This window comes from Elusimicrobiaceae bacterium, assembly GCA_017520185.1.
Taxonomy (GTDB): Bacteria; Elusimicrobiota; Elusimicrobia; order Elusimicrobiales; family Elusimicrobiaceae; genus Avelusimicrobium.
In genome coordinates, this window is record JAFXGO010000029.1 from 115,165 (window position 1) to 164,615 (window position 49,451).

The window sequence follows — 49,451 nt, forward strand, 5'->3', positions numbered from 1 at the left end:
AAAAATAAATCAAAATCCCCCTTTAAACGAGAAAAAAGAATGCTAAAGCTGGTAAGCGGAATATGGCTGGGGACCAAAGGATTGACCTGTGCAAATACTTGCGAGTCTGTCACCACCAACTTAGGACTATGCTTTTTCAGCCATCCTTGTAATTGATTCGGCTGCAAACAAATTCCGACGGCATGATTATCTAGCAAACCACGCAAACTTTGTACCTGTGGCAAAATAAGACGGCCTTCCGGAGCGGAGGAATCTATCGGCATAACAAAAACCACCTCATCTCCCTCTTTTACAAATCCGTCAAAGATATCATCGTGATTATAGGCATTTGGCGGCATATGGCGGATAATGGCCCCTACTAAACTGCCTGTATCTGCCCATTTATCTGAAAACTCCACTACTTCCGCTCCCTCTATCTCAGATGCAACAGACGGCAACAAATCTGCCTTATTGTGCACTAAAAAGTAGGGAATGTTTTTTGCTCGAAAAAGAGAAGTCCATTGATATTCGTAATCGGCAAATTCTTCGGTAAAAACCAAAATAGCCAAATTTACCTGCTCCAAAACTTCTTGAGTCTTGGCCACACGTTGAGCCCCTAATTCGGAGGCATCGTCTACTCCTGCTGTATCTATCAAGGTGACCGGCCCTATTCCCAAAATTTCCATATTTTTTTTAACGGGGTCGGTAGTAGTGCCGGCCACATCGGCTACGACGGCCGTTTTTTGACGGGTCAGCGCATTAATCAGTGAACTCTTGCCCACGTTCATTCTGCCAAAAATACCGATATGAGGTCTATTTAGTTTTACCATACTTTTATTATATATTTTAAAAAGCAAGAAAATACGTTCGTTTCGTTCCTGACACCCCTGCTTTAATGTATAATAAAGGATATACCCTTTTAGAGGTGGTTATGACAAAAAATTGCAGCTCAACGTTTACCGATAACACAAAACAAATGAAAGCCTTTGACGTGTATTTAAAAGAACGCGCCAAGTTGGTAGAAAAAAATCTTTCCAAATTTATTAACAAAATTCCCAATTCTCCCAAAATTTTAACAGACTCTATGGATTATTCCTTACAGGCTGGCGGCAAACGCGTTCGCCCCATTTTGGCAATGGCTACCGCAGAGGCTTTTGGCAAAAAGCCAGCCGATGTCATGCCGGCTGCCTGCGCGCTGGAAATGCTGCACACCTATTCTTTAATTCATGACGATTTACCTTGCATGGATAATGATGATTTAAGACGCGGAAAACCCACCAATCACAAAGTTTTTGGCGAAGACTTATCTTTGCTTGCCGGTGATGCTATGCTTACCTATGTGTTTGAGGTCTTTGCCCAAAACGGAAAAATAAAATCCATCGGGTATGAAAACACGTTGCTTGCTTTGCAAAATTTTGCCCACCGCGCCGGTGCTTCCGGTATGGTTGGCGGTCAAACGGCTGACGTATACGCTGAAGGTATGGGTACGCAAGAGGCCTCCAGCTTCCGCGCCGAAAAACTCAAGAAAACCTCTAAAAAGTTAGCCGACAAAAGTTTGCATTATTTCCTTTTACCTCAATCGGTCAAAGAAACCACCCCTGAAAATGTACTGCTTTACATTCACGCCAACAAAACCGGTGCTTTAATTCGCGCCAGTGTAGAAACGGGGGCCATTTTGGCCGGAGTCAAAGGAGCAGATTTGAAACATATCCAAAAATATGCAGATTGTATCGGTTTGGTGTTCCAAATTGTAGACGATATTTTAGATGTCACCGCTTCTGCCAAACAGTTGGGTAAATCCAACAGCGATGCCCAAAACGGCAAACTTACCTTTGTCAGCCTGTTTGGATTAGAAGGAAGCCGCAAACACGCCCAATTGCTGATTGCTAAAGCGCAAAAAGCCTTAGATAGTTTAAAAAACGTCAATCGCAAAAACTTGGCTCCGTTGTATTGCATGGCTGAATTTTTCAAAACCCGTACTTATTAAGGAGTGCTCATGAAAGTATTACCCACCGTCAAAACTCCCGCTGATTTGCGCAATATTAAGCGTGAACTTCTGCCCACGTTGTGTGAAGAAATTCGGCAGGAAATCATTCAAACCACCAGCAAAAACGGAGGACATTTAGGCTCTAGTTTAGGAGCGGTGGAAATTATTACGGCACTTCACTATGTGTTTAATACTCCCAAAGATAAACTGGTTTTTGATACCGGTCACCAGGCATACGCACATAAACTTTTAACAGACAGACAAAGCCAATTTCACTCTATCCGCACCAAAGGCGGCCTTAGCGGATTTCCTAAACGAAGCGAAAGCAAATATGATGATTTTGGCGTAGGTCATGCCAGCACGGCTTTATCGGCTGCATTGGGTATGGCCATTGCACGCGATCAAAAGAAATCTGATGCACGCATTGTAGCATTAGTGGCAGACGGAGCCTTAACCGGCGGTATGTCTTATGAAGCCATGCAAAATGCAGGGCTTTTAGGCTCTGACATGTTGGTGATTTTAAACGACAATCAAATGTTTATTTCCAAGCGTGTCGGAGCTTTGGGGCAACTGCTCACCAAACTGCTCACCAAAAAATATGTACAACTGGCTGAAGAAAAAGCCGCAAGTTTTCTAAAGCAGTTTGACGAATTAGGCAATAATGCCGCCAAACTGGCCAAAAGAGCGCGCTCTATTTTATTTCCGGGAACTATTTTTGAAGAAATGGGTTTCCGTTATTATGGCCCCGTCAACGGAAACGATATTGAGGCCATGATAGAAGTGTTGGAAAGTGTAAAAGAAATAAAAGGCCCCGTACTTTTGCACGTAGTCACCAAAAAAGGCAAAGGCTACACACCGGCCGAAGAAAAACCGACCAAATTTCATGGTATCGGTATCTTTGATGCCGACACAGGCGACACTATCGGTAAAGCTAGTTGTATTACCTTTACTAAAGCCTTTTCCGATACCATCGTAAAATTGGCCAAAGAAGATAAAACCATTAATGCCATCACCGCCGCTATGCCGGAAGGAACGGGTTTGGACGAATTTCGTCACACTTATCCGGAGCGATTTTTTGATGTCGGCATTGCCGAAGAACATGCCGCTACCTTTGCAGCAGGTTTAGCCGCTGAAGGCATGAAGCCGGTAGTAGCGGTTTATTCCTCTTTTGCCCAACGCTGTTATGACCAAATTGTGCATGACATTGCTTTGCAAAATTTGCCCGTCGTTTTTGCATTAGACCGCGCCGGACTGGTGGGTGAGGACGGCCCTACCCATCATGGGGCTTATGATTTGAGTTTCCTGCGCAGCACCCCTAACTTAATCATCGCCGCACCGGCTGATGAAAATGAATTGCAACATATGCTCAAAACGGGTGTAAATTGCGGCAAACCATATGTGTTGCGTTATCCGCGCGGATCGGGCTTTGGAGTAAAAATAGATGAAGAACTGCAAGACTTGCCCATCGGCAAAGGTGTTTGGCTTAAAAAAGGAAACGACCTTACTATTGTAGCGGTAGGCAACCGTGTACACCCTGCCTTAGAAACGGCCGAACTCTTACGAAAAAAAGGCATAGACGCAGGTGTAATTAATGCTCGTTTTGTTAAACCTTTGGATACAGATATATTGGATCAAGCCCTAAAAGGTTCCCCCCGTATTGTGACGGTGGAAGACAACAGCCTTTGCGGAGGATTTGGCTCTGCCGTAGCGGAATATTTAACCAGTCAAGAGAAACCCTTTAAACTCTTGCGTTTGGGCTTGCCGGACGAATTTGTAGAACATGGAAAAGTAAGCCAGTTGTTTGAACAATTAGGCCTTACTCCGCAAAAAATGACGGAACAAATACTCAAATGGGGTAAATAATTATGAAAAAAAACACCAAAGTGAGAAATGTAGCCGCAGCAGAACATGATTCTTCTTACATCCGCGCCTATGAGGATATTGATTTGTTAAACAAATCCACATTGCGCCCCGTACGCATTCAACTGGAAGTGTTAAAACCGGAACTTTACTTACAAGCACTTAATATTACACAAACCATCGTCTGTTTCGGAAGTGCGCGTGTACGTCCTGAAAAAGAAGCAAAAGCCATCGTCGCCGCCGCCAAAAAAGAATTGGCCAAAAAACCCAAAAGCAAAATATTACAAACAAAATTGGCTGAAGCGGAAGGCTTGCTCTCTTTGTCCAAATATTATGAAGTCGGCCGCGAATTTGCAAAATTGGTTGTGAAAAAAGGCAAAAAACGCTTTGCTGTAGTGACAGGTGGCGGACCGGGCCTGATGGAAGCGGCCAATCGCGGAGCTTTTGAAAACGGCGGCACCAGTATCGGTTTTAATATTACGTTGCCGCACGAGCAACGCCCCAACCCCTACATCACCAAGAATTTGGCTTTTTTATTTCATTATTTTGCCATTCGCAAACTCCACTTGGTCATGCGCTCTAAAGCCATTTTAGGGTTTCCGGGCGGATTTGGCACATTTGACGAACTGTTCGAAATTCTCACCCTAATCCAAACCTATAAAAAAGAAGAAATCCCCGTTATTTTAGTGGGTAAGGAATTCTGGAGCAAGGTGGTTAATTTTGATGCTTTAGCCTCTTACGGTGTGATTAATAAAGCCGATGCCAAAATGTGCCACATCGTAGACACCGCCGAAGAAGCATGGGCTGTTATTGCAGACTTCTACGGTATTAAATAGAAAATCTGAGTGTTCAAAACCCCGCCGAATCGGCGGGGTTTTTAGTGAAATATTTTCTAAAGAGTGTAATAACAAGAACCGGCACCACATAAACAACTGAAAATTGGCTTATTAAATCTTAACTTTGCACAGACCTCTCTTTCACAAGTCCGAAAACACCTCATTCAAAGGAAGAAATTTTTTATATCCAAGTATAGCAAGTTTAAAAAATATCCGTTATGTGAGGTATTTTTACTTTCTCTGTCGACTAAACTTCTTGCTTACTTTGGGGCAATGCCAAAAAGTAAGAATAAATTCTTTACCCGAAAAACAACGAAACCCGACACTTTGCGTATCGGGTTTCTGTACTTATCGTCTCAGATGAAAAACTTGAATATTATGCTTGCTTAATGGCATTTAGTAAATCATCGGTATCAAACGGCTTATACAACACACCGCTGGCACCTAATCTTTTGGCTTCGGTGGTAATCGTTTCTTGTTTAAGGCCGGTCACCATCAATACTTTGACAGGCGGATACTGTTTTTTTAAGCGAGCCAAAATATCCAACCCATTTTCCGTCGGGAAAAAGACATCCAATAAAATCAGCGAAGGAATTGTTTTTTCCATCTTTTCAAATAACTCTTGTGAACCACCCGCTTCCAACACCACTTCATAACCGGAAGATTCTAACACGTTCTTAATAGCAGAACGCAACATCACAGAATCATCCACTAAACCTATTTTTAACATACTCTCCCCTATTTAATATATTGCGCTACTAATTTTTCCCCAAAATCCAACAAAGCCTGTGTGTCTTTTTTGGTAGCGGTTTCGGCATATACGCGCACCAACGGCTCTGTGCCGGACGGACGCACTAATAACCATTCATCATTTTCAAAATAAATTTTCACACCGTCTAAAGTGGACACTTCGGCCACTTTAAAAGAAGCTATTTTTTTCGGTAATTTTTTACGCAATTTTTCTTCAAAAGCAGCCTTATCAATGGCTTTGGCGGCAGGCAAGTCTCTGCGCAAATAAACAGAGGCGCCATATTCTTTGGCCACTTCGTCACACAATTCAGATACTTTCTTTTTAGTGTTGGCCAAAATATCCAGCCAAGCCAATGCAACGGCCAAGCCATCTCTGTCAGAGGCTCCGCCTTTCCAAGCAAAACCACCGGCTTCTTCTACCCCAAAAGCCACATCTTCCAAGTTCATCACTTCGGCCACATATTTAAATCCTACCGGCACTTCCTCAAAGCCCAAGCCTTTGGCACGAGCAATACGTCTGGGCAAATATCCCATAGAAACCGTTTGCACTATTTTGCCTTTAAATTTTTTATCGTTAGTTAAGTGATGCAAAAGTACCGCAGCTACCAATCCGGGCGTCACATAATTGCCTTTTTCATCTAACAAACCAAATCTGTCCCCGTCTCCGTCAAAAGCAAAACCGGCAATAGCCTTTTTTTCCAAAACAGTCTTTTTCAACTCTGCCATATTTTTTAAAGAAGGATCCGGTTGTAAACCGTTAAACGTAGGGTCATGTTTATCATGTAAGGCCACAATTTTATTAGACGGTAATAATTTTTCTAACCAGCCGGCCGTTGTGCCATACATATAATCTACGGCGATGTTCCCTTTCAGCGTGGCAATTTTCTTTACGTTAGCGATAGAAGATAAATATTTTTGATAAAGATCATTTAAATTCTTCTGCTCGGCTTTTTGACCGTATAAGAAAAGGACAGGATTTTCATCTACATTTTCCTCTATCTCTTTGCTCTCGCGCACAGGTATGGAACAACCGGCCAATTTGACCTTGACTCCGTTATACTGGGCAGGATTATGGCTGGCCGTCACCATGATGCCCAACCAAAACTTTTTAAGTGTCAGCATGCTGACCATAGGAGTTGTCACCGGACATTCAGACAAAATAACATCTATTTTATTGGATCGCAAAATGCTGGCAATATCGGCTGCAAACAAATCCGACATAAAACGATGGTCAAAGCCTACAAATACTTTGGCACTTTTCCCCTCATCTTCAGAAGGGGCATTTTCATTAATATAATCTGCCAATGCCTGTGCCAAACGGCGCACATTTTCATACGTAAAATCCCAAGCGATTACTCCTCTCCAACCATCAGTACCGAATTTAATTTCAGCGGCCATAGCAGCCCTCCGTAAAAAATAAAATTTTCTATTTCCATATTTTTATGCTTTATAAATAAAAAGTGGAGGTGGGGGGATTCGCACCCCCGTCCGAACATCCTAACAACCCAGACCCTACAGGTTTAGCTGCACTTTATTAATCATGAAGTAAGCGTGCAGCAGCACCTTCATGATTTGTTTCGTAGGTCTTACATATATCAAGACGAAACGCGCCCGATATATGGCATTTCACATAATGACTGCTATTCCCAAGTGTGTGAAAAGCACTCAGGAAGCAGTGGACTAAGCGTTAGCCCAAGCGACTTGATTGTCGTTAGTTATTTTTGTAGCCCTATTTGAATTGGCCTGGCCAACCAATACCTGCTTCTAGGTCATAACAGATACCCGTCGAATCTATTACACCCCCGTAAATACGGAAATTTTCAAAGAACGCGGCTTTTGACTAGCCGCCCCTATAAACGGTATTATATTGTATCATTTTCTTATAGCAATTTTGGAACGTTGGCACAATACATTACTAAAAATTTATGTACACCACCACTAAACCTACCATTTATTTGATTGACGGACTCAACTTAGTACGCAGTTTTCTATGGCAATTTGCGCGTACGGAAGAAGAAGTGACGGCGGATTTTTTGGATTTTTTAGAAGAAGTTTCTAATGACGAAAAATATAATATGCATGAGTATTGCGTAGTATTTGACGGTGCTTACCGCTCTGTAGGGCCTTTATATCGTGGCGGAGTGCATATTATTTTTTCAGAACAAGATACCGCTGACGATTATATTTACCAGCAAGCCTATTTTCTTGCGCAACAAAATCGCCGCGTTATCGCGGTGACTTCAGATAGAGATTTGCAAAGCAGACTCAAAGACATCGGTGTAAAAACGCTATTTTGTCAGAAATTTTACAACAGTTTAAAGTTATCCTACCGTTAAAAGAATTGTAATCTTGCTTTTTTTTTGTTAAAATAATAACAGAAGGGCTGGTGGCGGAATTGGTAGACGCGACAGACTTAAAATCTGTTGGCCGCAAGGCCGTGGGGGTTCGAGTCCCCCCCTGCCCACTCTTTTTTTAAAGACCGGGCCGACCCGGCAGAGGGTGACATGTTAGAAGATTTGCAAAGAACATTGGGAAAGGCCTTTGGTTGGGTGTTTACGGTCCATTCTACCGGACTTCGTTTTTTTTCTATCGCGATGGTTGTTGCGGTAATTTTCTTGTTATTGGGCTTCCGGCTTATCGGTGGCCTGTTTTTATTGATAGCTTGTTTCTGCGCTTTCTTCTTCCGCATTCCCAAAGTCAATGCTGTTTTTGCTGATGATGAAATTGCCAGCCCGGCCAACGGTACTGTGATTAGTATCAAAACCGAAGATGACCCCAATTCCATCGTTATCCGCATTTTCTTATCCGTTTTTGATGTCCATGTACAACGCGCTACAGTAAGCGGGAAAATCGGTGAGATTTTCTATCATAAAGGCTTGTTCCTTTTTGCCAACAATCCTGATGCCGCTTCTAAAAATGAACGCAATTTGATTCAAATCTACCGCCCGAATAGCGACCGTTTTGCTCACGTAGAGCAATTAACCGGTGCTATTGCTCGCCGTATTGAATGCTGGGTAAAACCCGGTCAAGAAGTAAAAACCGGGGATTTAATCGGCTTGATTCGTTTCGGCAGTCAAGTAGCGGTATACCTGCCTAAAGATGCCGTACGCATCATCGTCAAAGAAGGTCAAAAAGTAGAAGGTGGCAACACCGTCTTGGCCTTGTGGAAATAATTATGTCCCAAGAAAAAAATACGCCAAAAGCCGTACAAAAAATCAAACAAACCGGAGCTGCGGCCGCGCCTTCTTTATTTACATTGGGCAACTTAGCCTGTGGTTTCTTTTCTATTTTATCTGCCGCTCAAGGCAACTTTGCAAAAGCCGGTTGGCTTATTTTGATTGCTGCCGTTTTTGATTTATTTGACGGTCGTGTGGCACGCATGTTAGGTACGGAAAGTGAATTTGGGGTAGAAATGGATTCTTTGGCAGATGCCGTTTCTTTCTGCACTGCTCCTGCTATTTTGATGTATTTTATGGTGTTGCACCAATACCCTTTATGGGGTGCTCCCATTGCTTGTGTATATGCCTGTTTTGGCGTTTTGCGTTTAGCCAAATTTAATACAATGGCCCATGCCGGCGAAGGGTCCAAGAAATATTTTTCCGGCCTTCCTGTTCCGGCTCCTGCCGCCATTTTAGCCTCTTTTGCTATTTCTTACAGCATCATGCAGTCCGGTGGGCACAACTTGCGTCTGATGCCCGTATTTTTACCGCATATTTACAATTTGGTTGCTTTTGCTATGTTGGTAATGGCGATTTTGATGGTTTCCACCGTTCCGTATGCTGCGTTTAAATCCAAACGGGAAAACAAAAAAATGAGTGTATGGACTATGCTTTTATTAGTGGTATTGGTGGTACTGCTTATTCGTTTTCCGCAAGACATTGTGTTTATTGTTATGACTTCCTATGTTTTGTTTGGAATATTGGCTCTTTTTTACAGAGCATTTAAGGGAATTAAAGTAGAAAAATAAATTTTCCTTTTTCTTAAAAGCCCGTGTTAAAAGCACGGGCTTTTCTTTGATTTATTTTGAGAAATTGCTACAATAAATCAAAAGGAGCTTTCTGTGAAAACATCTTTGCAAGAATTTGATAAAAAAATGGCCATCAAATTAGAAACGCTGACCCTTTTTGGCATTGATGAGGCAGGGCGTGGCCCTTTGGCCGGCCCGGTAGTAGCATGCGCCTGCTTTATTGCCCCCAACATGTACGGCGATTTTGAAGATGTAAACGACAGTAAAAAATTAACTGCTCAAAAAAGAGAAAAAATCTTTGACAGAATGAATCAACTTGGTATTTTGTATAGAGTAGGGTTTGCTTCTGCCGAAGAAATAGACCGTTATAATATTTTGCAGGCTACATTTTTGGCCATGCGCAGAGCCGCACAAAAATTTTATAAACTTCATAAGGCCGTTGCTTTGGTAGACGGAAATCATTTAATCAAAGATTTCCCCCTCTGCCAACAAGCCGTTGTAGACGGTGATGCCAAATCTCTAAATATTGCCGCAGCCAGCATTATTGCCAAAGTGACTCGAGACCGATACATGAACACCCTGGAAAAACTCTATCCCGGTTATGGTTTTTCCGCTCACAAAGGCTACGGTACGCCTAAACATATTGAGGCTGTACGAAAGTTAGGCCCTTGTAAGGAACATCGTAAAACTTTTGCCCCGATACGAGATTTTTTTCAACCCACTTTATTTCCATGAACACTACACAAGCAGGATTTTTGGCAGAAGATAAAGCCGTTGCCTTATTGCTAAGTAAAGGCCATCGAATTATTGCGCGCAATTATCGCCAACAATGCGGAGAAATAGATATTATTTCTTATGACGGAAAAACATTGGTTTTTTCTGAAGTGAAACAACGCAAAAGCGATGCCTTTGGCGGCCCCATAGCCGCTATTACCAAGAGCAAACAAAACAAAATCGTACAAACGGCAGTATTATATATTAAGGAAAATGCTCCCAAATTTGATAGTATAAGATTTGATGCTATATGTCTGCTGGGTGAGCAAGCAACTCATATACCCAATGCTTTTACACCTACGCGGAGCACTTTATAAACGGAGGCCGTATGACTCAACTTCAGCAAGTCAAAAAAGCTGTTGCCTATATCAACAAAAAAACCAAAAATTTTAAGCCGGAAATCGCCATCATTACAGGTTCCGGTTTAGCGGGATCTATTCCCCCTTTGGACAAGAAAATTACCATCTCTTATGCTGATATTCCCGGTTTTTTGCAAAGCACTGTACCGGGACATACGGGCAATTTGATTTTTGGTACTTACAAGGGCAAAAATATTATGGTCATGCAGGGCCGTTTTCACTATTACGAAGGACACCCGATGAAAGACTTGGCCATTTCTATCCGCACCATGTTTATGTTAGGCGTAGAAAAATTGGTGGTGTCTGCCGCTGTGGGCTCTTTGGATATGAAGTTACAGCCCGGCTCGGTATGTGTACTAAGTGATCATATTAACTTTATGGCAAACAATCCGCTCATCGGCAATCATGAAAAAGAATTTGGCCCCATGTTCTTTGATTTGTCTGAAGCATACGATAAAAAATTGCGCAAAGTGACCTTAGATGCCGCTAAAAAACTAAAAATCAGTGCCAAAGAAGGATGCTATTTTGCTGTGACAGGCCCGAACTTTGAAACCCCGTCTGAAATCAAAGCTTTCAAAAAACTAGGTGCCAGCGTAGTGGGCATGAGCGTAGTGCCGGAAGTGTTGGTGGCACGCCAATGCGGTATCCGCGTATTGGGGCTTGCGTGGGTCACAAATATGGGTTGTGGCATTTCCAAAACGCCGCTTTCTCATGAACAAACTATCAGCGAAAGCAAAAAAATCGAAGGAAAATTTAAAGACTTGTTGGAAAACGTACTTCCCAAAATCTAATTTACATACCCCCGCCGTATCTAGCGGCGGGGTATTTTGCGTATGTCAAAAGCCATTTTACGTTTAGGAAAAGAAACATTGGTTTACGGCACCTCCACTGTTATAGCGAGGTTGCTCAATTTCTGTTTGGTTCCTTTTTATACCTATTATTTGGCTACTGCCGAATATGGCGTAGCCGCTACGGTATTTGCCTTAATCGCTTTACTCAATGTAATCTTTCTGTTCGGCATGGACCAAAGTTATCTGCGTTTTGCCAGCGAAGCGGAAAACAAAAAAGAAGTTTTTCAACATTGTTTTTACGGATTGCTTTTGTATGGTATGGTGTTAGGCTCGGTAATGTTTTTACTGTCCAAACCTTTGGCTAGTGCAGTAGGCATCGGTGTCACCCATGTAAATTTGATTCATTTAGCCGTATTTATTTTGTTTTTAGACATGCTCAATATGATTGCTTTTACCAAGTTGCGCTTGCAACGGCGCGCATGGTATTTTGCAGGGGTAAGAACAGCCTCTATCATTGTCAATGTACTTTGTAATGTTTTGTTTATTGCCGTTTATAAAATGGGGGTTGAATCTATTTTTTGGGCCAATATCTTTGCCTCTTTGGCCTCTCTGTTGCTTTTATCTCCTGTCGTGTGGGAAGAATTAAAAACAGGTCCGGTTTCTTTTAACTTTTCTTTACAAAAACAAATGCTTTTCTTTGCATGGCCTTTTGTGCCGGCAGGTCTGGCAAGCCTTTTGGTCAGCGTCATTGATAAACCCATTTTGGTAAAATTGGTCGGCCTTTCTGAGGTGGGTATTTATCAGGCAAATTTTAAGATTGGCATATTTATGATGCTGATTGTTTCTATGTTTGACCAAGCATGGAGACCCTTTTTCTTATCACATGCCAAAGATAAAGATGCCAAAGAACTCTTTGCCAAAGTGCTTACCTTCTTTACGGCCTTTGCCTCATGGGTTTTGTTGGGCTTAGTGTTCTTGATGCCGACGATTATCCAAAGCCATATTTTTGGCAATTTCCATTTAATCGCACCGCAATATTGGCAAGGGCTCAATGTCATTGCTCCGGTGTTGTTGGGATATTTCTTCTATGGTTTGTATATCAATTTCATGGTAGGGCCCGTAATTACAAAGCGCACACGCGTATTGATATGGATTACACTTTTAGGAGCAGCCACCAGCATCACCACCAATTTACTTTTAGTACCGCACATGGGCATTGTAGGAGCAGGCTGGGCAGTGGCCTTAAGTTATATGGTCATGGCAGCCTCTCTGTTTACTTTTACGCAAAAAGTATATCCTTTGCCCTATCAATACGCCAAACTAGTGGGCATCGGTCTTTTAGCCATTGTTATCGCTTACAGTGTACATAAGGCTTCTACTGTTTTAAATACTTGTCATTTGATAGAGTTTAAAATAGGGTTGTTATGTGCCTATCCATTGCTAATGTGGCTCATTATTCGCGGTAAAAAAAATACTAAGGGGAACTAATATGAAAGTATGTATGATTGTGACAAACGGATTTGAAGAAATGGAAGCGGTAGGCACCTATGCCCTGCTGCGCAGAGGCGGGCTGGAAGTGGACGTATATAGCCTGCGCGGAGCAGAAGCCACAGGACGCTTTGGCCTGACGTGTACGGAGCTTAAACCATTTAGCGAGTTCAAAGATGATAATTATGCCGCCCTCATTTTGCCCGGCGGTCCCCAATGGCAAGAATTGGAAGCTAGTCAAGGGGTGCAAGATTTATTAAAAGAATTTGCTTCTTCCAACAGACTTATTGCCGCTATCTGCGCCAGCCCCACTATTTTAGGTAGAGCAGGCCTTTTGCAAGGGAAAAATTACACTTGCTATACGGCCATGAATGAAGATTTCGGCGGTACTTTCCATGAAGATTACGCCGTCACAGACGGAAAAATTATTACCGCCAAAAGTGCAGCCGCTACCTTTGATTTTGCTTTTTCTATTTTACGCGCTCTTTGCGGTGAAGAAACCGTCCAAGAAACCAAAAAAGATATTTATTATCAAGACTAAAATCAAAAGCCCCACCCGTTAAAGGTGGGGCTTTTTTCGTTTGCTTCTATTTCAAGAAACTTAAGGCTTGATCTCGGTTTGCGATGCGGCCGGCCCATTGCAATTTGCAAAAGCGTTCCATTGCAGACGAAATTTTCCGTCCGCTCAGGCCCATATCGCGTAGTTCACGCCCTTTTACAAAGCAAGGTTGTAAGGCCGTACGTTTCAAGCCGGGGCAAACAGCACGGATAATGCTTTCCTGTAAAGCAGACAGTGCCGCCATCGGAGACTTTTGGCTATCTACCACACTCCACGCACCGATTAGTTCATGCGTTAATTCTTTGGGTAAATGCAGGCTAATTAAAAATTCCGGCCCGCTAGCCTCCAACAAGCATGCACAAATGCCTAACTTGGCCTCTATGCTTTTGCCTTTTAAAATAGCATCGTTCCATTTCAGACCCGGATAAATAAAAGGCAACAGTTCATATTGCTCCAAGAAGGCAAACACTTCCGGCAGTTTCTTTTCTTCCAAAATTTTGACAAACTCTTGGCGTACACGCTCACGAGAAAGAATAAACGGATATTCCTCTCTGGAGGCATCACTCATTAATTGGGAGGTTTTCCGGTCAATCGTCCATCCAAAGCGGCCCGCAAAACGGGCGGCACGATACAAACGTGTCGGGTCATCGGAAAAGCTCTTGTCGTGCAAAATTTTCACGACACCGCTATCAATGGCCTTTTTCGCTCCAAACGGATCATAAGACGCGCCAAAATTTTTAGGCAAAATACTCAGCGCCCACGCATTGGCCGTAAAATCCCTCCTGAACAAGTCGTCCTTAATATTGGAAAACGTGACCTGTGGCAAAGCACCCGGGCGGGCGTAATGTTCTTTACGGGCTTGTACTAAATCCAACTTCAGCCCATTTGCCAATGTCACACGGTAGGTATTGAACTGGGAAAATTTATGTTTTTCCCCGCCCCACATTCTCACGCAAAATCCGGCAACGGATTCAGGTGAACCTTCAAATGTGAGATCAATGTCTTTAGTGTCCTTCTTTAAATAAAAGTCTCGGACAGCTCCCCCAACTACCCAAGCCTTCAGTCCTAATTTATCGGCATATTGGCCGATGGTTTGCAACAATTCCTTATGTTTTCTCGGTATCATAATACTTCGGGCGCATCTGCGCCGCCCCCTTCTTCCATTTTATCTGCAAAGTGTTTAAGCAACGGGCTCTTCAGTCCCGACTTAAGCACCTTGCGGGCAGAACCGGCATAACTAGCTGCCGTTTCATCTGTCCCAGCCGCCGTGTACAAAGGGAACCCCCGTTCCCGCGCCCATTCGGGCTTAAGCCGCGCGACTTTTAGTCCCAACGCGGCAGCGGCAGCTGCAATGGCTTCTGACTCATCGGTACGTTGTTGTTCTTTCTCTACCACCTCCTTTAGCTCCTCCAAGCCAAACACGCACATTGGCCCGAAGTCCAGATTTAACTGCTTAAAAACGGTGTCACGCAGCTGCTCATAGTCATGCTGCATTTTGGCAAGCAGTTCCTTTTTATCTTGCTGATTTTTGTCCGAGAAAACAAAAATCAACAAGCTTGCCTGTTCGTCTAAGTACACAAAATCATTTTCGCCATGGAAGAAGCTGCTGCAATGGGGGCAGCAAAACAAATTCAACTCCCCTCCCAAAGCGGCATCTTTCAATTCGGGGTTTGGGGTGACATTCACGAACGTCCACTGCTCTGCGTCAAAAGACTCAGCGCAGTTGGGGCAAGTCAAGGTTTGGTTTAACTTAATCGACCTCATATCTAATTTATACAAAAAATGGAAAAACATGAAAATATTTTTTTTTAAAAAAAAGACCTATTTTTTTCTAGGTCCTTTACTAATTAAAAATGACACAGTGTCTTGCGTATAAAAAATGCTAAAATAAGTACGGTTGTTTGTGTTCTTTTGTGTTTTTTTGATTTTTACGCCCCGTTAGCTCAACTGGATAGAGTACCGGTCTTCGGAACCGGTGGTTCGGGTTCGAATCCCGCACGGGGCAAATTTTTCTTCGATATTTGCTTTGATGCTTTGTTGCTCAAATGCTCGGATACCTCGGGCTCCGCCCCTTTTACAGTATACACTCGCATTTTTGCGCCGCGCCTGAAAGCAAATCCCTTTGAAAAACCTTTTTCCCACTAAAACCGCGAGGTCCGGCCCGAAGGCATTTTGAGTCAACAAAATGACTGCAGGGGAATCGAACGGGGCAATTTTTTTGGCTAGTTTTTATTTCCCCATATACATCTTCTTCTGCGCGGGACTTAATTTTTCTATGCTATACCTTAGCATCGTGCGCGGCATACGCGCGGCGTGCTTGTTTAAAAATTTGCATAAAACACATTCGTTTTTTTTGCCCACTTCGCGCAAGAGCCACCCTGTGGACTTATGCATCAAGTCATGCTCATGCGTAAAAAACTGCTCTGCCAACGTGAGCGTCGGCCCGAATTCCCCTCGCTTAACCAAAAACATCGTACTGACGATAGCAGCTCGTTGTTCCCACAAGTTTTCACTTTGTGCCAATTTAAACAAAATGCTTTTATCTTCTTTATCTGCCAAATACGCTCCTATTATTTTATAGGCGGAAATATCTATCAAATCCCAATTATTCACCCGCGTCAAATGTGCAATATAAAAATCAAAAATCTCTTTTCGTTCTTGATCCGTTTGCGCTTTTTCAAATTTTGCCACCAATATCAGCACCGCACACGCACGCGCCTCATGCCATTTAGAAGCAAATAATTTTTCCAAATCTTTCCAATTCGCGTGCGTAAAAAACTGTTTGACCACGCGTCTTGTTTGCGGTAAGCTGACACCTAAAAATTGGTCCCCCTCACCGTATTGGCCTTTACCCGTTTTGAAAAATCGCAACTGAATGGCGGCCGTTTTTGGGTCGGCTAAAGATTGTAATTTTTGCAAAATAACGTCGGCTATATTCATAAAACTATTTTAACATTTTCCCCTCCCCTATTCTGAATGCGGAAAATTTGCTAGAATAAAGTATCTAATCTTGCAGTAAGGAGCGTACCCATGGGTGGACATTCGCACTGGGCCGGTATTAAACACAAAAAGGCCCTCGTTGATGCTAAAAAAGGCAAAGTATTTACCAAAATTTTAAGAGAAATCACCATCGCCGCCAAAATGAGCGGCGGCAACCCTGACCAAAACCCCCGCTTGAGAAAAGCGATGGACGATGCTCGCGCGGCCAACATGCCGTCTGACAACGTCAAACGCGCTATCATGAAAGGTACCGGTCAATTGCCGGGTGTATCTTACGAAGAAATTACCTACGAAGGGTATGGTCCGGGTTCTACGGCTGTTATTGTGGAATGCACCACCGATAACAAAAACCGCACCTTCGCTGAAATCCGCAAAATTTTCACCAGCCGCGGCGGTTCTATCGGAACGTCCGGTTGTGTGTCTTATATGTTTAAAAGCAAAGGCGTAATCGTCATTAACAAAGATGCCATCGGTGAAGAAGAACTGATGGACTTGGCCTTAGAAGCCGGTGCCGAAGATGTGCGCACCGAAGGTGATGTGTATGAAGTCTTGACCGCACCCGATGCTTCCTTTGACGAAGTGAAAAAAGCCATTGAAGCCAAAGGCATTACTCCGGAATCTGCCGAGCTGACCAAACTGCCCGATACCGAAGTGAACATCAATGACGAACATACCGCTGAATCTTTGATGAAAATGATGGACGAACTTGACGATCACGACGATACCAAAAACGTCTACTCCAACTATAATATCCCCGATGATATTATGGCTAAATTAGACAAATAAGTTTTTGCAAGAAACCTAATACCGCCCGCGACCGCAAGGAAACGGGCGGTTTGTTTAAGAGTGTAATTTGTATATGAATCAGAAATCTTCCATTGTTTTAGGCATAGATCCCGGTTTAGACCGCACCGGCTGGGCAGTACTCAGCCGTGATGAAAGAGCCAAACTGGGGCTCATTGCGTGCGGATTGATTCATACACAGGCAGGGCAAGATTTGCCCGTTCGCTTAAATTATATTTATAGCGAATTTCAAAAAATCTTGGCTCAATACAAGCCCGACCAAGTGGCTATGGAGCAAAACTTTTTCTTGAAACGCGCAATTACAATGGCCAATACCATCATGACACGCGGAGTGATTATTTTGGCTTGTGAACAAGCCGGCAAAACCATTTCCTTTTATCCACCCAAACGGGTAAAAATGCAATTATGCGGCTGCGGATCGGCTGACAAAAAACAAGTACAACGCATGGTACAACTAACCTTAAATTTAGATAAAGCTCCCTCTCCCGATGACGTGGCAGATGCCGTCGCTATCGGTATTTGTCACCAAAAAACCGCACCGTTAAACAACATGATAAATGTCAAAGCGGCCTTTTTGGCTAAGTTAAAAGCCGCCAAAGAAGCTCAAATCAAAAAGAAATAATATCTGCAAAAAAGAGCATCTTTTCGCATTCTCTACAACCTAGCCGTCTGCTCCCTTAAATATGCTAAAATAACCCTATGATTGCATACCTCAAAGGACAAATTTTGGAAGTCAACGAAGAAAGTGCCATTATCGTCTGTGGCGGAGTAGGGTATGAAGTAAACCTCGCCAAAGGCTCTGCTCAAATGTTGGAAAGCGGACGAGAAGCCACCCTTTACATAGCGGAATCTATCTCTCCGTACGATGGAACGGTTTTGTACGGATTTTTGTCTAAAGAAGATAAAGAACTTTGGGCTTTATTTAAAAGTTCCATTCCCAATACGGGTGCAAAAAAGGCATTAGAATATTTAAACAAGGCACTGCGTTCCGTAGCCGATTTTCATAATGCAATCATTAAGCGCGACCCTAAAATTTTAACGGGAATTTTTGGATTTACCTCCAAAACGGCAGAAAAACTGATTAACTCTTTGAAGGATAAAATAGACGCTATCACTGTGCAGGGCTCTAGTAAAATTAAAGTGCTTGATGAGGTCCCTTATATGAGTGATGTTTTAGAAGCCTTAACGGCTTTAGGTTATTCCGCCGCCGAAAGTCGCCGCGCTATTGAGCAGTTGTATCAAGAGGGTATCAGCCCCAACGATAAAATTGAGCATATCATTAAAGAAGCTTTACGGGTATTGAAAAAATGAACCAAAACGAAGTGTTAAACGTCAATCAATTAGCTGATGAATCCAACGGCTTGGAAGCAGCCTTGCGGCCCGGAAGTTTAGATGAGTTTGTCGGACAAGATAAACTTAAAGACAACTTACGCATTTTTATTGAAGCGGCTAAATCTCGCGGGGAATCTTTGGACCATTGTTTATTTTATTCTCCTCCCGGTCTGGGTAAAACCACGCTGGCTAATATTTTATCTCGTGAAATGGGTGTGAATATTAAGGTCACTTCCGGCCCCGTACTGGCTAGACCCGGCGATTTGGCTGCTATGCTGACTACAGAACTTTCTGATGGGGATATTTTGTTTGTAGATGAAATTCATCGCCTAAACCCTGCCGTAGAAGAAGCCTTATACCCCGCAATGGAAGATTTTACCTTCTTTATCAATACAGGCAAAGGGGCAGGCTCTACCACGTTAAAATTGGCCGTACCCAAATTTACCTTAGTCGGGGCCACCACACGCTCAGGCCTTTTGACAGGTCCTTTGCGTGACCGTTTTGGCATTGTGTTTAACTTAGGATTTTATGAAGTCAAAGAAATCACCGATATTTTGGCTCGTTCTGCGCGCCTGTTAAACATTGCTGCAGACAGAGAAGGCCTGAGAGAATTAGCCAAACGCTCACGCGGTACACCGCGTATTGCCAACCGCCTTTTGCGCCGCGCCAGAGATTTTGCCCAAGTCAAAGGACAAGGCATTATTACCAAAGAAATCGCTATCACCGCCATGACCGCTCTGGACATTGACAGTGAAGGCTTGGATAGTGTGGACAAACGCATTTTAGAGGCTTTGATTGACCGGTTTGGCGGCGGCCCCGTGGGGGTAGAGAATTTGGCTATTGCCGTTTCTGAAGCAGTGGACACATTAACCGATGCCATAGAGCCTTTCCTTATTAAAGCCGGCTTTATTGCACGCACCCCACGCGGACGTGTAGCCACCAAAAAAGCCTATGACCATTTAGGCAAAACACAACATGAAGGACTTTTGTTTTAATGAAAAAAATCTTGTTTATTTTTCTTGTTTTTTTCTGCACCTGTTCCCTTACTGCCAAAGAACTGCGCGTTTTGTTGGCCGACGATCTGAAAAAGGCCCAAGTGCAAAGTTCGGGGCTTGTCTATGTCTATGAGCAAGACGGAAAAAAATACAAAGTAAGCAAACCGGAAACATTACAGATATCCTTCTCTAACGGAAAACTCTCTTTGGGCACCTTGAAAACCGATAAAACGCTGATTATTGAGCCGGCAAAAAGCACAAAACTCACCTTTCAAAAAAATACTTATACGGGCAAATTTTATGCCATACCCAAAGGCAACACTTTTATCATTGTGGAACATACTGATATAGAGGATTACCTTTTAGGAGTGCTTCCTTATGAAATGAGCTACTCTTGGCCTTTAGAAGCCTTAAAGGCGCAAGCCGTATCCGCCCGCACCTATACCCTGATGCAACTTAAAACCAAAAAACGTGCCGATTTTGATCTGTATAATGATACTCGTGACCAAATGTACAAAGGTTCAGGCAAGGTGTATGACAGCGTAAAACAAGCCGTTGAGGCAACCAAAGGCCTCGTGCTGACCTACAAAGACGAACCCTTTCACACTTATTATCATGCTAATTGCGGCGGAGGTACCGATGATGCCAAAATTTGGACAGGCGCTAAAGGCCCCACTGTTAAACCTTTACAAGGAGCTTCTTGCTATTTTGACAAACATAGCAAAAGTTATACTTGGGCCAACACCGTACCGCAAAAGTCTATTAATACCTTTGTCAACAAAAACGGTCTTCAAGGCAGTGTGCGCAAAATCAAAGTAGCCAGCCGCACCTCCAGCAAGCGCGCCGTCAATTTGGAATTTACTACCAATAAAGGCAAAAAAGAACTTTCCTGCGCCAAATTCCGTTTGGCGGTAGGAGCATCTTTGCTTAAGAGTTGCAAATTGACCGATATTAAGAAAAACAATCGTGGTTTTGCTTTTAACGGACATGGCTACGGGCATGGCATTGGCATGTGTCAAGACGGGGCAAAAGGCATGGCATTAGAAGGAAAAACCTATCAACAAATTTTATCTAATTATTTCCCGTCGGCAAAACTAACGGAACTGTGAGGACTTTATGGCTTTTGAACGCTTTAAAAAATTTAATATAGACCCCTTGATTGCCAAACAACCGGCCACCCCGAGAGACAGCTCTCGCTTGATGGTACTTAACCGCAAGGAACAAACTCTCACGCATCGTGTATTTCGCGATATCAGCGAATATTTTAATGAAGGGGACGTATTGGTGCTCAACAACACCAAAGTTTTCCCCGCCAAATTATTTGCTCATAAATCCACCGGCGGAAAGGTGGAGGTATTGCTGGTTCGTCCGCAGGAAAATCCGCGCGTATGGACGGTGCTCACCCGCGATTACAAAGAAAATGCCGAATTGGATTTTGCAGACGGCTTAACCGGAAAAATGCTGGGCAAAACCCCCAACAATGAAGTATTAATTGAATTTAATCAAGATGACATTTTACCCTTTTGTCATGCTCATGGGCTCATGCCGTTGCCGGTATATATTGAAAAAGCACGCAAACACGAGGGTCTCACCCCCAGTTTATCTACCGATAAAGAAAGATATCAAACCGTCTATGCCAAGCATGAAGGATCCATCGCCGCTCCAACGGCAGGATTTCATTTTACAGATGAACTGTTGCAAAAGTTAAAAGATAAAGGTGTGCATATTACTTATATTACCCTGCATGTAGGTTGGGGTACGTTTAAACCTTTACGCGGAGAACCGCAAGAGCATACCATGTTGGCCGAATTGGGAGAAGTCTCCCCTGAAACGGCCGCCACCGTTAATGCCGCCCGTCAAAATGGAAAACGCATTTTTTCCGTTGGTACCACCAGCACGCGCACTTTAGAAAGTTTTACTGAAAACGGCATTACCTCCGCAGGGAAAAAATGGACGGATTTGTTTATTTATCCCGGTTATCAGTTTAAAGCTATTGACTGTCTGATTACCAACTTTCACTTTCCGGATTCTACCCCTCTATGCATGGTGACGGCCTTTGCTACGGAGGACTTTATTTATCAAGCCTATAGCCAAGCGGTGGAAAACAAATATCGTTTTTACTCCTTTGGTGACAGCATGATGATTTTATAAATCAAAACCCCGCTTTTAGCGGGGTTTTTTACTGAAACAAAGGATCTATCTCTTTTTTCATAAAACGCGGCCATTTACGAGCGATTTTCCTTCTCCCCCACCATTTCCAATACTGGCCCAAAGGGATAAAATCCGTATTTCCGATACCGTCCACCAGCACCAGTTTGGGCCCGTTTTTTTCAAATTGAATTAAAATATTGTTCTTGTTCAAATCACAAGGCAATATGTTGTATTTATACATATAGGCATATAAATCTTCCAACAAGGCTTTCAAAGGCACACTCTCTACCGAATGAGTCTGAAAATATTCCGCCAATGTTTGTGATAAACTACCATCGAGATTAACCACCGCTTGTTGTTCAAAACCAATATATCCTTTCACACTCACTACCCCTCCAAACTCGGGTAAATGCGTAAAAGGGACTTTGTGGTTTTTTAAAAACTCAAAATAAGCCAACTCCCGCTTAGTCTGTTTAACGCGGTTTTTGGGACTTAATTTAATAACGTAAGAAGGATTTTGGGGCGAATGATAACAAACTCTTTCAGAGCCCTGTCCGATAAAAAAAGGTTTTAGTTGTTCCAACGTATATGTTTTCATAGTGAGAAGTGTTATTTCATTGTACCAAATTCTTTACGGCAGAGCCATTTTCCCGCTGCCTCTCAATTTGATAAAATATGAATATGAATTCCCCTTTTAAAATATTAACCAAAGACCCGCAAAGTAAAGCACGTACGGGTATTTTATACACTAAGCACGGTCCGGTCAAAACCCCCGTGTTTATGCCGGTGGCTACCCAAGCCAGCGTCAAAGCCTTGACCTCTGCCGATTTAAGAGACATTCATGCCGAGTGTTTGCTTTCAAACACTTATCACTTATATTTACGTCCCGGCACCAAGACATTAAAACAATTAGGCGGTTTGCACAAATTCATGAAGTGGGACGGCAGTATTTTAACCGATTCCGGCGGATTTCAGGTATACAGTTTATCTCAATTTCGAAAAATTAGCGAAGAAGGCGTCTTATTTCGCTCTCATCATGACGGTACAAAACATCTGTTTACACCGGAAAATGTGATTGAATTTGAAAATGAAATAGGCTCCGATATTTGGACCATGTTAGACGTTTGTATCCACGCAAAAGACCCCTCTAAACATGATGCACGCCAAGCCCTAGAACAAACCAAACGTTGGGCAGTGCGAGCAGCAGCTCATTATCAAAAAGTGGTCCCCCAACAAGACATCGTTCAAAATACAGACGGTTCTTTTACCGTTAATAACTCTCTCTTGTTTGGCATTATTCAAGGGTCTATTTTCCCCGATTTGCGCAAAGAAGCAGCCCTGCATATGGCAGAACTGCCGACGCATGGGTATTGCTTAGGTGGTTTATCTTTAGGTGAAACATCAGAACAAATGAACGAGGCTGTATTGGCTGTGACCGAAAACCTGCCGGAAAATAAACCCCGCTATTTTATGGGGTTAGGTACTCCGGTGGAAATTTTGAACTCTGTAGAACGCGGTGTGGATATGTTTGATTGCGTGTGGCCTACGCGTGTGGCACGCAATGGTATGGTCATGACTGATGAAGGCCGTATGAATATCAAAAATGCCTGCTACCGCTTAGATGAACGCCCCTTAGATGAAAACTGTGACTGTTTTGCCTGTCGCAATTATTCTCGCGCCTATCTAAGCCATTTATTCAGAAGCGGAGAACTGACCAGCCATCGCCTTTTATCTATGCATAATATCCGCTTCTTGACACGCACAATGGAGCGGGTCAGAGAAGCCATAGAAAACGGCACTTTCTTGCAGTTTAAAGAAGAGTTTATCAAGAAGTACCAATAATAAAAAACCCGCTCCTTAGAGCGGGTTTTTTTATTAAACTTGCGTTTGTTCAAGATTTTCTTTTTTCTTCGGGGCCGGCAATAAGGCAAACAAAAACCATGTTTTTAACATCTCTAGTGTAAAGCAAAAAGAAACAAAAACATATTTATATACTTCCATCGCTTCAAGGCTTAGCCCATCATAGTAAGTATATACGCTATATCCCACAATACGCCCCAACGGAACAAAAGTAAAATCTAAATTGGTTAAAAAAGCCAATAAGGCCTGCAATAAAGACAACACACACACCATGCGCTCTTTTAACAATATAAAAATTACTTGACCAACATACAAGATAAAAAACCCTATATGCAAACGAAGAAGGATACCGTTTCCTTGCAAATCACGAAAAATAAAAATGGCATTCAGGATAGTGCCCAACAAGCAGAAAATCCAAATAATTTTCAACAAAAAAGGCAACTGAAGAAAACGGTGTCCTAAGGATTTCATGGCATTCTCTCCACAGTTAAACCTTGCTTGCGTTGATATAGATTAAGGGCAATAGAAATCAGTTCTTCCAGCAGATCTTTATAAGCAATCCCCACCGCCTCAAAAAGCTGCGGATACAAGCTAGTTTCAGACATACCGGGCAAAGTATTAATTTCCGAAAACCAGGCCTTTCCTTCTTGGTCTATCAAAAAATCTACCCGCGCTAAACCACTACCGCGCATAGCACGGAAAACCTGCTCACTTCCTTGACGAATAGCCGCGCGCGTTTGGGCAGGAATTTCTGCCGGCACACGCGTTTCACAACCGCCCACTGTAATATATTTGGCTTGATAATCAAAAAATTCGGCATCAAGGGTTTTCAACTCTCCACATTCGGAACTGCGAATGCTTTCCCCCTCTCCCAACAAGGCACAAAATACCTCTCGCGGTTTTTCTAATCCTTTTTCTACCAAAACGTCACTGTCAAAACGGAAGGCAAAATCTATTGCTTGATGTAAGTCCTCCTCTTTTTTAACTTTGGTGACCCCGATAGAAGAACCTAGACGAATCGGTTTGACAAATACAGGGTATCCGATTTGCGCCACCCATTTCTCCAACTCTTTTTTATTATAGGATGTGTCGCGGGAAATCTTTTGGTAAGGTAATGTAGCAACCCCCTGTTGCAAAGAAACCCATTTAGAGGTTTCCTTATCCATGCCCATAGCAGAGGCCAGCACTCCACACCCCACATAAGCAATATCTAAACACTCTAAAAGCCCCTGTAAAGTGCCGTCCTCTCCGTTGCTTCCATGTAATACCGGGAAAAAAACTTTCGGCGAAAGATAGGTTTGCGTGGAAGGAATAAAAATCTTTCCTTGTGAGGAAATTACCGGTGTCACCGCAATATCATTTTGCGTTTTCTCTCCACACTGCTTTTGTAAAAACCAATATCCTTCTTTATCAATAAAAATGGGTAGCACTTCGTATTTTTCGCTGGAGGCCAAAACGGAACAAACGGTTTGGGCACTATGAACAGAAACTTCATGTTCGGTTGATTTTCCGCCGTATAAAACGGCCACTTGCATTTTTTTAATCATATATTTATACTTATAAAAAGCCTGATTTGACTCAGGCTTTTTTAGAATCAAATTTATTTATCTTCCCTAAAGATGGACCATTTCATCCGTCCAATAAAACTGTCCGTTTTTTCCAAGAAATCCTCTCCGTTGTAGAGTTGCTCTTGAGCAATAGGTTCTGCTACGCGAATTTCCGGCAGGTCTGCCTCTGTCTGTACTTTAGGACGCATAGTATTTTGCATACCTACAGGGGCAGCTTCCGGCTCAGGCAAAGCATCCTGCATGGTTTTGGCGGCATGCAATGTATTGGCAGCCTTTTTGCTCTGCGCAGGTTGGCGCACCGTCACCGGCTCTTTTACCGGTTTAGGATTCGGTTCACGTACATTTTTAACAGAAGAACGGGTTCTTAATTCTTTGTTTTCTTCCGTTAAAACCTCAATTTTTTGCTTTAAGGTTTCAATCACTTCATCATTTTTCTCGATTTTACCGAGCAATATTTTGAAATTTTCTTCTAACGTTTTCTTTTCTGCGCTGACCATTTTTAAGGCTTCCTGCGCTTGCGTTAAGCGCACGGACAAGGATTCATGTTCTTCTTGCAATCTCTGCATACGGCGCGTAAAAGCAGCCAAACGAGCCTGATTGGTTTTTCCTTCTTCAGAGCGAAGTTGCGCCACAGATAAACGCAAAGCCTCTAATTCGCGTGTTTTGGCCTCATACAACGCAGCCAACTGCTCTCTTTCTTCAGCAATTTTGTGTAATTTTAAGTTTTCTTCTTTTAAAGATTCTATTTCCTCTACTTGCTTCATACAGGTATTGGAAATTTCGTGCAGTTGTGTTTCTAAAGTACTTACTTTATGTTCGTATTGGCGTTTAATGGAAATAATACGACCTTCAAAGTCAAAGGATTTAAAGCGCTCTTCTGCAGCGGTCAAAGCATCGCGCAGAGAAAGGATTTCTTTTGCTTGCTCGGCAGATTTACGAAGAGCCTCTATTTTTTCTTGTTGTACCTTTTTAATTTCTCTGTCTAAAGCAACATTTACGGCTTTGAGTTGTGAAGTTTTTTGACGCAAACTGCTAATAAAACGTTCTTTTTCTTCTTTTCCGCTTTGAATTTGAGTTTCCACCATCTCCGTACGGGCTTTTAGTCCACTCAACTCAGATAAAGCCTGTTCTTTAGCCGTTTTTTCTGTTTCCAAACTTGCCAATGCTTCTGCTTTGGCCATTTTTTCCGTTTCTAGGCTTGCCAATGCACCAAGTTTTGCCTCTTTCTCCGCTTGCAAGTCCGCTTGCAAAGAAGACAAGGCTTCATTTTTAGCCAAACGCTCGGCCGTCAAATCAGAAAGTGCTTTTTCTTTGGCTGTTTTTTCCGTTTCCAGGCTTGCCAACGCTTCTGTTTTGGCTGCTTTTTCTACTTGCAAAGAAGACAAGGCTTCATTTTTAGCCAAACGCTCCAACGTTAAATTGGACAGCGCCTTCTCTTTTTCGGCACGTTCCGCATGCAATTTAGCCTGCTGAGCAGAACGATAACTCTCCGGAAAATAAGAAGACATAGCCACATACTCACCGGCAGAAATTTGGGTCGGCGCATCAAAAACACGGTTGGGCGCAGTGGTTGGATCATAGATGCGAGCTGTTTGCTGCGCGCGGGAAAGATTTTCTACACTTTCTTTTAAATTAGCAATAGTAGTGCTAATATTGGCAAAGAAGGCTTCTTTGTTATTTTGCTTTTCCACCGCTTTACGCGTAAGGGAAAGCTCTTGCATGATCTGCTGATTTTGAATAGCAGAAGACTGAAACTTTTCTTCCAATTCGCGGATTTTTTCTTCTAGTTTTTCAAAGGATTGCTCGTATTGTTCTTGCTTCTGGATGGTAGAGTAATACTCCCTCACAAAGGGGATAGAAAAAGAGTTTTCGTTTAACGGAGCATTTTGATTAAATTTTTCCAAAAAACGTGTAATTTCCGCTTGTCCGTCTAGTTGTAAGTTTTCGTTTTCCATATTTCCCCGCTACAATAAAACAATATACTATAAATTTAACCACAATCGAAGATTAATGTCAATCCTTACGCGCCTACACGCGTTCGGAGCAGAGCCGCCAAATAAAAGGACCCGCTTACAACAATCACTTCGTGTTTTTTAAGGGCTTCTTGAAGGGCTTTTTGGGGTGAAGAAAAATAAACCGGATTTCCTTTTAAAACTACCTTTTTTTTCATTTCTTGCAACGAAGCAGCTCTTCGGTGTGGTAAACGTGTAATATACAAATCGTTAAAATAAGTCGAGAAGATAGACAACATTTCTCCATAATCTTTATCTTTCATAAAAGCGCAAATTAAAGCGGCATTTGCACAATAAGGACTTTTTTGAAAAAAATGGACTAAATTTTCCGCTGCTTGCAGATTATGCGCCCCATCAAAAATAATGGTCTTTTTCCCTTTTTTTACCACTTCAAATCTACAGGGAATATTCACCTTGTCAAAGCCTGAGCGGATAGTTTCTGCAGGTATCTTCAAATAACGACAGAGCCTATAAACCAAACCTGCATTTTCTACTTGCTTTTCCCCTAAGGTAGATAGACTCCACACCTCTTTTGCTTTGCGCAAAAAAAACCGTCCGTTTTCCCAATCTATTTTTTGAATTTTAAAAAGATTTTCGGGAGATGGCATCACAGGAGCCTTTAGTTTTTGTGCTATTTTATCTATTTTTTGATGAACTTTTGGAGGCAAGTGCCCCAGAAATATCGGGGTGGAGGGCTTGATAATTCCCGCCTTTTGCTGCGTAATTTTCAAAAGAGTATCTCCCAACAAGGCACAATGATCCAACCCGATAGATGTGATCATGCCGGCTATGGGTTTGCAAACATTGGTGGGGTCTTTTTTCCCGCCAAGTCCCGTTTCCAACACTACATAATTTACTTTTTGATGGGAAAAATATAAAAAAGCCACCGCCGTCAACACTTCAAAAAAATTCAATTTTTCTTCCGCTTGCAAAACTTTCAGGCAAAGAGTCACAAAAGTTTTTTGAGAAATACATTTTTGGTTGATAGAAATTCGCTCACAAGGCGAAAACAAATGCGGAGAAATAAACAAACCCGTTTTATATCCGGCCTCCTTCAATACAGATGCTGTCAAATAACAGACACTCCCCTTCCCATTTGTTCCGGCTACATGAATGATTGGGTAATCCAAATGAGGATTACCCAAACGAGAAAGCAATGCTTTGAATTTCTTTTGCCCTACCCCGAAATCCGCTCCGTTGCGTTGCAAAAGATGTTGGTAAAGTTGATTAAAAGTCATCTTTATCTGGGTTATAGCGGCTCACTTTAGCCCCTAAGGCATTGAGTTTTCCTTCCGGATTTTCATAACCGCGATCAATGTGGTACACACGTTCAATCTCGGTAATGCCTTTGGCACATAAACCTGCCATTAAAAGGGCAAATCCGCCACGCAAATCCGAAGCCATCACATGCGCACCCGAAAGATCTTTTACTCCCGTTATACGCGCTACGCTCTTTTCCGTGACAATATTTGCTCCCATACGCACCAGTTCCGGTGCGTGCATAAAACGGTTCTCAAAAATAACCTCATCTACTTCAGTGGCCCCTTCTGCCAAAATCATCAAGGCCATCCATGGTGCTTGCAAATCCGTAGCAAAACCCGGATAAGGAGCCGTTTGAATACGCACGGGTTTGAGCAAGTTTTGATAGGGTTTTACATGCACATAATCTGCCCCTATCTCCATAGGGACCCCCGCTTCCTGCATGTACTCAAGCAAAATAGAATTATGCTCCGGCACACAATCCTCCACCCGCACATCTCCGCGCGTGGCTGCGGCGGCTAAAATATAGCTGCCGGTTTCTATTCTATCTGCCACAACTGCATGTTCTACACCATGTAATCGTTTTTTACCACGAATTACCAAACGTCCTTTATCATCTGTAAAAAGTTCTGCTCCCATCTTGCGCAATACTTCTGCAACATCCTCTATTTCAGGCTCTTTGGCAATATTTTCAAGAACCGTTTCCCCTTCAATCAAAGCCGCACACATCATTAAATTTTGCGTGGCTCCCACACTGGGAAAACGCAATGTAATTTTGGCAGGTTTTAATTGCTCTGCAGACAGAATAACATTTCCGCGTTCGGTAGAACTTTTGGCTCCTAATTTTTCAAATCCTTTTAAGTGAATATCCACAGGTCTAGCACCTAAAGCACAGCCGCCAGGCAAAGGTATTTCAGCCGCTTTAAAACGCGCCAACAAAGGCCCCGCTACCCAAAAACTGGCTCTCATTTGTTTTACCAACTCATAAGGTAAACTGTTTTTTAATACACCGTCTGCGGTAATGACGACCGTACCGTTTTCATATTGGGTTTTTTTGCCCAAAGCCGTCAAAATTTTTAATGTGGTGCGAACATCGCGCAAATTAGGCACTCGATGCAAAACCACCGGTTCATCCGTCAAAAGAGATGCCACCAATATAGGCAAGCAGGCATTTTTTGAACCGCTAATCTTAACGGTCCCTTTTAGTTGCTTTCCACCTTCTACCAAAAATCTATCCATATCTTTCTCCTTTAAAATTTACGACGGGCAAAAACAAAACGATCTATTCCTGCGAAATCTTTTTTAATACCGCCTTCCCATTTAGATGAATCAAATAAGGAGCACACTGCATCTACTTCCCCTTGACCAATTTCTAAAGCCAACACCCCGTGCGGATTTAAATAATCAGCAGCCAGCCGGGCAATTTGACCAATCACCGCCAGTCCGTCTTCCCCTCCGTCTAGGGCTAAGCGTGGTTCTTGCTGAACCTCTATCGAAAGTTCCTCCAATTGAGAGGTAGGAATATACGGTGGATTAGAAACGATTAAATCAAAAGAACCATTTACCTCTGCAAACAAATCGCTTTGGAGGAAACAGACTTTATCCTGTAGTTTGCACAAACGGGCATTTTCTGCCGCTAAAGATAAAGCCTCCGCCGAAATATCCACTGCCGTCACGTGCGCACGCGGAAATTTGGCTGCTAAAGCAAGCGCGATACAACCACTTCCTGTACATAAATCCAAAATCCTTGGATTGGCCCCTTTTTCAAAAAGTTTAGCACAATATTCCACCAATTCCTCCGTTTCCGGTCTGGGTGCCAAAGCCCTCTGATCACTGCGTAGGGTTAAAGTACAAAAATCTGTTTCTCCGGTAATATACGATACCGGCAAACCTTGCCTTTTTTGGTCAATAAAAAAACAAAAAGTTTCCGCCTCTTTTTGAGGCACCGGTTCAGAAGAAAAAGCCAATACACGCGTGCGGCTGGTTTTCAAAGAAGCCGCTAATAAAAATTCAGCCTCCGCAAGGGGTTGCTGTGTGCCGGCTCGCTCCAGCTCCTTTCTTCCCCATTCTATCCACTGAGTGCGTGTTTTTAAGGTCATATTTTTTCTTGAAAAGAATCCACCGCGCGGGCCAAATCTTCCCTTTTGAAAAGATTAATATCTTCTTGTTGAGTTAACAACACGATGGCTTTGGGATTATCCGGAGCGGTAAAAACCGTCGGTTGGTGATATAGGAATACACCTGGTTTTTCAAAGCCGGAGGCGATGTGAACGATGGAACTGTCGGTAGAAACCACTAAAGCACTTAAACGTACCAACTCAAAAAGTTCCGACGGCTCCACAATCTCTCCAACAAAGACATCTTTGTCCTCTTTGAAAAATTGAACCAAACGCAAAAAGTCTTGCGGTCTGGCAGGAATTACAAACGCAATCCCCAACCGTCTAAAAGAATGACAAATTTCTTTCATCGTATCGGGGTGAAGACGGCGTTTTTGTTCCGAGCCGTACGGATTGAAGAAAATATATTTAGGCAGAGAATTTTTTTCCAACCAATTTTCCACCCGTTTACGGCTACCGGCCGAAACCGGCAAATCATAAGATTTATCCGGATTTTCAATACCTAATTGTTTTAAAATGGCTTGTTCGTGCACACTGCCATGCTGGTCCGGCGCGCCAAAGGGAGTTATCGGAGCAGTGGTAGCATCTAAAAGTTTATCTCCGCCGGCTATTTTTTTAAATAACTGCCACGCAAAAAAATTTTTATTGGAAGAATCTAACACCAAATCAAACTTCTTTAAGCGCAATTTCAGGGCCTTTCTGAGTAAATGAAAAGTCACCTTTTGTTCCGTTAAGGCAGAAACGGGAAGGCGAACCACCTTATCTACATAAGAATTATTTTTAAACAATTCATAGGCCGGCCCAAAAGAGGCCACCGTAATTTTGATTTTTGGATTTGCTTTTTTTATTTCCCGATAACAGCAAGAAGACAATATGGCATCTGCCAAAGAACCGTCCCCCCGCAACACCAATATCTTACGCAAATCCTGAATATGAGGCAATGTATTCATACCCACATTGTACAATAACTATAACTCTAAATTTTTAAGTTTTTCTTCTACGCGAAGTTTGCGTAAATCTTCCAAAATATTTTCAATGCTTCCTTGCATAATTTCGGTAATATTGTGATAGTTTTGATTCACGCGATGGTCTGTGACACGGCTTTGAGGAAAGTTATAGGTGCGGATTTTTTCACTACGGTCCCCCGTACCCACTTGGTTCTTACGTGCATCATAGATTTCTTTATTGCGTTTTTCTTCTTCGATTTGATAAAGTTTGGCCTTCAACATAGCCATTGCTTTTTCGCGGTTTTTACCTTGACTTCGTTCTTCGCGACAAGACACTACTACACCGGTAGGTTTGTGAATAATACGCACCGCTGTTTCTACTTTATTGACGTTTTGACCGCCAGCACCGCCACTGCGGCAGGTTTCCAGCTCCAAATCTTCGGGTTTGATTTCAATATCAATATCTTCCGCTTCCGGCATAATGGCTACAGTGACAGTGGAAGTATGCACCCGGCCGGAGGTTTCCGTATCCGGAACGCGTTGTACACGATGAGTGCCCGCTTCGTCACGCAACCAAGAATAGGCCCCGTCTCCTTTAATAAACATACTCACATATTTACAACCCTTTAAACCGGTAGGCGTAAATTCCAAAAGTTCGGTTTTCCAGCCTTTAGCATCGGCAAAATGCTGATAAACACGCAAAAGTTCTGCAGCAAACAAGGCCGATTCTTCCCCCCCTGCACCGGGTCGGATTTCCAGATAAATACTTTTAGAATCATTTGGGTCAGGAGGAATGACCAAAACACGCAATTCTTGTTGCAAAAGAGGCAATTTTTCTTCCAACTCTGCCAATTCTTCCGCCGCCAGAGCCGCCATCTCTTTATCAGAGCCGTCTTTAATCATGGCTCTGTCATCTTCAATGGCTTTTAAAGTAGAGGCTATTTCGTTTTCTTTTTCTACAATAGGCTTTAAAAAAGCATGGCGTTTAGACTTTTCCATAAGCTCTTGAGCAGACAAACTACCGCTCATCAACTCTTGCTCTAATGTTTTATATTCCTCTGCATATTTGGAAGTATTCATAGTTTTAAATCCTTTTTTACAAATTCACGTGTACTGATAACAAAAAACAGACCCCCGTTGCGAGAGTCTGTTTATTTAAAGAACGTTGCTATTTAGCGGCTTTTTCTTTTTTAGCCGGAGCTTCAGCTTTAGTAGCTTTTTTGGCAGAAGCAGCTTTTTTCAAAACAGCTTTGTTGGCCAATTTGGCTTTAGCTTTTACTTCGGTTTTCGGTTTGCGGGTCACGGTCTTACCGGCCGTAGAAGCAAAACGTTTATTGAATTTTTCCACCATACCTTCGGTATCTAACAATTTCTGTTTGCCGGTAAAGAACGGATGGCAAGCAGCGCAGATGTCCAATTTCAAGGTTTTAGCGGTGGAGCGGGTAGTAAATTTGTTGCCGCAAGCACAGGTAGCTTCAACAAAATCATATTTCGGATGTATTTTCTCTTTCATTTGATTTTCCTCTAAAATAGTACGGGGCAAAAACGCCTTCTTGAATATTTTACCATAAAATACTGGGGAAATGGAAGCATAAATCTTTCTTTTCCCCTTTTTCTCGCCTAAAAAGCATTTACTTCCATTTGTTTCAAAAAGTCTTTGTTCGACTTGGTGGAAGATAATTTATCTAAGAGCAGCGTCATAGCATCTACACTGCTCAGCGGAGCCAACACTTTGCGAATGACCCACATTTTGTTCAATTCATCTTCCGTTAACAACAGATTTTCTTTGCGGGTAGAACTGCGGTTAATATCTACTGCAGGGAAAATGCGTCTTTCGGAAAGTTTGCGGTCCAAGCATAACTCACTGTTGCCGGTACCTTTGAACTCTTCAAAAATCACTTCGTCCATACGGCTGCCCGTTTCTACCAAAGCACTGGCAATAATCGTTAAAGATCCCCCTTCCTCCAACTTACGTGCCGCGCCTAAAAAGCGTTTGGGCTTATGCAAGGAGGTTGCTTCCAAGCCGCCGGTTAATACGCGCCCTGAAGAAGGGGCTACCGTATTATAAGCACGGGCCAGACGGGTAATGGAATCTAACAAAATCACCACATCTTTGCCCATTTCAGCCATGCGTTTGGCTTTTTCAATGACCATCTCCGCCACTTGCACATGGCGTTCGGCCGGCTCATCAAAAGTAGAGGCCACCACTTCCCCTTTTACACTGCGGGCCATGTCCGTCACTTCTTCCGGACGTTCGTCAATCAATAGCACCATTAATACCACATCTTTGTGATTGGCTTCCAATGAATGGGCAATGGCTTGCATGACCATCGTTTTCCCCGTTTTAGGTGCTGCAACAATCAACGCGCGCTGACCTTTACCGATAGGAGACATTAAATCAATCACGCGTTGTGTAAGCGAATTTTTATCAATTTCCAAATTAAACCGTTCATTGGGATGAAGCGGGGTTAAGTTTTCAAATAAAGGCCGATTGTATACATTCACAGAATCTATCCCATTTACCTTTTGCACCTGCAACATGGCAAAAAAACGTTCCCCTTCTTTCGGCGGACGGATTAAACCTTCAATCGTATCTCCTTTGCGTAAACCAAAACGTTTGATTTGGGAAGGAGAAACATAAATATCTTCCGGACCGGCCAAATAATTGTTTTCAACGGAGCGTAAAAAACCAAAACCGTCCGGTAAAATTTCCAATACGCCACCACCGTATACAGAGCCGTTTTGCTTGGCCTGAATAGCCACAATTTTTCCAATTAAAGCCGACTTGCGCAAACCGGAAATATCTTCAATATTGTAGTTTACGGCCAATTTAGTAAGTTCCGCGATGCTAAGTTTATTAAGTTCGCGGGCATCCATCATTTTGGCACCGTTAGGTTGGCGTTGCACAGGCTGCGGAGCATAAGGGGCAGATGCATTCCCCGTTTTTTGCATAATGCGGCGTTGCGGCAAAGCAGCCGTTTTGGTTTCAGCCGTATTTTTGCTCGTTTCTGCTTTGTGGGTTTCGGCCTTGTTCGCTTTTGCAGCGCCAGCCTTGACCGTAGCAGATTTAGCAGGTTTTTCCTGCAAGGTTTTTTCTGACATGATGTCTCCTTATTTTACTTGGTAAATTTTAAGTATTGCCCGATAAATATTTTCTACTTTTTCTTCCAGTTGAGCCAGAGAACCGCTATTAATTAGGCTGATATCAGCCAGAGCCATTTTTTTCTCTTGGCTAAATTGGGCAATGCTTCTTTTTTCAAAATCTTCTTTTTTTATCGAACGGGCGGAAAGGCGCTTAAGCAATACTCTTTCGGGAGCAGATACCGATAAAGTTAAGTCAAAATAATCCCCCAACTGCGCTTCAAACAAAAGAGGCACTTCCACCACTCGTAAAAATGTTTTATTGGCTTTTAGGCGTTTGGAAAGTTCTTGAATAACTAAAGGATGCAACAAATTCTCCAGCTGTGTGCGTGCTCTAGGACTATTAAATATTTTTTGGGTTAAAAACTGTCTTTCTGAAGAACCGAATATTTTTTCTATTTTTTTCTTTACCTCAGCACGAAGTGAGATTTCTCTGACGAGTGCGTCACAAGAAAGCACAAACGCACCTCTTTTTTCAAAAAGATCCAATACCGTACTTTTACCGCTTAACATCCCGCCGGTAAGACCAATTACTATTTGTTTGGGAAATTTAAATTTCATAGGAATTAAGATAATTTTTTAAGTTCGTACCAACTGGGGCCCGCTTTGGCACTTACAAGCAAAGGCACCCTGAGTTTAACAGCACTTTGCATTTGGTTTTTGATCAAAGCGCAATAATGCGCCAGTTCATTTTCCGGTACTTCAAAAATGAGTTCATCATGCACCTGCATGATCATTTGCACTTGCGTTCCACGCAAACTTTGGGCAATATCCACCATCGCCTTTTTGATAATATCGGCTGATCCTCCTTGCACAATGGTATTAATGGCGGCCCGCTGTGCAAAGGAAGCCATACTGCCTACCCCCATATTAAACTCTGGCAAATAACGCACATGGCCAAACATCGTTTTCACAAATCCATTAGCACGCGCTTTGGCAATATTTTCATCAATCCAATGACGCACCCCTTGAAAATTACGGAAATATTGATCAATATATTCTTTGGCTTGACGCATTGGAATGTTTAATGCTTGGGAGAGACCTAGAGGACCTTGCCCATAAATGATACCAAAATTAATGGCTTTAGCGCTAGAACGCATTTGCTCTGTCACCATCAAAGGCATCACATTAAAAATTTGGGCTGCGGTCTGCAAGTGAATATCCCCCCCTTCCCAAAAGGCTTGCACTAAAGCAGGGTCTTGGCTTTCATGAGCCAACACCCGCAAATCAATTTGAGAATAGTCCACACTGAGCAGCACCTTTTTTTCTTCTGCCACAAAGGCCCGCCGCAACTGACGGCCCTTTTCGGTACGAACGGGAATATTTTGCAAATTGGGTGCAGAGCTAGATAGCCGCCCCGTCACAGTACCGGTTTGGTCTAAGTAAGAATGGACTTTTTCTTGTTCATCTGCCATCAAAAGTAAGTTATCCACGTAGGTACTTTTTAATTTCGCATTAGAGCGATAATCCAAAATCTGTGGCACTACCGGATGCAAGGGTGCAATTTGTTGAAGCACTTCCTCATCGGTAGAATAACCCGTTTTGGTTTTTTTGACCGGCGGAATGCGTAATTGCTCAAACAAAAGTTGCCCCAGTTGTTTGGTAGAGTTGATATTAATGGAAAAACCGGCTATTTTATCAATCAGTTGCTGTGATTGTTGCATTTCTTGTTCTAATAAAATTTTAAAAGTTTCTAACCACGCACAATCTACCTTCATTCCGTTTTGCTCCATCTCAAGCAAGACAAACATTAACGGAATTTCTAACTGATTATATAATGGCCACATTTCTTTTTCTTTTAAATCCGCCTCCAACTTGTCGCGCAATTTAAAAATATAACTGTTATACAAGGATAATTTTTCGTCTGTTTCTTCTTGATTAACCAACGCAGAAAAATAATGTGCAATAGCGCCGGCGGGGCTTAAATCCGAAGATGGATCTAATACATAGCGGGCCAAACGCGCATCAAAACAAGGGATCTTCCTTCCTTGCAAAGAAATATTAAGTTCCCTCAACGTAAATTTTAAATCATAGCCTATTTTGAGAATTTGATCATTAAAGATAATTTTTTTGATTTCGGCCAAGTCCCATGGCTCTATAGAGGATAAGGGCAAAAAAGCACATTGATCGGCAGAAACGGAAAGAAGAAGTTTATCTTCTTCCGTATACAAAAAAACTTCCTTTGCGCTTTGTGCCAAAGCAAGTAGTTCTTTTAACGAAACAGATGGCGCCGTTTGTTGAAAAAGGTTTTCTTCTATTTGCTTAGTCTTCGGGCGGAAACTCTCTAATAAATTTTTAAATTCGTAGCGGGCAAACATCTCAGACAACTGTGCCGGATCTACTTGACGGATCTCATAATCTGATAGAGAAAAGGGCATATTCAAGTCTGAATCCAACACCACCAGTTGTTTAGACAAAAGAGCATTCCCTTCCTGCTCAAGTAATTTTTTGGCTAACGTGGGCTTCATGCGCGGGTCATCGTTATGCGCGGCCCTCAAAATATCCTCTAAATGACCAAAAGTATGAATCAATTCCACCGTTGTTTTGGGGCCGATTCCCGCCACGCCTGGTACATTGTCGGAAGCATCTCCGACAATAGCAAAATAATCCGGTAAAAACATTGTTTTTACGCCAAATTTTTCTTCTGCCGCCTCAGGCCCTTTAATTCCGTCTTTGCCGCCGGAAGGCCATACGGAAATATGCTCACTTAAAAATTGATAAATATCTTTGTCAGCACTTACCAATACGCTGTCCACATTTTCTTTTTGAGCCTGCAAAGCCAAAAAAGCCATTAAATCATCGGCTTCTATCCCTTCTTGAGCCACCACTGAAAAACCTAAATCTCTTACCATTTCTCTGGCTAGTTTTAATTGACTGACTAAGGCATCGTCCGGTTTTTTTCGATTAGCTTTGTAAGTAGGCAACAAGCGCTTTCGTCGTGCACATCCGCCCGGTGAATCAAAACATACCGCCACATAGGTCGGATTTTTTTCATTAAGAAGTTTCAACAACCAACGCACAAATCCATACAAAGCCCCCACTTCCTGACCGGAAGAAGTGGACAACTTGGGCAGAGCATGATAGTTGCGGTGCAGAAAACCATGCGCATCAATTAAAAAAAAGGGGTTTTGAAAGGAAGGATTTAACATGATAGGTTAACTACTTACTAAGCCCGCACCTGCAGTGCGGGCTTTAAATATATAGTTTAAGACTAAGAAATGCTTTCTAATATTTTAATAAATTTGGCATCATATTCTTCCGTTGGTTCTACTTCGTAGCCATTTCTCATCCCGGCAAATTTTCCATTTTTAAAAATCATTATCAATGGAACCGTTTCAATTTTTGTGTTTTCTTTTATCCAACCATAAAAATCATTAACATGTTTTGCGGGGTATTCTTCATCAGCATCAATCTGGTAAAAACGAACACCCTTTTCGCTCCACAAGTTCACTATGTTTGCTCTATCCATAGCTTGTTTCATTTTAATACAGGTAGTACAACGGTCCATAGATATTTGCACGACAATCGTTCCCTTTAATTTTTCTTCTGCCTGCAGTAGAGTCATATCAGAATTAGTAGGATGATTATTCATTATAAAAAAGGCTTCCACCACATCAGACGGAATAGGTCTTTGTGAATATTCCCCAGCCTGCATGAAAAGAGGAGCCAACAAACAACATAAAACTACCAAAATACGTTTCATAGAAATCTCTCCTTATAACAAAGAATTTATTTTTTCTTGCAAAGCCGATTTAGATTGCAATCCCGTCACTTGAGCCACCGCCGAACCATCTTTAAAGAAAATAATGGTGGGAACGGAGGTAATATTGTACTTGGCGCTGACATTAGAGCCTTTATCCACATCTAATTTACAAATTTTGGCTTTTCCGGCATATTCCTGTGCCAATTCTTCCACCACCGGCCCCAACATGCGGCAAGGCCCACACCACGTGGCCCAAAAATCTACTAATGCCACACCTTTGTATTGCGTAATTTCTTGCTCAAAATTTTCATCGGTCAAAATAACTTCGCTCATAGTATAATACTCCCTAAATTTACATAATCTTTGCTTCTTATTAAAGATTAGCAGAGATAGAAGGGCCTGTCAAGAGTAGAATCTTTGTTTTCTTTTCTACTCTTAAAGCAACAAAGTATAGTACAATAAGGACTAAGAGAGGGCTTATGAAAGAAAGAATTATTTGTATCGTCACACCGGATAGCCGCAGTTATTTTCGTGCCACTCCACTGGCAAAGGAATTTTTTGATAAAGATAAAAACCTTATCAATACCGCCGGAGTTTTGCCGGACGGAGAAGTGGAAGTGTTTGAAACTACCACAAAAACCGTTAAACATTATAAAAACGGCAAATTAAACGGAGATTTGGAAATCATTGATTTAAACACAGGGGAAGTGACTTTCTTTGAAAAATACAAAGACGGCATCTTGATCGATTTGGAAGATCATACCATACATGGGACCCCTATTTTAGCCATTCCTCAGCCTCAACCGACTTACGATGGAACCATCGTTAAAATCAATAAATCCACCCTTTCTTTCTACCGAGATGGAAAAGAAGTAGCAGAACAAACAGTAGCCGCCAACGGCTCTACTTTGGAACTTTTAGGAAATATCCCTGACGGGCCGGTTAGAGAATTTGACGATAACGGCCAACTGCGCAGTGAATCTACCTACAAAGATAATAAATTAGAGGGTGAGTTCAGACGCTTTGATGAGCAAGGCCGTCTGCTAAGTCAGGAACACTATAAAAACGGGTTGCTGGAAGGAGAGGCCGAATATTACTCTTACTGCTCTCAAGGATTTATGAAAACAATAGCCCACTATCTTAACTCACAACTTCATGGCTCTTGGCGCTCCTTTTTCCCCAATGGAGAAACCTGTGTAAATGCTTGCTATCAAAATGGAAAATTACATGGCAAACGTACCGTTTTGTACTACAATGGACAAATTGATTGTGAAGAACATTTTGAAAACGGAAAATTACACGGCAGCCGTAAGTTATATTTTCCGGAAGGAAAAATTTGGTTTCAGGAAAACTATAAAAACGGCCGACTGGACGGAGAACGCTTTAGCTTTTTCCCAAACGGTCAAAAACATGATTGTGAGTTTTATACGGACGGACTGTTGGACGGACCGCGCAAAACCTATGCCGAAAACGGCCAACTCATTTCCGATGAGGAGTATCATTGGGGCGCGGTAGTGCACAACACCGAAAGAAAAGGAGCCTAATATGCACACGATTTCATTATCTGCTCCGGCAAAAGTGAATTTGTTTTTAGAAGTGACCGGCAAACGTCCGGACGGATATCACGAACTAGCCACCTTATTTGCCAAAATATCACTGTCAGATTATATTACGATTTCAGCCGACCAATCCGACGAAGAAGATTTGTTCTTAGAAATTACGGGTCCTTTAGGAAAAGGATTACAAGCAGACGAGAGCAATTTAGTTCTGCGGGCAGTACGAGCTTTTGAAGAAGAATTTAACATAAAATTAAAAGCCCACATTACCCTAGAAAAGCATATTCCTATGGGAGCTGGGTTGGGTGGAGGTTCTTCCGATGCAGGCACTACATTGTTAGCATTGTGCCGCATTTTTAATAAAGATCCCTTGCGTCTTTTACCGCGTGCAGCCAAATTGGGGGCAGACGTTGCTTTATTTTTATATCCGGATACTTTTTTAAAAGGAGAGGGTATTGGGGAGAAATTAACCCCCGTAGAAGTAAATGCCCCCCTCCCCTATGTTGTATTGGTATATCCTGATACGCATGTCCCTACTAAAGGAGTATTTGCCAGATTACATTTGGACTCTGCTAATAACAGATTGACAAAAACCTCCCTTTTAGATAAATTACTGTTATCTTTAAAAAATGCAGACTCTTTGCAAGAATGGAGTTCTTTTTTATTTAATCGTTTGGAAGAAGCCGTTTTGCCTTATGTTGATTCCGTCAAAAAACTAAAAGACGATTTCTTACAATTAAAGGCAATTACACTGATGTCCGGCTCCGGCTCTACTGTTTTTGCCTTAACTTCCACGCAAGAACAAGCCAAAGATTTGGCAGAAAAGATGAAAAAGGAAGGAAGAAAAGTTTTTATTACACACTTCGGAGGGAAAACCGATGAAAATAACTGAAATTCGCATTCACTTAATGACCGATCAACGCCTCAAAGCATTTGCCAGTGTCACCTTTGATGACTGCTTTGTGGTACGTAATATGAAATTAGTCAACGGAGCGAAAGGGGTTTTCCTGTGTATGCCTTCTCGCAAAGCAGCAGACGGCACCCACAAAGACATCGTTCACCCTATTACACAAGAGTTCCGCCAATACCTAGAAGACCAAGTTTTAAAGGCTTATGAGGAAGAATTAAAAAAGAATTCTCCGACGGAAAATGAAAAAAAAGAAGACGAAGTGAAATAAATTTGCTACAATATATACACAGATTTAATTCCGGATGGTGAAATGGTATCACTACTGGTTTTGGTCCAGTCATTCTAGGTTCGAGTCCTAGTCCGGAAACCATATAAAGCACCTGAAAGGGTGCTTTTTTATTTATATCTCTGCTACAACAATCTCTAACCTTTTTTTCCCCCTTTACCGATTTTGATAGAAGAAATAGGCTTTACTTAAATAGGGGGCATTATGAAAGTAAAATTTTTTTCTATACATACCGTTTATGTTTTCATGTTATCTCTTTTGCTATTAGGCTTAGGGGCCGGAATTTACGTTTATTATATTCCGGCGTCTCTTTCTCCAAGATTCATCTTTTGCCTGTTGTTCGGGGTGGATTTACTTTTTTTGGCCTTACTGCTGATTTATATCCTTCAACAAAACCGCAAAACACAACAACAGTTGTATCAAGCGGCTTATATAGACCCTATTACTCAGGGACCCACTTGGAAAAAAGCACAACAAGAGATTTTGAAAATTCTTCAGCAAAACCCACAACAAAAATTTGCTTTTGTAATTTTTGATATCAATAAATTCAAATTATTAAATGATCGACTGGGTTATTTAAAAGCCAACGACATACTGCGACACATTGCTTTTATTCTACGAGAAGATTTACAGGCACAAGAAATGTTTTGCCGCGTACAAGCAGATATTTTTCAGATACTTGTAAAATATCAAACGGAAGAACAACTAAAAAATCGATTGGAAGTGTTAAACGAGAAAATCATCTCCACCTGTCCCATCGAAAAAACCTCCTTTCAAATCATTCTTTCTTTCGGTGTTTATCCTCTATCAAAAAAACCCACCTCGCTCAATGAATTGTTGGCTAAAGCAGCTTTAGCCAGAGATACCGTTAAAGGAAAATATGATCATATTATCGGTTTTTATAATACCTTCTTACAAAAACGCCTTCAACTTGAGCAAGAAATAGAAAACCATATGGAGGAAGCTCTGGAAAAAGAACAATTTCAGTTATACCTTTCTACTATACGAGATATGGAAGGCTCTTTTTATGGAGCCGAAGTTTCTCTCCGCTGGGATTTACCTCCTTATGGTGAAATTAATGAATCGTTTTTTCGTCATGTTTTTACCCAAAATGGATTTATTTATAGATTGGATTTATATGTAGCGGAAAAAATTTGCCAATTTCAAAAACAACGAATTCAAGAAAAAAAAGATTTATTTCCCCTCTTTCTAAACCTTTCAACCGACAGTCTGCAAAGTCCTCAATTTGCTGGTGCTTTGGTCCGTTTAATCAAAAAATATCAATTAGACACCTCTCTGTTAATCCTGCAAGCGGCACCTCACAATGAAATATCACAAATTGATATTATTGAAAAAATAGCCTATCGTTTGCACGACGAGGGATTTGTTTTGAGTTTGGACCAAGCCTCTCAGGGGTATAGTCCTTTGGAATTATTAAAAACATTGCCCTTACAAATTATAAAAATTGAAAAAGAAACCGTAGCAGATTTAGAAGAAAATCAACGCGCACGCCGATTGGCCGACTCCTTAATTTATATGGCTCAACAAATGAAAGTAAAAATTATTTTCAGTGGTGTTTCTTCTTTTGCACAACGCCAAATTCTTAAAAATTTAGGAGCAGATTTTATTATGGGTCCGGTCAATGGAATAGACATTGCTTTACAAGAAAGTGACAATATTTTAAAAAAGCAAAATGAATAAATTTTAAGTAAAAAAACAAAGATTTCTAAATTTTTTTACACAAACATTCTTAAAAATAGTAAAATAGTGATAAGCGTAGAAATTACGCAACTGATTTTTGGTGGTTGTAGCTCAGTTGGTTAGAGCGCCGGTCTGTGGAACCGGAGGTCGGGGGTTCGAGTCCCCTCAGCCACCCCATATTGAATCCCTAGAACTACCCGAATTATCGTCGGTAAAGCTAGGGATTTTTTTCATATCCAAAATGGGAAGTCCTATAATTCGTCCACTACTGGGTTGCAGTTCCTTTTTCGCTTGAGCAAAATAGCAGAAAGGTTCTTTGTAGTCTACTTTAATGTCTCTTCCTTCTAAAGTATATTGGTTTGCCAATAACCTAAGAATTTTAGCCTTTTCTTCATTAGTGGCCATATTATATATTTCCGTTATATTATTGATAGCCGTAAATGTTTCCTGAGCCCTTGGGATGACCTTTTCGTATTCTGCTCCACATTCGTCTATTGCTTTCTTAAGAAGGCTGAGTTCTTCTGTTAGTTCCTTCTCTTTAATAGAAAACATTTCAAGGCTTCCTCTCCCCTCTAACTGTAAATCATACAACCTGTTTAATTTTTTATAAGCCTGTGTATAATCAGATTTCAAAATGTCCAAGGTTTTTTTTCTGGATTTCTCTTTGGTTTTGGCAAATTCTGCTACGCCTTTTTGCAGCCAATCGCTCACATATTCAGGAATAGCAATATCCTGCACCACTTTTCCGAACTTTTCGGCAAGTTCTTCCTCTCTTATATAGCCCTTATGCTCGTGCTGCCCTTTTGAAAAACTACAACGATAGTAAGTATATTTTCCTTTAGCCACTTCACCTAAAATCGTACAATCGCATTTACCGCAAATCAGCAAACCGCCAAAGGCGAATTTCCTTTTTAACTTAAGGGGGCGGTGCTTACTTCCTAGAGTCTGAACCGCTTTTTCCCACATTTCTTTAGAAACCAGTGGGGTATGTGTGCCCTTGTATATCTTATGCCCCCATTGGAACTCACCATAATAAAATGGATTATGAATAATTTTATGCAGGGAAGACTTAGAAAGGCGGGTATTTCTTGTTTTATGTCTAAGACCTTTTGCGAAATACTCATCTGCCAAACCGGCCAAAGATTCTCCACCCATAGCGACTCTAGAAAAAAGTTCTTGAATCAATGGTGCTCTGGTTGGGTCCACATCGATTTGTTTAGTTTCTTGATTGTTAATATATCCTATAGGGCAATTAGAGGGATAAATTCCTTGCTCTGCCTTCTCTTGCATCCCCATTCTGGTTTTATGAGATATATCGTTAGATGTTTTCTTGCATACTGCAGTTTCAATATCATACGCAAACTCATCGTCAGGACTGGAATCTCTACTATAAGTTTTATTTGGTCTACTAAAATGAATCACTTTACCGTATGTTTGGATCATTTCCGTCATTTTTGCTTTGTCGCTATCATTACGGGTCATTCGGTCAAAGACATCAAAAATAATATGTTTAACTTCGGGATGTTTTTTAGAATAATCAAGCATTTGCACAAAGTTACGGCGCACCTTCCTCCCCCAAGCGGATTCAGCACCACGCCACACCTTAACAATTTCTAAATTTTTCTTTTTGGCATATTCATATGCCAATTTCTCTTGGGCATCCAAGGAGTAACCGTCTTCCTGGCCTTTACTGGAAACGCGTAAATATAATAATGCTTTTTCCATATTATTCTTGCTCCTTTAGTAGCTTCTCTATTTGGTAAGCCTGTATTTTATTTGGAGAGGTGTGCCCCTTAAACCACCTGTTCACGGTAGCACAAGTCACACCAAGCATTTCAGAAAGCTTCTTCTGGGAAATTCTATGCTCTAATCTGTATATTTCTAATTTATTTATTAACTCATTCATATTATTTATTATACTATATTATAATTTATTATAATCAGTTATAATTTTTTACTTACACCTTATCAAAATTTCTCTATATTCGTTCAATCTTTTAAACAAAAGAAAACACATTACTTTTTCATTCTTTTTTCATATTTCCTTTTTAACTCTCTCAAATACATTTCTAAAGAAATCATGTTTTGTGCCAAAACGATACACTCTCCTTCAGTCAATTCTTTTGATGACATCGAACAGAAAATCCGCTTCGTTTCTTCTAAAAATTCTTCACTAAATCTACTGTTAGACAAAATACAATCCTCACTTCTTACAAACAAGCCATCCTTTTTTAATTACTCATTTTAAACTCCATTAAAGATACAGTCTAAAACTAATTTGCTTATATACTCGTTGCCTTTTTTAACGTTTCCTATACAAGCGTAGTACGACGGAGAAACAAATATCTACACTTCGTACCACCAGTTTTGATACAACGGAAGAGCAATCTGCTCTGTTGAACATTTTTGCTAAAGCACTCCAGCACAATAGTTTTTGGGTTAAAGCAAGAATTTTGGAAGTATATGCGTTTAACTGCAAATAACTTATTTGTGCTTTATTACGCTTTTTATAAGGGCCTCTGGGGCCTCTTTTTTGCTTGGCTATCGTCTGTTTTCTCTTCTTATATGGTTTTCTTCGTTTATTAAGCTTCAATTCTCTGATAATTTCTATTTTGGGGTAAACGGCTTTTTTCTTGGCTTTTCTGTTTATTTTTTTCTTCATAATTAAATGCTCCGACCTATCAAAATATTCGTTTTATTGGCTTCTTTTTTGCTTTCAATCCACTTATTTATCTCGTTGAGATCATAACGAACAGATCTACCAATTTTGACTATCCATTGAGGTGGGATTTTGCCCTGACTCTTCAAACTGCGTATACTATTCTCGCTTGAACCGACATATTGGGCTAATTCCTTTGTGCTTACTAATCTTTGATACTTTTGTTGCATATTTCTTATTTCCTTTTTTTAAATTAAAAAGAAGAATAAATTTGCAATAGATATAAATGTATTTTTGTACACAAATCTATATACTTCTTTTAAATTTAAACTAGATTTCAGAAAATTTGATCTGTATAGGGAAAAATAGGGATAAAACACGCAGGAGAAAAGGAAAATGATAATAATTTGATAAACTGAGATAAATAATAAATTTAATCAAACATAGGGTATTTATATGGAAAAACTTGGAATAATGCAAAAAGTAACAGATTTGAGAATTATTTGGCCACATGAACAATCTGATTTTTCAAAATGGCTGGCAGAAGAAAAGAATCTATTATTACTTAGTGAAACTATTGGAATCGGAAATATTGTATTAGAAGAGAGAGAATCAAAAGTAGGAGATTTCGCTGCTGATTTATATGCTCGTGAAGAAGGAACTGACAGAAAAATTATTATAGAAAACCAATTGGAAGAAACCAATCATAAACACTTAGGGCAAATAATTACCTATGCCGCCGGAAAAGGGGCTGAAATCATTATTTGGATTGTAAAAAAAGCTAGAGACGAACACAAACAAGCAATAGAATGGTTAAATCAACATACCGATGAAAATATTGGTTTTTTCCTATTGGAAATTGAATTATGGAAAATTAATGACTCTTTACCTGCTCCTAAGTTTAATATTGTTGAATCACCCAATGATTGGGGCAAAATTATGAAAACTGCAGATAATTTAAATGAAACAGAAAAATTGCGTTTAAATTTTTGGCAGAAATTTAAAGATTATGCCATTGAACAAACTGATTTTAATGGATTTTCTTTAAGGAAAATAGCGCCTAATCATTGGTATAACTTAAGTGTTGGTACTTCTGCTTATCACATTGGTTTAACAATGAATACCAAAGAAAAATGTATTGGTACAGAAATTTATATTCCAAATGATAAAGAAATTTTTCAAAAGTTTCTCTCACAAAAAGTAGAAATTGAAAAAATTTTGGGAAATAAAGCAGAATGGATCGAAGCTAATAAAGCTTGTAGAATACTGGTAACACATCCTGCTATTTTTAAAAACAATGAATCAAATTGGAAAGAGTATTTTGATTGGTATATAAAAATGGCTCTTAAATTAAAACAAATAAGTAAAGAATTTGATAATTAATAATAAAATCAAAAATACTTATTTAACAAACCTATCTCTTTATAATAACGGGGTAGGTTTTTTGTTTGAGAAAGAAGAATACAAATATGCTTTAATTGCTCAAAATCAGGTTTTATAGGGTTTTTATTGTAAAAGGTATATAGTTTATGGGTTTTTAAATAAAGGGTTTTTGGTGGGGAGATTATATTTGTTTATTTTGATAAAGTATAAATAATGAAAAAACATATTTGGAGAAAAAAATGAGTAAAGATTTGTCACTTGCTCTAACCGAAAAAGAAAAGACCTTTTTTATCTTGATAACTGCACTAGAAGAGTTATATGGTCTTTTATGTCCTGGAAGAATCCATATTGCAGAAAAATATGCACATCCGACGAATATAGACACCTACGGCTTGTTTTATACTAATCTTATTGACCTTTTATATCCAATAGATGAAAGCTTCTTCAAAGGAGATCTTTTGGAAAATATAAAATTTATATTTTCTAATTGCTCGTATTTTAAAAATGGAAAAAAGACAATAGAAAGCATAAATACTTTTAAAACTTGGTTGAATGAAAGAAAAATTTATAAATTTTATCTAGCCGAAGTAGGAAAAGAGGAAAAACTTAATTTTTCTCGCCAAGAAATGATTGAATTTCTAGGGAACAAAAATAAGCATAGTAATTTACGAATATTGAGAAATATTAAGCGGATTCGTAAAAATAACCCTCATCTTAGTTTTAGAGAATTTTTATTTTCAATTCCAAGTATAAAAGAAAGATTTCAGGAAGATATTCTTGAATATTATTTTTCATTTATTGTCCAACAATTAGTTCATATCTATAATTCTTTATTAAGCGATTTAAAAGATAGCTTTAAGTTGTGGTACGAAAGAAAAGGTTTACAGATTCACCTTATAGAAACTCAAATACCTAAATTAATAGAAAATGAAGAAGTATTACTTAAAGAATTAATTGCTTTCACATCTTACTTTAAGAAACTTCCACATATGAATGTGTATAGAGAATTAAAACAAGACCCAATGGATGTTTAATTATTCAAAAAATACTTTTTTATTTTGAAGCAATATTTGTATTTAGATTTTTCTTTATTTTCTATATTTATTCTCCTATACAAATAAACAAATCAATAAGTTTTTATCTTGGTATTTCTGTTATTTAATGGTTTCTTATATTAGACTTACTTGTTTTCTATTTTTATTTTTGATTCTTTAAAACAATAAATGCCTCTTATTTATTTTAAGAAGCATTTATTTTTGTTTTGTTTAACTACTGTAGTACTATGTGCCCTTTTTTCGTTGCTCCCTGTACGCATAAGCCTTTACATCTGCCTTGTGTATTCGGTAAGAGCCTGCTATAACAATGCTTGGAATTTCCTTATTTTTACACCTTCTTTGAATTTCTCTAGGCCCTACCCCTAGGTATTTTGCCGACTGGACACAATTCCAAAGAGATTCCTCTAAAAAGTTTTCAGATTTAACATTAGGTACTTCCAAACTAACAATATTTGCAGGAGTAAGCCACTTAGGTTGGTTTATTTGCTCTGCCAACATAGGTAAAAAGTTATATTCCGGCTGAACTACTTCCATAGGTGGATATCTCTTTAGAAGGGCAAATATTCTATTAGCTTCTTTATCGCCAAATAAGTCCTTTAATCTTTTCTTTGCGTATATATAGCCATGCTCATTAATTAAGCTTTTTACTAGGAACAAATCCTTCATTTTACTAGCGTTCATTTCTGCATCTTTGTATAGTAAAAGTTCTGTGTCTGGACTAACATAAGGCTGATGTGTTAGCAAATAGGTTGCTATTGGCCCAAAATACTTTTGCACTGCCTTATGATAGTATCTCTCTTTAAACATCTCTTCTAAGGTGGGTCTATCGCCAAATATCTGCTTAATCTGTTCCTTTTTAAGTCTTATTTCCATGCGTAAAATACTCTTTAAATCTGACCTGTGGAATAACCAATCCAAGTTAAACTGATTTCTTTTCGCCATTATTAATTCAAGATATTTGTCATAGAAGGTTATTTCATGGCTAGCACCGATAAATCTGACTTGTTCTCCTGGTATCCAATCCTTACCCACTAGTTTCATTTGTGCTCTTGGAGGCTTGCTTTTATACAGATTTCCCAATACAACAGAGGTTGGGATATTACCTAAAATGCAGTTTTTAGCGATTTCTATATTGTAAATAGACTGGTTATAGCGGAGCATGTTTTTATCCACTAATTTAAAGCCCATTTTCCCAAGCTGTATAGTTAATTTATCCAAAAAAGTCTCAAAATCACTCTCTTGGGCTTCAAAGAAGTTGTTTCCGTATAGGATTTTGGGTATAGAAACCTCAATTTTAAGTGAATTTCCAAAATAACCGGAGCAATAACTGACCTTGGGGAAGTATTGAGGTGGGTGTTTTATTAACCATTCTTTATTATTTAATTCTATCGGGCTAGCTACACGACTAAAATCTGCTCTATCTGCATACATTGTAAACTTATCAAACATAATCCAATTCCTCTGTTTTAAACTCGTGTAGCATAGGCCACATAAATTTAAACTGGAAACTGAATTAATAGTTAGAAATGCACATTAACCGATAAAAAACACCCCCAACCAAGGCGGTTGAGGGTGGAGGAGCGGGCTGTTGTTTGATAAGTTATTTTTTAATCAATTCTTGCAGCCAGAAAGAAAGCAGAAAAACGACACATATAAAGTGA

General features: G+C 40.8%; 50 protein-coding genes, 3 tRNA genes and 1 other RNA gene (1 of these 54 running past the window's edge). 27 read left to right on the forward strand and 27 right to left on the reverse strand.

Annotated features, from left to right (window positions below; translation table 11 throughout):
• Positions 1 to 809: the 5' portion of a [FeFe] hydrogenase H-cluster maturation GTPase HydF gene (gene hydF, locus IKL48_04600; protein MBR3603939.1), read on the reverse strand. Its footprint begins 361 nt before the window's first position; only the first 809 of its 1,170 coding nucleotides appear in the window; it begins with the start codon at positions 807 to 809; its stop codon lies beyond the left edge, outside the window.
• A 101-nt stretch (positions 810 to 910) separates the two neighbouring features.
• Here hydF and IKL48_04605 point away from each other — a divergent pair, with 101 nt between their 5' ends.
• The 3 genes from IKL48_04605 to IKL48_04615 are packed head-to-tail and all read left to right on the forward strand — an operon-like array spanning position 911 to position 4,662.
• Positions 911 to 1,966, forward strand: coding sequence for a polyprenyl synthetase family protein (locus IKL48_04605; protein MBR3603940.1), 1,056 nt, complete (start codon positions 911 to 913; stop codon positions 1,964 to 1,966).
• Positions 1,967 to 1,975: 9 nt separating this feature from the next.
• Complete coding sequence (locus IKL48_04610; protein ID MBR3603941.1) at positions 1,976 to 3,829, forward strand: 1-deoxy-D-xylulose-5-phosphate synthase; 1,854 nt, start codon at positions 1,976 to 1,978, stop codon at positions 3,827 to 3,829.
• Positions 3,830 to 3,831: 2 nt separating this feature from the next.
• A complete protein-coding gene (locus IKL48_04615; protein ID MBR3603942.1) occupies positions 3,832 to 4,662 on the forward strand; it encodes a TIGR00730 family Rossman fold protein in 831 nt (276 codons plus the stop codon).
• A gap of 376 nt (positions 4,663 to 5,038) precedes the next feature.
• Here the strand turns inward: IKL48_04615 and IKL48_04620 are convergent, their stop codons facing one another.
• From IKL48_04620 to ssrA, 3 genes are all read right to left on the reverse strand, one after another.
• Positions 5,039 to 5,392 carry a response regulator transcription factor gene (locus IKL48_04620; GenBank protein ID MBR3603943.1) on the reverse strand — a complete coding sequence of 118 codons (354 nt, stop codon included), beginning with the start codon at positions 5,390 to 5,392 and terminating at the stop codon, positions 5,039 to 5,041.
• 8 nt (positions 5,393 to 5,400) lie between these two features.
• Positions 5,401 to 6,810, reverse strand: coding sequence for a hypothetical protein (locus tag IKL48_04625; GenBank protein MBR3603944.1), 1,410 nt, complete (start codon positions 6,808 to 6,810; stop codon positions 5,401 to 5,403).
• A gap of 60 nt (positions 6,811 to 6,870) precedes the next feature.
• Positions 6,871 to 7,216, reverse strand: a transfer-messenger RNA (tmRNA) gene (gene ssrA / locus IKL48_04630).
• Between the two features lie 121 nt (positions 7,217 to 7,337).
• Between ssrA and IKL48_04635 the strand changes: the two genes are divergently transcribed.
• The 9 genes from IKL48_04635 (at position 7,338) to IKL48_04675 (ending at position 13,332) form a co-directional block, all read left to right on the forward strand.
• Positions 7,338 to 7,748 carry an NYN domain-containing protein gene (locus IKL48_04635; GenBank protein MBR3603945.1) on the forward strand — a complete coding sequence of 137 codons (411 nt, stop codon included), beginning with the start codon at positions 7,338 to 7,340 and terminating at the stop codon, positions 7,746 to 7,748.
• A 44-nt stretch (positions 7,749 to 7,792) separates the two neighbouring features.
• Positions 7,793 to 7,876 (forward strand) — tRNA-Leu (locus IKL48_04640).
• Between the two features lie 40 nt (positions 7,877 to 7,916).
• Positions 7,917 to 8,585: a phosphatidylserine decarboxylase gene (locus tag IKL48_04645; protein ID MBR3603946.1), complete on the forward strand. Its 669-nt coding sequence runs from the start codon at positions 7,917 to 7,919 to the stop codon at positions 8,583 to 8,585.
• Positions 8,586 to 8,587: 2 nt separating this feature from the next.
• Complete coding sequence (gene pssA, locus IKL48_04650) at positions 8,588 to 9,379, forward strand: CDP-diacylglycerol--serine O-phosphatidyltransferase (GenBank protein ID MBR3603947.1); 792 nt, start codon at positions 8,588 to 8,590, stop codon at positions 9,377 to 9,379.
• Positions 9,380 to 9,472: 93 nt separating this feature from the next.
• Positions 9,473 to 10,114 (forward strand): ribonuclease HII, encoded by a 642-nt coding sequence (locus IKL48_04655; protein MBR3603948.1) that lies wholly within the window; start codon positions 9,473 to 9,475, stop codon positions 10,112 to 10,114.
• Entirely contained in the window at positions 10,111 to 10,470 is a 360-nt protein-coding gene (locus IKL48_04660; protein MBR3603949.1) for a YraN family protein, read from the forward strand. The genes IKL48_04655 and IKL48_04660 overlap by 4 nt, the downstream gene beginning before the upstream one ends.
• An 11-nt stretch (positions 10,471 to 10,481) precedes the next feature.
• Positions 10,482 to 11,303, forward strand: coding sequence for a purine-nucleoside phosphorylase (locus IKL48_04665; protein MBR3603950.1), 822 nt, complete (start codon positions 10,482 to 10,484; stop codon positions 11,301 to 11,303).
• A 42-nt stretch (positions 11,304 to 11,345) separates the two neighbouring features.
• Complete coding sequence (locus tag IKL48_04670; protein ID MBR3603951.1) at positions 11,346 to 12,791, forward strand: oligosaccharide flippase family protein; 1,446 nt, start codon at positions 11,346 to 11,348, stop codon at positions 12,789 to 12,791.
• Position 12,792: 1 nt separating this feature from the next.
• Positions 12,793 to 13,332: a DJ-1/PfpI family protein gene (locus tag IKL48_04675; protein MBR3603952.1), complete on the forward strand. Its 540-nt coding sequence runs from the start codon at positions 12,793 to 12,795 to the stop codon at positions 13,330 to 13,332.
• Positions 13,333 to 13,378: 46 nt separating this feature from the next.
• Here the strand turns inward: IKL48_04675 and IKL48_04680 are convergent, their stop codons facing one another.
• Positions 13,379 to 14,476 carry a CCA tRNA nucleotidyltransferase gene (locus IKL48_04680; GenBank protein MBR3603953.1) on the reverse strand — a complete coding sequence of 366 codons (1,098 nt, stop codon included), beginning with the start codon at positions 14,474 to 14,476 and terminating at the stop codon, positions 13,379 to 13,381.
• Positions 14,473 to 15,114, reverse strand: coding sequence for a hypothetical protein (locus IKL48_04685; GenBank protein MBR3603954.1), 642 nt, complete (start codon positions 15,112 to 15,114; stop codon positions 14,473 to 14,475). Before IKL48_04685 ends, IKL48_04680 begins: the two co-directional genes overlap by 4 nt.
• 168 nt (positions 15,115 to 15,282) lie before the next feature.
• Here IKL48_04685 and IKL48_04690 point away from each other — a divergent pair.
• A tRNA-Arg gene (locus tag IKL48_04690) sits at positions 15,283 to 15,355 on the forward strand.
• A gap of 224 nt (positions 15,356 to 15,579) precedes the next feature.
• On the opposite strand, the gene IKL48_04695 is transcribed toward IKL48_04690, so the two are convergent.
• Complete coding sequence (locus tag IKL48_04695) at positions 15,580 to 16,290, reverse strand: DNA alkylation repair protein (GenBank protein MBR3603955.1); 711 nt, start codon at positions 16,288 to 16,290, stop codon at positions 15,580 to 15,582.
• Between the two features lie 90 nt (positions 16,291 to 16,380).
• Here IKL48_04695 and IKL48_04700 point away from each other — a divergent pair, with 90 nt between their 5' ends.
• The 6 genes from IKL48_04700 (at position 16,381) to queA (ending at position 21,632) form a co-directional block, all read left to right on the forward strand.
• Entirely contained in the window at positions 16,381 to 17,136 is a 756-nt protein-coding gene (locus IKL48_04700; protein MBR3603956.1) for a YebC/PmpR family DNA-binding transcriptional regulator, read from the forward strand.
• A 73-nt stretch (positions 17,137 to 17,209) separates the two neighbouring features.
• Positions 17,210 to 17,776 carry a crossover junction endodeoxyribonuclease RuvC gene (gene ruvC, locus IKL48_04705; protein ID MBR3603957.1) on the forward strand — a complete coding sequence of 189 codons (567 nt, stop codon included), beginning with the start codon at positions 17,210 to 17,212 and terminating at the stop codon, positions 17,774 to 17,776.
• 77 nt (positions 17,777 to 17,853) lie between these two features.
• Entirely contained in the window at positions 17,854 to 18,465 is a 612-nt protein-coding gene (locus tag IKL48_04710) for a Holliday junction branch migration protein RuvA (protein MBR3603958.1), read from the forward strand.
• Positions 18,462 to 19,481, forward strand: a complete 1,020-nt coding sequence (gene ruvB / locus IKL48_04715) for a Holliday junction branch migration DNA helicase RuvB (protein ID MBR3603959.1) — start codon at positions 18,462 to 18,464, stop codon at positions 19,479 to 19,481. Before IKL48_04710 ends, ruvB begins: the two co-directional genes overlap by 4 nt.
• Positions 19,481 to 20,590 carry a SpoIID/LytB domain-containing protein gene (locus IKL48_04720; GenBank protein ID MBR3603960.1) on the forward strand — a complete coding sequence of 370 codons (1,110 nt, stop codon included), beginning with the start codon at positions 19,481 to 19,483 and terminating at the stop codon, positions 20,588 to 20,590. Before ruvB ends, IKL48_04720 begins: the two co-directional genes overlap by 1 nt.
• Positions 20,591 to 20,597: 7 nt before the next feature.
• Positions 20,598 to 21,632 (forward strand): tRNA preQ1(34) S-adenosylmethionine ribosyltransferase-isomerase QueA, encoded by a 1,035-nt coding sequence (gene queA / locus IKL48_04725; GenBank protein ID MBR3603961.1) that lies wholly within the window; start codon positions 20,598 to 20,600, stop codon positions 21,630 to 21,632.
• A gap of 28 nt (positions 21,633 to 21,660) precedes the next feature.
• Here the strand turns inward: queA and IKL48_04730 are convergent, their stop codons facing one another.
• Entirely contained in the window at positions 21,661 to 22,230 is a 570-nt protein-coding gene (locus tag IKL48_04730) for a hypothetical protein (protein MBR3603962.1), read from the reverse strand.
• A gap of 77 nt (positions 22,231 to 22,307) precedes the next feature.
• On the opposite strand from IKL48_04730, the gene tgt reads away from it, so the two are divergent.
• Entirely contained in the window at positions 22,308 to 23,474 is a 1,167-nt protein-coding gene (gene tgt / locus IKL48_04735) for a tRNA guanosine(34) transglycosylase Tgt (GenBank protein MBR3603963.1), read from the forward strand.
• Between the two features lie 33 nt (positions 23,475 to 23,507).
• Here tgt and IKL48_04740 read toward each other — a convergent pair whose 3' ends face one another.
• The 14 genes from IKL48_04740 to trxA all read right to left on the reverse strand — a co-directional run bounded on the left by IKL48_04740 (position 23,508) and on the right by trxA (position 38,573).
• Positions 23,508 to 23,963: a hypothetical protein gene (locus tag IKL48_04740; GenBank protein MBR3603964.1), complete on the reverse strand. Its 456-nt coding sequence runs from the start codon at positions 23,961 to 23,963 to the stop codon at positions 23,508 to 23,510.
• Complete coding sequence (locus IKL48_04745) at positions 23,960 to 25,039, reverse strand: D-alanine--D-alanine ligase (GenBank protein ID MBR3603965.1); 1,080 nt, start codon at positions 25,037 to 25,039, stop codon at positions 23,960 to 23,962. Before IKL48_04745 ends, IKL48_04740 begins: the two co-directional genes overlap by 4 nt.
• 53 nt (positions 25,040 to 25,092) lie before the next feature.
• Positions 25,093 to 27,015, reverse strand: coding sequence for a hypothetical protein (locus tag IKL48_04750; protein MBR3603966.1), 1,923 nt, complete (start codon positions 27,013 to 27,015; stop codon positions 25,093 to 25,095).
• Positions 27,016 to 27,080: 65 nt separating this feature from the next.
• Complete coding sequence (locus IKL48_04755) at positions 27,081 to 28,310, reverse strand: bifunctional folylpolyglutamate synthase/dihydrofolate synthase (protein ID MBR3603967.1); 1,230 nt, start codon at positions 28,308 to 28,310, stop codon at positions 27,081 to 27,083.
• A complete protein-coding gene (murA, locus tag IKL48_04760) occupies positions 28,300 to 29,571 on the reverse strand; it encodes a UDP-N-acetylglucosamine 1-carboxyvinyltransferase (GenBank protein ID MBR3603968.1) in 1,272 nt (423 codons plus the stop codon). The genes IKL48_04755 and murA overlap by 11 nt, the downstream gene beginning before the upstream one ends.
• 11 nt (positions 29,572 to 29,582) lie before the next feature.
• A complete protein-coding gene (gene prmC / locus IKL48_04765) occupies positions 29,583 to 30,431 on the reverse strand; it encodes a peptide chain release factor N(5)-glutamine methyltransferase (protein ID MBR3603969.1) in 849 nt (282 codons plus the stop codon).
• Complete coding sequence (locus tag IKL48_04770; GenBank protein ID MBR3603970.1) at positions 30,428 to 31,399, reverse strand: glycosyltransferase family 9 protein; 972 nt, start codon at positions 31,397 to 31,399, stop codon at positions 30,428 to 30,430. Before IKL48_04770 ends, prmC begins: the two co-directional genes overlap by 4 nt.
• A gap of 18 nt (positions 31,400 to 31,417) precedes the next feature.
• On the reverse strand, positions 31,418 to 32,476 hold the full coding sequence (prfA, locus tag IKL48_04775; GenBank protein MBR3603971.1) for a peptide chain release factor 1: 1,059 nt from the start codon (positions 32,474 to 32,476) through the stop codon (positions 31,418 to 31,420).
• A gap of 88 nt (positions 32,477 to 32,564) precedes the next feature.
• Positions 32,565 to 32,909 carry a 50S ribosomal protein L31 gene (gene rpmE / locus IKL48_04780; GenBank protein ID MBR3603972.1) on the reverse strand — a complete coding sequence of 115 codons (345 nt, stop codon included), beginning with the start codon at positions 32,907 to 32,909 and terminating at the stop codon, positions 32,565 to 32,567.
• Between the two features lie 107 nt (positions 32,910 to 33,016).
• The gene (rho, locus tag IKL48_04785; protein MBR3603973.1) at positions 33,017 to 34,273 is read right to left on the reverse strand and encodes a transcription termination factor Rho; all 1,257 of its coding nucleotides are present in this window, start codon (positions 34,271 to 34,273) and stop codon (positions 33,017 to 33,019) included.
• Between the two features lie 234 nt (positions 34,274 to 34,507).
• Positions 34,508 to 35,098: a dephospho-CoA kinase gene (coaE, locus tag IKL48_04790; GenBank protein MBR3603974.1), complete on the reverse strand. Its 591-nt coding sequence runs from the start codon at positions 35,096 to 35,098 to the stop codon at positions 34,508 to 34,510.
• 5 nt (positions 35,099 to 35,103) lie between these two features.
• Positions 35,104 to 37,686, reverse strand: a complete 2,583-nt coding sequence (gene polA, locus IKL48_04795; GenBank protein MBR3603975.1) for a DNA polymerase I — start codon at positions 37,684 to 37,686, stop codon at positions 35,104 to 35,106.
• A 62-nt stretch (positions 37,687 to 37,748) separates the two neighbouring features.
• Positions 37,749 to 38,240 (reverse strand): hypothetical protein, encoded by a 492-nt coding sequence (locus IKL48_04800; protein ID MBR3603976.1) that lies wholly within the window; start codon positions 38,238 to 38,240, stop codon positions 37,749 to 37,751.
• 12 nt (positions 38,241 to 38,252) lie between these two features.
• Positions 38,253 to 38,573, reverse strand: a complete 321-nt coding sequence (trxA, locus tag IKL48_04805; GenBank protein MBR3603977.1) for a thioredoxin — start codon at positions 38,571 to 38,573, stop codon at positions 38,253 to 38,255.
• Between the two features lie 146 nt (positions 38,574 to 38,719).
• Here trxA and IKL48_04810 point away from each other — a divergent pair, with 146 nt between their 5' ends.
• The 5 genes from IKL48_04810 (at position 38,720) to IKL48_04830 (ending at position 42,870) form a co-directional block, all read left to right on the forward strand.
• The gene (locus IKL48_04810) at positions 38,720 to 39,784 is read left to right on the forward strand and encodes a toxin-antitoxin system YwqK family antitoxin (GenBank protein ID MBR3603978.1); all 1,065 of its coding nucleotides are present in this window, start codon (positions 38,720 to 38,722) and stop codon (positions 39,782 to 39,784) included.
• A gap of 1 nt (position 39,785) precedes the next feature.
• A complete protein-coding gene (gene ispE / locus IKL48_04815; GenBank protein MBR3603979.1) occupies positions 39,786 to 40,688 on the forward strand; it encodes a 4-(cytidine 5'-diphospho)-2-C-methyl-D-erythritol kinase in 903 nt (300 codons plus the stop codon).
• A complete protein-coding gene (gene spoVG / locus IKL48_04820) occupies positions 40,675 to 40,974 on the forward strand; it encodes a septation regulator SpoVG (GenBank protein ID MBR3603980.1) in 300 nt (99 codons plus the stop codon). Before ispE ends, spoVG begins: the two co-directional genes overlap by 14 nt.
• Before the next feature lie 222 nt (positions 40,975 to 41,196).
• A complete protein-coding gene (locus IKL48_04825) occupies positions 41,197 to 42,693 on the forward strand; it encodes a GGDEF domain-containing protein (protein ID MBR3603981.1) in 1,497 nt (498 codons plus the stop codon).
• 100 nt (positions 42,694 to 42,793) lie between these two features.
• Positions 42,794 to 42,870: transfer RNA gene (locus IKL48_04830), tRNA-His, on the forward strand.
• Here the strand turns inward: IKL48_04830 and IKL48_04835 are convergent.
• From IKL48_04835 to IKL48_04850, 4 genes are all read right to left on the reverse strand, one after another.
• Entirely contained in the window at positions 42,859 to 44,418 is a 1,560-nt protein-coding gene (locus tag IKL48_04835; GenBank protein MBR3603982.1) for a recombinase family protein, read from the reverse strand. The two genes, IKL48_04830 and IKL48_04835, sit on opposite strands and share 12 nt — an antisense overlap.
• A 1-nt stretch (position 44,419) precedes the next feature.
• Positions 44,420 to 44,599 carry a helix-turn-helix transcriptional regulator gene (locus IKL48_04840; GenBank protein ID MBR3603983.1) on the reverse strand — a complete coding sequence of 60 codons (180 nt, stop codon included), beginning with the start codon at positions 44,597 to 44,599 and terminating at the stop codon, positions 44,420 to 44,422.
• Positions 44,600 to 44,995: 396 nt separating this feature from the next.
• A complete protein-coding gene (locus IKL48_04845) occupies positions 44,996 to 45,355 on the reverse strand; it encodes a hypothetical protein (protein MBR3603984.1) in 360 nt (119 codons plus the stop codon).
• Positions 45,356 to 45,357: 2 nt separating this feature from the next.
• A complete protein-coding gene (locus IKL48_04850) occupies positions 45,358 to 45,582 on the reverse strand; it encodes a helix-turn-helix domain-containing protein (protein ID MBR3603985.1) in 225 nt (74 codons plus the stop codon).
• A 226-nt stretch (positions 45,583 to 45,808) separates the two neighbouring features.
• Between IKL48_04850 and IKL48_04855 the strand changes: the two genes are divergently transcribed.
• Complete coding sequence (locus IKL48_04855) at positions 45,809 to 46,735, forward strand: DUF4268 domain-containing protein (protein ID MBR3603986.1); 927 nt, start codon at positions 45,809 to 45,811, stop codon at positions 46,733 to 46,735.
• Between the two features lie 239 nt (positions 46,736 to 46,974).
• Complete coding sequence (locus tag IKL48_04860; protein MBR3603987.1) at positions 46,975 to 47,769, forward strand: hypothetical protein; 795 nt, start codon at positions 46,975 to 46,977, stop codon at positions 47,767 to 47,769.
• A 246-nt stretch (positions 47,770 to 48,015) separates the two neighbouring features.
• Here the strand turns inward: IKL48_04860 and IKL48_04865 are convergent, their stop codons facing one another.
• On the reverse strand, positions 48,016 to 49,239 hold the full coding sequence (locus IKL48_04865) for a helix-turn-helix domain-containing protein (protein ID MBR3603988.1): 1,224 nt from the start codon (positions 49,237 to 49,239) through the stop codon (positions 48,016 to 48,018).
• Between the last annotated feature and the right edge of the window lie 212 nt (positions 49,240 to 49,451).

Coding starts and splice junctions, on each gene's coding strand:
- IKL48_04605 (MBR3603940.1), top strand. CDS start 911: ATGACAAAAAATTGCAGCTCAACGTTTACCGATAACACAAAACAAATG.
- IKL48_04610 (MBR3603941.1), top strand. CDS start 1,976: ATGAAAGTATTACCCACCGTCAAAACTCCCGCTGATTTGCGCAATATT.
- IKL48_04615 (MBR3603942.1), top strand. CDS start 3,832: ATGAAAAAAAACACCAAAGTGAGAAATGTAGCCGCAGCAGAACATGAT.
- IKL48_04620 (MBR3603943.1), bottom strand. CDS start 5,392: ATGTTAAAAATAGGTTTAGTGGATGATTCTGTGATGTTGCGTTCTGCT.
- IKL48_04625 (MBR3603944.1), bottom strand. CDS start 6,810: ATGGCCGCTGAAATTAAATTCGGTACTGATGGTTGGAGAGGAGTAATC.
- IKL48_04635 (MBR3603945.1), top strand. CDS start 7,338: ATGTACACCACCACTAAACCTACCATTTATTTGATTGACGGACTCAAC.
- IKL48_04645 (MBR3603946.1), top strand. CDS start 7,917: ATGTTAGAAGATTTGCAAAGAACATTGGGAAAGGCCTTTGGTTGGGTG.
- pssA (MBR3603947.1), top strand. CDS start 8,588: ATGTCCCAAGAAAAAAATACGCCAAAAGCCGTACAAAAAATCAAACAA.
- IKL48_04660 (MBR3603949.1), top strand. CDS start 10,111: ATGAACACTACACAAGCAGGATTTTTGGCAGAAGATAAAGCCGTTGCC.
- IKL48_04665 (MBR3603950.1), top strand. CDS start 10,482: ATGACTCAACTTCAGCAAGTCAAAAAAGCTGTTGCCTATATCAACAAA.
- IKL48_04670 (MBR3603951.1), top strand. CDS start 11,346: ATGTCAAAAGCCATTTTACGTTTAGGAAAAGAAACATTGGTTTACGGC.
- IKL48_04675 (MBR3603952.1), top strand. CDS start 12,793: ATGAAAGTATGTATGATTGTGACAAACGGATTTGAAGAAATGGAAGCG.
- IKL48_04680 (MBR3603953.1), bottom strand. CDS start 14,476: ATGATACCGAGAAAACATAAGGAATTGTTGCAAACCATCGGCCAATAT.
- IKL48_04685 (MBR3603954.1), bottom strand. CDS start 15,114: ATGAGGTCGATTAAGTTAAACCAAACCTTGACTTGCCCCAACTGCGCT.
- IKL48_04695 (MBR3603955.1), bottom strand. CDS start 16,290: ATGAATATAGCCGACGTTATTTTGCAAAAATTACAATCTTTAGCCGAC.
- IKL48_04700 (MBR3603956.1), top strand. CDS start 16,381: ATGGGTGGACATTCGCACTGGGCCGGTATTAAACACAAAAAGGCCCTC.
- ruvC (MBR3603957.1), top strand. CDS start 17,210: ATGAATCAGAAATCTTCCATTGTTTTAGGCATAGATCCCGGTTTAGAC.
- IKL48_04710 (MBR3603958.1), top strand. CDS start 17,854: ATGATTGCATACCTCAAAGGACAAATTTTGGAAGTCAACGAAGAAAGT.
- ruvB (MBR3603959.1), top strand. CDS start 18,462: ATGAACCAAAACGAAGTGTTAAACGTCAATCAATTAGCTGATGAATCC.
- IKL48_04720 (MBR3603960.1), top strand. CDS start 19,481: ATGAAAAAAATCTTGTTTATTTTTCTTGTTTTTTTCTGCACCTGTTCC.
- queA (MBR3603961.1), top strand. CDS start 20,598: ATGGCTTTTGAACGCTTTAAAAAATTTAATATAGACCCCTTGATTGCC.
- IKL48_04730 (MBR3603962.1), bottom strand. CDS start 22,230: ATGAAAACATATACGTTGGAACAACTAAAACCTTTTTTTATCGGACAG.
- tgt (MBR3603963.1), top strand. CDS start 22,308: ATGAATATGAATTCCCCTTTTAAAATATTAACCAAAGACCCGCAAAGT.
- IKL48_04740 (MBR3603964.1), bottom strand. CDS start 23,963: ATGAAATCCTTAGGACACCGTTTTCTTCAGTTGCCTTTTTTGTTGAAA.
- IKL48_04745 (MBR3603965.1), bottom strand. CDS start 25,039: ATGATTAAAAAAATGCAAGTGGCCGTTTTATACGGCGGAAAATCAACC.
- IKL48_04750 (MBR3603966.1), bottom strand. CDS start 27,015: ATGGAAAACGAAAACTTACAACTAGACGGACAAGCGGAAATTACACGT.
- IKL48_04755 (MBR3603967.1), bottom strand. CDS start 28,310: ATGACTTTTAATCAACTTTACCAACATCTTTTGCAACGCAACGGAGCG.
- murA (MBR3603968.1), bottom strand. CDS start 29,571: ATGGATAGATTTTTGGTAGAAGGTGGAAAGCAACTAAAAGGGACCGTT.
- prmC (MBR3603969.1), bottom strand. CDS start 30,431: ATGACCTTAAAAACACGCACTCAGTGGATAGAATGGGGAAGAAAGGAG.
- IKL48_04770 (MBR3603970.1), bottom strand. CDS start 31,399: ATGAATACATTGCCTCATATTCAGGATTTGCGTAAGATATTGGTGTTG.
- prfA (MBR3603971.1), bottom strand. CDS start 32,476: ATGAATACTTCCAAATATGCAGAGGAATATAAAACATTAGAGCAAGAG.
- rpmE (MBR3603972.1), bottom strand. CDS start 32,909: ATGAAAGAGAAAATACATCCGAAATATGATTTTGTTGAAGCTACCTGT.
- rho (MBR3603973.1), bottom strand. CDS start 34,273: ATGGATGCCCGCGAACTTAATAAACTTAGCATCGCGGAACTTACTAAA.
- coaE (MBR3603974.1), bottom strand. CDS start 35,098: ATGAAATTTAAATTTCCCAAACAAATAGTAATTGGTCTTACCGGCGGG.
- polA (MBR3603975.1), bottom strand. CDS start 37,686: ATGTTAAATCCTTCCTTTCAAAACCCCTTTTTTTTAATTGATGCGCAT.
- IKL48_04800 (MBR3603976.1), bottom strand. CDS start 38,240: ATGAAACGTATTTTGGTAGTTTTATGTTGTTTGTTGGCTCCTCTTTTC.
- trxA (MBR3603977.1), bottom strand. CDS start 38,573: ATGAGCGAAGTTATTTTGACCGATGAAAATTTTGAGCAAGAAATTACG.
- IKL48_04810 (MBR3603978.1), top strand. CDS start 38,720: ATGAAAGAAAGAATTATTTGTATCGTCACACCGGATAGCCGCAGTTAT.
- ispE (MBR3603979.1), top strand. CDS start 39,786: ATGCACACGATTTCATTATCTGCTCCGGCAAAAGTGAATTTGTTTTTA.
- spoVG (MBR3603980.1), top strand. CDS start 40,675: ATGAAAATAACTGAAATTCGCATTCACTTAATGACCGATCAACGCCTC.
- IKL48_04825 (MBR3603981.1), top strand. CDS start 41,197: ATGAAAGTAAAATTTTTTTCTATACATACCGTTTATGTTTTCATGTTA.
- IKL48_04835 (MBR3603982.1), bottom strand. CDS start 44,418: ATGGAAAAAGCATTATTATATTTACGCGTTTCCAGTAAAGGCCAGGAA.
- IKL48_04840 (MBR3603983.1), bottom strand. CDS start 44,599: ATGAATGAGTTAATAAATAAATTAGAAATATACAGATTAGAGCATAGA.
- IKL48_04845 (MBR3603984.1), bottom strand. CDS start 45,355: ATGAAGAAAAAAATAAACAGAAAAGCCAAGAAAAAAGCCGTTTACCCC.
- IKL48_04850 (MBR3603985.1), bottom strand. CDS start 45,582: ATGCAACAAAAGTATCAAAGATTAGTAAGCACAAAGGAATTAGCCCAA.
- IKL48_04855 (MBR3603986.1), top strand. CDS start 45,809: ATGGAAAAACTTGGAATAATGCAAAAAGTAACAGATTTGAGAATTATT.
- IKL48_04860 (MBR3603987.1), top strand. CDS start 46,975: ATGAGTAAAGATTTGTCACTTGCTCTAACCGAAAAAGAAAAGACCTTT.
- IKL48_04865 (MBR3603988.1), bottom strand. CDS start 49,239: ATGTTTGATAAGTTTACAATGTATGCAGATAGAGCAGATTTTAGTCGT.